The organism is Faecalibacterium intestinale, from assembly GCF_040096575.1.
Classification (GTDB): domain Bacteria; phylum Bacillota; class Clostridia; order Oscillospirales; family Ruminococcaceae; genus Faecalibacterium; species Faecalibacterium intestinale.
The window spans coordinates 57672-113501 of sequence record NZ_JBBMEN010000002.1 but is presented as its reverse complement, the minus strand read 5'-3'; the positions used below and the strand labels follow the sequence as shown (position 1 = coordinate 113501).

Below are 55830 nucleotides of genomic sequence, written 5' to 3'. Positions count from 1 at the left end.
AAAACCGCAACGGTGCGCTGTTCATCAACAGCGTTGCCGTGCCGGGTGCTTTCGACGATGCCCCTGAATTTGTACGAAACCGCGCTGTGGTGGCCCCTGCCGCAGAGGGCGGTTTTGTAAATACCACCGACAACAGCAACCCGGCGGAAGAGCCGGACAACGACAACGGAGGAACCGAAATGGAGTTCAAGAACAAAGAAGAGCTTCGGGCGGGCTGTCCTGATCTGGTCAATGAGATCGTGAACGATGCCCGTGCAGAAGCACAGAAGCAGGAACGTGACCGTCTTGCCGCCATTGACGAGATCGCAGACACCATCCCGTCCGAGCTGGTGGCAGAAGCCAAGTATGGCGCAAAGGCTTGCACCGCACAGGAGCTTACCTACCGCGCCGCTCTGGATGCAAAGAAGAAAGGCCATAAGCTGCTGGACGATGTGCAGGACGACGCACAGGCCAGCGGCGCAAATGCCGTGGGCGGTGCAACCGCTGGCGGTGTGGGCGGTACTGGCGTGACCAACACCAAGCCGACCGATGCCGAGAAGCGGGCCGCTTTCAAGAACCTGCTGCACCCCAAAAAGGAGGACTGACCTATGGCAACTAAGATGCTGAGTGAAAAGCTGGGCGAGGTCGAGTACGACAACCTGATCGTGGGGCTGACCCCGCCCAAGCGCGTCGGTGCTGGCAAAATTGCCAGTGTCGGCAGCAAGGAAGCTACCTACACCCGCGGAACTGTGTTCGCAAAGAGTGCAAAGGACGGCAAGCTGTACATTCTGGGCAGTACCGCCGCTTCTGGCGACACGCTGACCGCAGATTGCATCCTGACCGACGAAGTGACCGTTCCGGCCACCGGCGATGCAACCACCACCGTTTATCTGGCGGGCTGTTTCAACCCCGACAAACTGGTGGTCAAAGACGAGTACACCATGACCGAAGCGGACAAGAGCGCACTGCGTATGAACGGCATTGCAGTCCTGCCCGTGACTGAGATGTGAAAGGAGGATACATACAATGGCTGAGATTCTTCTGAATTTCTTCGACAACATCATTCTGGCAGCAGCCGTTGAAGAGGTCGTCCCGGCGGTCGGCTTCTTCAAAGATCGCTATTTCCCGACCGGTGCAGGTGACATTTTCAAGGCCGACAAGGTTATTACCGAGTACCGCGACGGCGACCGCAAACTGGCCGCGTTTGTTGCTCCCCGTGTTGGCGACATTCCCATGACCCGCCGCGGCTATGAGATCACCAGCATCCAGCCCGCCTACATCGCACCGTCCCGTCTGTTGACGCTGGACGAGCTGACCAAGCGCGGCTTTGGCGAAGCAATCTATCCCGGTATGGACGAGCAGCAGAGAGCCGCCCGCCTGCTGGTGGATGACATGGCCGACATGGATGCCCGCATTACCCGCCGCGAAGAGTGGATGGCTTCGCAGACCATGATTAACAACGGCTGCGATATGGTGGAGTACATCGACGATGTGACGCAGGGCGACACCAAGCAGGTGCGCTTCTTCACCGGCGAAAAGAGCGACCACCTGTATACCGTGGCAAAGAAGTGGAACGAGACTGGCGGCGATTATCGCAGCGATGTGCGTAATATGTGCCGTATGCTGTCCGCTCGTGGCCTGCCTGCCGCCGATCTGATCCTCGGAACGGATGTTGCTGATTATATCCTGACCGATGAAGCAACCCAGCGGCTTCTGGACAAGAACAGCGGTATCATCACCGGCGAGATTCGCCAGCAGCTTTCCAAGTACGACGGTGTTGTGCTCATGGGTACTCTGAACTTCGGCGGCTTCATGCTCACCGTGTTCAGCGTTGATGAAACCTACTCCGACGACAACGGCGTGACGAAGAAGTATTTCCCTGCCGATGCTGCCATGGTGACTGCTCCCAACTGCGGCCACATGATGTACGGCTCCATCACCCAGATGGATTACGGTCAGGTGAACTACTCGACCTATGCTGCAAAGCGTGTTCCGAAGTTCGTCGTGGATCAGGACAAGGACACCCGCAAGCTCCGTCTGGGCTGTCGTCCTCTGGCCGCTCCCAAGAACAGGAACCCGTACATCTTCGCCGCAAACGTGGTGGGCTAAACCGGAAAGGAGCAGCTACATGAAGATCGTTCAGATCATCGCCGGTGGTTACGGCCACCGCCCCAAGGCACACGCCCCCGCCAAGCTGATTATGGCGGGGGAATTTGTTTACCTTGATGATGCCGAAGCCGACCGCCTTGTGCAGCAGGGCGTGGCAGTCTATGGAGAACCGGACGAGGAAACCCGCGAGATCGTGGAACAGGCAGATGCCGACAGCGATGTGCCTGAACCGCAGCCCGCAGCGGAGGACAAACCGACCCGCAGAAAGGCCCGCAAGACCTCCGCGGAGTAACGGGTGCAACCATGACCGACTTTCTGGAAATGGCAATGGCCGACATTGACGAGGTTTTCTTTCAAGAGTTTGTCGAAAAGCACACCATCGACGGAGAAGAGTTCGATGTTGTGCCGTATGAGGTAGACCTGAGAGAACGCAAATCGCACTGGGAAGCCGGAGCCAAACAAAACTTCGACCAAGGCTTGTACATTTCGCAAAAGCAATTTTTTGTCCGGGCGGAAGATTATGGTCCCGCTCCGAAAATCGGGAAACCGATGGAGTATGACAACATCACATACTCGGTGAAAAACTGCCAGACGGAACATGGCTTGTATCTGGTCACATTGGAGAGGGTGCGGCAGTAATGGCAAAAGCAATCTACGATGTGCAAGTGCCGAACATCGGTGAGGTGGAACGTGCGCTCGGTGATCTGCATGACAAGGCTCCCAGAGCCATGAAAAATGCAGTAAATCAGACCGCAACGAGAGCCAAGAACATGATGGTGCGGCAAGCACGGCTTCGGTACGCCGTCAATTCCGCCGGTCGCCGTCACCTGAATGCGTTGAAAATCCGCAACAGGGCGACGACGCAGAACCCCACGGCGGAGATTTTTATTTCCAGCCGCCGAAACGATCTGGGCGATTTTCAGTCAAACCCGGCTGTTCCTCACATGGGAATAAGCTGGGTTTTGTCGCCTGAGTTCCACACCTCCCGTGTCTTGAAGAAAAATCCGATGACCCCGCTGACCGGCGGACAGACCGATTACGGTCAGGCGAGTAAGGGCTTTCTGGTGAAGTTCGACAGTGGACACGTTGGCATGGTGCAGAGGATTCTCGGTCGTCCGGCGACAAACCCGAAATCGACAAGATGGAGGAACAGGAACGGCATTGTAGAAAAACTCTACACCATGTCCAGCCCGTCGGCCAGTGCTATGCACAGTACGGTATGGCGGGAAGAGGTGGAGCCGGACAGCGAGATCATCTTGCAGGAGCGGTTACAGCATGAGGTGTCCAAGATTCTGCTGCAAGCCGGGAGGAAAGCAAAGTGAGAGAAAGCAACTATACGCCGGTTGACGCTGTGAAGTGTCTGCACGAAGAGCTTGAAAAACTCTTTGAGGGCAAGACGTTCAGCGGTCAGGGCAAAGATAAGCCGCTCAACATCTTCGACTTTGAATTTCCAACCGACTTCGGCAACGACGAAGATGTGGACACAGTAGCCGCCGCCGCCCCGTTTATTCTGGTCAAGGCCGCAGGTTGGAGCATCGACAAGATGGAAGAGCCGGAACTGGTGGACATGAGCCTGATTATTTGTACATACCAGACACCCAGCCGCAATAAGGCGGAGGGAGCGCGGGACATGAAAGCCCCGGCGGTGCTGGATTTGTACAACATCATGCAGGATTTGGCCCAGCATTTCCGCGTCTACAACGTCTTTGGCGATTACTTCAACGTGCTGCTCCCCATTGATTGTGCGATCCAGCAGGATAACACAAGTCCGTACTACTTCGCTACCGTGCAGATGGACGTGACCTGCCCCAGCATGAGCAGCGAGAACAACCCGGAAATTGAGGTGTTAATATGAGCGAGAGAAAGCAGACCGCCGCAGAGAATACCGCAGCGGTGGAAAAGACCGGCCCTGTTGTGTACTGTGGCCCGTCCGTAAAGAACACTGTGAAGCAGTTTACCGTGTACAGCGACGGCGACGCGCTGCCGGACGCGGTGGCTGACTTCCTGAACAGAATCCCGGCGGCACGGGGCCTGATGGTTCCCATCGCCGACTTCGCAAATACTCGCGCAGCTCTGGAAAACCCCAAGAGCGGCGCGGGTATTATTTTTGCCGCGGTTAAGGCGGCACTGAACTAAAGGAGGGAGTAACGCATGGCAGTTTATAAGCATGGCGTTTACGTCACTGAGCAGCCGACCGGTGTTGTTGCACCGGTACAGTCTACCGCTGGTTTGCAGGTGGTGATCGGTACTGCGCCGATCAACCGCGCCAGCGACCCCTATCACTGCACCAACACCCCAATGCTGGCAAACACCCTGAAAGGTGCGACCGCAGCGGTCGGTTATAGCAACGACTACGACAAGTACACCATCTGTCAGAGCATGGGGGCCTGTTTCAAGGTGATGGGCGTTGCGCCGGTGATCCTGATTAACGTCCTCGACCCCAACAAGCACAAGAAGGACATGGCAGAAACCACCGTGCAGGTCAACAGTGGCGTTGCAACTGTGGAGCAGAAAGACATTCTGCTGGACAAGCTGGTTGTCAAGTCCGCATCTACGACCCTGACCGCTGGCACGGACTACACCGCAGCCTTTGACGATGACGGTTATGTGACCATTGCCATCATCCCCGGCGGAAAGGCCGCGAGCGCAACCAGCCTGACCGTGAGTGGTGTGCAGATCGACCCCGATGCCGTTACCGCCGCCGACATTGTGGGCGGTGTGAATGCCAAGGGCGTAGAAACCGGCATGGAGGTAATCCGTCAGATTTACCCCGCGCTGAACATGACCCCCGGTATTCTGCTGGCTCCCGGTTGGTCGGAGAATGCTACCGTTGCCGCTGGCTTGCAGGCGAAAACCGGCAACATCAACGGCGTGTTCCGGGCTGTTTGTATCGTGGATATTGACAGCTCTGCCACAGGCGCAACCACCTACACCGAGGTAAAGCAGCAGAAAGAGAAGCAGGCGGTCACTAGCCCGAACTGCTACCCTGTCTGGCTGTATGCCAAGGTGGGCGATGTGGTCTATGCCGGTTCTGCTATGGCCGCTGCACTGACCGTGGCGACCGATGCAGCCAATGGCGACATTCCCTATGTCAGCCCGTCCAACAAGACGCTGGCAATCTCCGCCGCCTGCCTGAAAGACGGCACGGAAGTGCTGCTGGATCAGGAGCAGGCAAACGTCGTCAACTCGTTCGGCGTGGCAACGTGGCTGAACATGAACGGCTTCCGTCTGTGGGGCAACAATACGGCCTGCTACCCCGGCAACACCGACCCCAAGGATCGCTGGTTCAGCGTCCGCCGCTTTATGAGCTGGGACGATAACACGTTCATTCAGACCTACTTCCAGAAAGTCGATGATCCGCTGAACAAAAGGCTTATCGAAGCTCTGGTGGACAGCGAGAACGTGCGCGGCAACAGCTTTGTTTCCCGCGGCATCTGCGCCCGCCATGAGATTCAGTACATCGAGAGCGAGAACCCGACCACCTCGCTGCTGAATGGTTGCATCACGTTCCACAAGTACCTGTCCCCGTTCAACCCGGCGGAGGACATCGAAGAGCTGGTGGAGTTCGACCCCAACGCGATCTCTGACGCGCTGGGCGGTTAAACGAGAAAGGAGGATATGAGTTATGGCACTGGATACTAACCTGACCCCGGAAATTGTCAACAGTTTCAACGTCTATATTGACGGCGTGAAAGCCATCGGCACGGCCCCGGAGATCACCCTGCCGCAGATCACCTCGGAAACTATTGATGTTTCCGGTTCTGGCATCCTCGGCAAGATCAGCGCACCGAACATCGGCCAGTTTGAGAGCATCGAGCAGGAGGTTTCTTTCAACCTCGTGTATTCGAGCTTTGTCAACGTGCTGTCCCCGAAGCGTCAGGTCAATCTGACTTTCCGTGTGGCGCAGCAGGCGGTCGATAAGAGCCTTGGCTATGCCTACAAGGGCCTGCGAATCGTCGAGATCGGTCGTGTCAAAGAGTTCACTCCCGGCAAGATCAAGGCGGGCGAGGGCATGGAAGCAAAGGTCAAGCTCGAATTGACGTACCTCATGATCGAGAACGACGGCGAAGAGATTATCGCCATCGACAAACTGAACGGTATCTACCGTGTGCAGGGTGAGGATATGCTGGCGGATGTTGCCGCCCTGATCTGATCCCAAAGGAAACGAATGACCGCCCCGAAAGACCGGGGCGGTCAATTTTTTGTATCTGACAGAAAGGAAACTTCATCATGGAGAAGAACATTTCTACCGCCGCAGAGCAGACCGAAACCGCAGAGGTCAAGAAGAACCCGAAGATCATCGAGCTGGCCCGTCCCTATAAGTTCGACGACAAGGAGTATACCGAGATCGACCTGTCCGGTCTGGACGGCCTGACCATCAAGGACGCGGTGCTTATCATCAAGAAGCTGTACAACGAGGGTGAGTTGGCCGCGATGATTACCCCCGAAACTGCCACCGCATACACCGACGCTCTGGCCGCAGCAGCAACGAAGCTCCCCATTGAGTTCTTCCAGCTACTTCCCATCGGCGCAAGCAAAAAGGTACGCCAGACCGTACAAGCATCCCTCCGCAGCGCGACGGCAGAGAACGGCGACGACAAGGACGATCATAGCCACGTCATGAAGTTCGGCAAGCCCTATACCTACAAGGGCGAAACCTACACTTCCGTTGATCTGTCCGGTGTCGCCAACATGACCGGCATGAATGTCCGTCAGGCGGAGAACCGCATGGAGGAAGAGGACATTCGCGCAGCAGAAAAGACCCTGAACTACTACTACTGCTGCCTGATCGCTTCTATGGCGACCGGCAAGGATGTTGCGTTCTTCCTCGGCCTGCCCCTGTCGGAAGCTGTGCAGCTCCGCGCAGGTGTCAACCACAAGGATTTTTTCGCTTAAAGGGCGGCTACAAAACAATCAGAAAGGCGGCGATAGCTCTCGCCACAGTCACGCACACAAGCGCAGATTTTTACCTGAACTTGCCTGTGCGTGAGCTGGTGGAGATTCACGGGGAGGTTGCGGAGGAATGGCAAAAAATCAAGAACTAGAGCTTTCCATCCTGATCGGCGGTCACGTTGACAACTCACTTGCGCAGGCGGTGAAGTTGGCGAACACGCAGATCGGGAGCATTGCAAACGGCGCATCGAAGTTCGCGGAGAATATCGCCAAAGGTGCAGTAGTCGCCGCCGGTGGCATAGCCGCAGCCGTGGTCGATACCACGAAAGAATCGGTTTCGTTTGAAAGCGAAATGCTGGATGTGACGAAGTACGTTAGCGGACTGACGGACGACAGCGGAAAAGTCATTCGTAGCAACTACGAAGAAATGTCGAAAGACATTCTTGATTTGAGCACGGATATTCCGTATACCGCCGAAGAACTGACCCGTCTTGCGGCTGCTGCCGGTCAGTCTGGTAAGAGCATGGACGACCTGATAAGTGACGGCTTCCTGCGTGATGTTGCTGAAATGGGAACGGCTATGGACATTTCCGCAGATCAGGCGGGCGACTGGGCCGCAAAGTGGGAAGTGGCTTTCGACATAAACCACGATCAGGTTATGGAGCTGGCTGACCAGATCAACTATCTGGGGGCGCATTATGCGACGACCGCCGCAGAAATCGCCCAGACGGTGAATGACACCGGTTCTCTCGGCCAGATCGCCGGTATGGACGTTGCAAGTACGGCGGCTCTGTCTACGGCACTTCTGGCAATGGGTGTTGACTCCGGTAAGGTTGCAACGTCTATTCGCCGGATGTACACAAACCTCTCGATGGGATCAAAGGCGACCGACGCACAGGCGGCGGCATTTGAACAGCTCGGCTTTACTGCGGAACAGTTTGCAAAGGATATGCAGACGGATGCACCGGCAGCAATAAAGAGCCTGTTCACGGCCATTGGAAGCCAGCCGAAAGACAAACAGGTTGGCTATCTGAAAACGCTGCTCGGCCAATGGGCCATTGAATCCGGTGCAAAGCTGACCGGAAACCTTGACCTGTTCATAAAGACGCTGGACGATGTGGGCGATGCTTCTAAATACAACGGCAGTATGTACAAGGAGTTCTTGCTGAAATGCGAAACCTCCGAATCTGTACTGACGATGTTGAGCAACGCATGGCGGGCTGTCCGCATCGAAGTCGGAAACAACTTCCTGCCTATTCTGAAAGACGTTGCCGGGTTCGGCATCGAGAAGATCAACGACTTCCGCGCAGCCCTGCCGGATATAACGGCACGGGTAAAGGAAGTAATCGAATACCTGCTGAACAATGGCGACAAGGTAGCCGCCACGCTCGGCGGCATCGGCGCGGCGTGGGCCGGTATGCGGTTTGCGCCGCAGATTCTTCAAGTCGTCAGCGGGGTCACAAAGGGAGTGAGCGGGGCCGCTACCGGCGGCGGGAAGATTTTCAACGGCATCCGCACCATCGCCAGCGGCATGAGCTACGGCGCACAGATGGCGGGCATCCAGTCCCCGTCCATCGGCCCGCAGCCGCAAAACTCGTTCCTGAAAAATATTGCGACTAAGGCGAACGGTGCGGGTGTTGGCCTGTGGGCTACACTGAAAAACTTTACCGGCCTGACAAAGAACGATGGAAAAACAAAAATCGACTTTGTTCGAGACGTTATGGGCGCATCGGAACGCGGGCAGACCATCCGGCAGAGCTTCCCGGCTCTGAACCGAATTGCGGTTGCCGCAGGTGATGTGGGGAAAACCCGGATCGGAACGGCGGTTACAAATCTTCCCGGAACCATTGCGAAACAGGGCGTTGGCTTCCTGAACAGCCTGAACATCGCTCCCGGATCGAAGTTTAACAGCGTGATCTCTAGTATGGCGGCAAGCACCGCTATGACGAAAGGTAATGCGTCTCTATCGGCACTCGGAAGCGTTTTTGCGCAGACGGGAGCCGGAAAGAAGCTGTCCGGGATGGCGGCGAATGTTGGTACATTCCTGTCCGACATTCCCGGCGGGATCAAAGGCGGCATTGCAAAGGGTGGCGTGAATTTCCTGAACGGATTGAACATTGCCCCCGGTTCTAAGCTGAACAGCGTGATCTCTAGCATGGCGGCAAGCACCGCCACGAAGAGCGGCGGCGCAGCGTGGACGCAGATCAAGGGCATTGCGGGTCAGACGAAAGTTGGCAAGGCTGTGTCCGGCGTGGCGGACTTCGGCGGCAAAGCGTTCGGTCTGGGTAAAGCTGTGGCATCGCCCGTCCTGAAAGGCGGCTTCAACATCTTCGCGGGCCTTATGTCCACATTCGGCCCGGTGATCGCCGGTCTTGGTTCTGTGATCGCGGTGGTCAGCCTGTTGGGAGATCACTTCGAGGACATTCGCCAGATCATCGGACAGGTGTTTGGCGAAAAGGGCCTGACGCTCTTTGATGGATTCACCGGGAAAGTGCAGGGCATCGCAGGGAACATCCACGACACATTGGCCGGTGCGTTCTCACTGGAAAACCTGCAAAATATCCAGCAGAGTTTGAGCGGGAAAAGCATCTTCGGCATCGACGATCTGGGAACTACGTTCGGCGCGGTGATCCCGATTATCGAGTCGGTAAAGGGTTTGATCGGTCAGATCGTAGACCTCGGCGTGAACCACATTAAGCCGCTGTTGGCAGATGTGTTGAGCTTCGCGGTAAACGATTTGTTCCCGGCGGTGTCGCCGCTGATAAGCATGATTATCAGTCTGGTCGGCACGACCCTGATAAATGCGATCAAGCTGGTGGTCGATGTGATCCACGGACTGCTGCCGGTGATAGAGCCTGTGATTCAGTCCATCGTTGGGCTGATAAAGGGCATCGTATCGGTGACGGTCACGGTCGTCAACGGCATCATTCGCGCCCTAAATAGCTTCTCGTTCACGGTTCCCCAGTGGCTTGAACACGTTCCGGTGGCGAAGAACTTCGCCGGTCAGACGTTCGGCTTCAACCTGTCGGAAGTGGCAATGCCCGCTTTCGCCAACGGCGGCTTTACCCGTGGAGTGAGCATCGCCGGTGAAGCTGGAACGGAAGCTGTTATTTCTTTCAAGCCCAGCGTCCATGACAGCAACGTGGAAAACTGGGTGCGGGCTGGCCGTATGCTGGGCGTGTCTGGTGAGGACGCGACCCGCGCAGCTGGTGTGCAGAACGTCCAGTATTTTGCGAACGGCGGCTTCACCGACGGAAGCAAGGAAAAGCTGGACAACTTGATCGACTTCTCCAAAGCCTATGCCGACTACGCCCTGCGCTCCAACGGCATCAAATCCACCGGTGATGTGGTGTCGATGATGTGGACGGTGGCGAACAACGCCATGTCCGGGGACGGCTCTTTGGAACTGGTGGCGACCAGTATCGCCGCCGACGTTGCACCCATCATCCTGAACAAGTATCTGGGAAGCGACAGCACGGTAACAAAGGCCGTAACGGAAGCGGCCAAGACCTACAACGGCGGCACGGTGCTGTCGAGCTGGCAGGATGGTGTCTTGACCGACACTGGAACGCCGCTCTATATGCTGCCGCAGCAGGACGCGGCACAGCCGCCCGCCGCAGAAACGCCAGATGTTCCGGCTGAAACGCGCCAGACCGCGAAAGACTTTGCAGAGAACAGCGCAAGTGCAACGGGCAACGAGAAGCTGGACAACTTGATCGACTTCTCCAAAGCCTATGCCGACTACGCCCTGCGCTCCAACGGCATCCGCACGGCGGGGGACGCTGCATCCCTGCTGTGGACGGTCGCCAACAACTCGCTGGCCGGTGACGGTTCTCTGGCTCTGGCGGCTACCAGCATTGCCGCCGACGTTGCCCCGCTGGTGCTGAATAAGTATTTTGGCGGGGACAGCACGATCACCTCTATGCTGACCGAAGCGGCCAAGACCTACAACGGCGGCACGGTGCTGTCGAGCTGGCAGGATGGTGTCTTGACCGACACTGGAACGCCGCTCTATATGCTGCCGCAGAGGGACACCGAGAAAACCCTGCCGGATATGCCGTCCAGTGCTTACCGCGCTGCGGGCGGCGGAAACGAAAGCTCCAACAGCGTCAAGGATTCCCAGTTTGTTTTTGCACCGCAGATCACCGTTGGAAACGATGCAAAGGCGGAGGAAATCGAAAGAATGATGCGGGAAATGTTCGAGCAGTTCAAGCGCGAAATGCGCGAGGAAGAGCGCGAACAGGGCCGTGTCAAATATGCTTCGTAAGGGGGTGGCCTGATGGCGTACACGACAAAGAGCGGCGACACTTGGGACGGCATTGCGAAATCCGTCTACGGTGACGAGCTGAAAGCCGATGTGCTGATGGCCGCAAACCGGGAGTACATCGAGATTTACAGATTCGATTCCGGCATTGAGCTAGTCACGCCGGACATTGAAGAAGAGGTGGCGGCAAACGATAACCTGCCGCCGTGGAAAAGGTAGGTGGTGATATATATGATTGCGATTCAGCCCAGAAAAACGATCCTGAAATTGGAGTACAACGACACCGATATTTCCGGGGACATTTCCGGGGATGTGGAGAGCTTCACCTATAACGACCGGGGAGCAGATTCGAGCGACAGCATTTCCATCAAGGTAAACGCGGTGGATGATAAGTGGATCAACTCGTGGTTGCCGGATAAGGAAGCTGTGCTACACCCGACACTCTGCACGAAAAACTGGATCGTGCAGGGTGACAGCACCCCGCTTGACTGCGGGACGCTGGTGGTGGACGATCTCAGCTATTCCGCTGGGCCGTGTGTGCTGACCATCGGCGCGGTGGCCCGTCCGAACGGAACGAGCTTTCACGAAAAAAACCAAGAGTGCGTCTGGAAAAAGACCTCCATCAAGCGCATCGCTCAGACCATTGCCGACCGGTACGGGCTGGGGTGCAGCATGGATGCCGAGGACGTGGACATTGCGTTGAAAGAGCAGGACGACACGGATAGTTCGTTCCTGCAAAAACTTTGCAGCACCTATGGCCTGATCCTCAAAACCTACCGGAGAAAAATCTGGATTTTTGATCGTGAGCAGTACAAGAAAAAGGATGCAGTAGCAACCTTTACCCCGGCGGACATTGTGCCTAACTCTTTGAGCTGGAACACAACGCTTTCCGGGACGTACACCGGCGGAGAGTTCACCTACTCGAACCAAAAAAAGAAAGTCAACATCAAGGTCACAATCGGTACTGCCGACAGGATGCTGAAACTGAACCAGTATGCGTCCAGCGAAGCGGACGCAAAAAGGCAGCTTCAAGCGGCCATCGACAACAAGAACCATTCGGCCACGACCATTTCTTTTTCGACGATGGGAAACCTGAGTCTGTGTTCGACCATGTGCATCAATATAAAGGGACTAGGGAAACTGAACGGGAAGTATTACATGGACACCGTGAGCCACACGCTGAACAAATCTTCCGGTCTGGTGACGAAAGTTTCTGCAAGCAGAGTGGGAGGGTAACAGCATGAGCAGCGTTATCCGAATTGGCTCTGTGTCCAAGGTGAACTACGAGGACGGAACCATTGAGGTTACATACGAGGATCGCGCCGATTCGGTCACGGATGAAATCTGCATGGTTTCCAATGCCATGTACCGGATGCCGGTCGTAGGCAAGCTGGTCTGCGTCCTCCACAACTCCGACAGTCAGGAAATGGGAACGTGCATCGGCACGATCTGGAATGAGGACAACAAGCCCGTCGAGGGCAAGAAAGGCCGCTACCGGCACGACTACAACGACGAGCAGGGAAAAGCATTTGAGCAGTACGACGGCGACACCGGCGACTATACGGAAACCATCGACGGCAATGTGAAAGAAACCGTTGGGAAGAACGTGGAGTACACCGTCAAGGGTGACATGACTTTCAAGGTGGGAAGTTCCACCGTAAAGGTGTGTCAGAACGGAACGGTTGAGATCAAGGGCGTTACGCTGAACTTCAACGGAACGACGGTGAACATCAAGGGATCGACCGTGAATATCTCTGGTGGCTCTGGCGATTGCAAGATCAACGGCATTTCTCTGGTAAACCACAAGCACACTCATTCTGGTGCGGCCACGGCTGGCCCGTATGTTGTTGCTGGCGAAACCGGAACTCCGACACCGTAAGGGGGTGATCCTATGGCATGGGGAAGCATTGGATGCTATGCGGGACTGATATTTACGGTATCAAGTTGGCGTGTCTTGACACCTGACAAAATAAACGGAAGCACATCAAGCAACTGGGCCACGCACAGTGTAATCGGCGGCAAAGACAAGAGCGAGTACACGGGGCCGGGTTTGAAGTCGTACCAGTTTGAAATCCAGTTGGTTTCAAAGCTGGGCGTGAACCCGCGCAAAATCTTTGACGCACTCATGAAGCACTGTGAAGCTGGAACGATTGACTACTTCATCCTGAACAACAAACCTATGTCGCAGAATCCGTTCAAGTTGACAAAGGTGACGACGGGATGGGGTGCGGTGCATCGTTTCTGGGGACTGAAAGACGGTAAGGTTACTTTGACGTTGGAGGAATACGCACCGTGAGCGACGATATTGAAACTATGACGCTTGGCGGCTTCGACGTTGAGATTGAGCCGTCTGGCAAAACCGAAGAACTGGATATTTACAACTGTCTGCTGACACTCTATGGCAGCAAAGAGGGAGAACAAGCCCTTGACCGGGAGTTTGGCTTGAACATGGAATGTTTGAGTTTGCCCGCCGAAGCTGCACAGGCGATGCTCACGGCAGAGATCATTCGCAAAACAAAGAAGTACGAGCCGCGGGCGGAAGTGCTGGAAGTGGAGTATGAAACGAGCCACAGCCAGCAAGGACGCATCCGGCCAAAGGTGGTGGTACAGATTGTCTAACATTGCCGAGTTTGCCGATATACCGGAGTACAGCGTTACCGGAAACCTTACGTTGCAGGATGTAAGCAATCTGGTGACGGAAATCTATACCCGGAACTATAAGGCCGTGAACGGTACGGCCCCGCCCCTGAACAAAGCAGACCCGATTATGCTTACCCTGAAAAGCATGACGGAGCTGTACTACATGATGATTCAGATTGCGGAGAAGCGCACCCGCTGTGCGCTGCTGAAAACAGCGACCGGCGCAGAGCTGGACAACATGGGCTTGCCGTTTGGCGTGAAGCGCACCCCGGCAACCTATGCAACGGTGACGGTTCGCTTTACGCTGTCTGCCGTTCAGAAAACCGTTGCCATGATCCCGCAAGGAACCCGCGTCAGAACTGCCGCGGGGGTTTATTTTGCCACAATGGACTATGCACAGATCGACATTGGCAAGACCTATGTGGATGTGCTGGCACAGGCCGAAGTGGTAGGCGCGGGCGGCAACGACATTCCGCCCGGTGTTGTTGATACACTGGTTGATGCCATTCCGTATGTGGCGGCGGTGGAGAACACCGACACCAGCAGCGGCGGCGCAGACGTGGAGAGCGACGACAGCCTGACCCGTAGAATCTGGCTTTCTCCCACGACCTACTCCTGCGCTGGCCCAAAGGACGCTTACGAGTTCTGGGCTATGTCGTTTCGGTCGGACGTAGAGAGCGCAATCGCTGTCAGCCCGCGGGACGTGGCCTGCACGGTGTACATTTTCTTCATGCTGACCGGCGGCAAGATGCCGAGCGAAAAGGATATGAGCGAAATGCAAACGTATCTGATGAACGAAGCCCGCCGCCCTATGACAGACCGCGTAATCTGCAAAGCACCGGAAGAGGTGGAATATTCCATCGACTTCACCTATTACATCGGATCTGGAAATTCCAAAGGAGCAAGCATCGTTCAGGAGAGCGTGGCAAAAGCGGTGGAGGAATTTCAGGAGTGGCAGCGTTCCATTGGTCGGGACATTAACCCGATGGAGCTGATCGCCCGCCTGCGGGCCGCTGGCGTGAAGCGAGTGGAGCTGCGCCAGCCGGTCGATAAGGTGATCGAGAACGGAATGGATTCGGGAAAAGCCGTTGTGCAAATTCCGAAACTGAGCGGAACGCCGACGATCATCTACGGAGGTATCGAGGATGATTAACCTGCGGGACGCAAGGATAACGGACGGCCTGCCGCGGATTGTTGCAGAACAGCCGTGGGCGCAAGTCCTGTCCGCTGTCTACGGAGAATTGCAAGACAGGATGTTTGAATATCTCGACACCGGCATGACGTTCTCCGAAGTGGACACCTGCGACGAGGGTGTGCTGGATCAGATGGCCGTTTACCTCAAAATCGAGTGGTACGACTCCACCGCCGACGTGGAAACAAAGCGGAGAATCGTCCGAACGGCGATTGAGATTCAGCGGTACGCCGGTACGGTCAAGGCCGTCCGGGAACAGGCAAGTGCCGTGTACCCTGATTCCGAGGTAGAAGAGTGGTTCGACTACGGCGGCACTCCGGGCTTCTGGCGGCTGAACGTCAACATTACGGAAGCGGCGGCGCAGTATCACACCATCCGGGAAATGGAGGACTTGCTGGGCTACACCAAACGCCTGTCTGCTCACCTTGAACAGATCAGCTACATGGTGCGGCACAGCATCGGCGTTGGCGTGACGGTGGAGTGCATGGCTTACAAAGTGCCGGAGTGCGGTATTCCGTACTGCGGAACATACTGGAAGCCCGCCCAACTGGGCTACTCGACCGGCGCAGAGCTGGACGCAGCGGCGAACACCGGAGTGTTCCTTGCGTTCCCGAAAATCACCGGCACAATCCCGGAGGTGGCGACGAAAGGTTGGAGCGCAGGACAAGAGCTGCAAACCACCCCGGCGGTGGATGGCTACCCCATCACCCCGGCGGAAACCGGTAGCGGCGTGACCGGCGACCTGCCCGTTACCAGCACAAAGGGCTACACCGCCAATATGCCGCTTTACTCTGAAACCAGAGTGGAAGCATTCACCGGAAGTCCGGGAGAAGCGGGCGATTCGACCACCGGCACAAAGCCGAGCGCGGCAACGCTGGGAACCAGCGCAGCGGCCACGGCGGGCGGTCAGGTGAAAGTCGAAGCGTTCAAGATCACGCCGCGTGTCTGCGGCAAGACCTACCTGTAACAAGCTGCAACAGCCCGCAAGGGCTTTTTCTTTTGCAGAGAAAGGAGAAAGAGGATGGCTTTTTTTACGGATAATTTTCTGAATAACCGCCGCGCTGAACTGCTGCGGGCGGTCACTCGCTTCCAGTACCAGCTCAACAAGAGCACTTGGGTTGACGGCGAGATCAACAGCAAGGAGATTGCCGGGACTGCCGTGGTGGTCTATGTCAATGCACCGAGTTCCGGTGCAAAGGACACGATCACCGGTGTGCGCGTCTACGACAACAACGGTGTGCTGGCCGGGAGCCAGAGCGTGAGCCTGTCCCGCGACAGCATCAACGCCGGTCTGCTGCGGTTTACGTTCCCGCTGGTCGAGGTCGAACCCGAAGTGCTGCGGCTGGCGGAAGCAAACGCAGAACTGGAAAAGACTTTCTGAGCAAGGAGGGATAGAAGAAAATGCTGATGTTTAAGAGAACCTTTTGGCGCAACCATGTTGAGGATCAGGACGGCAAGGTTATCCAGCAGGGTACATTGCTGGAACAGGATCAGTTCAACCGTATGGAGGTTGGTATCTCTGATTCCAACATGGCGGCGAACATCATCCACATTATGCTGCTCTGGTTCGGTCGTCGTCTGGGTGTGCTGGAAACGTCCAGCAACAGCCACGACACCGACATTGCCAGCATCAAGACCCTGAACGGCCAGCAGGACACCCGGCTGGCCGCACTGGAAAAGACCACCGGCAGTCACACTACGGACATTGCCAGCATGAAGAACACCGACACGCAGCAGAACAGCCGCTTGTCTGCGCTGGAACCGGAGGTGGCGGCAGAAGTCAAAGAGGTGACGCTGAAAAACGGCAGCAAGTGGCCGTTCGGGATCAACGAGGTCAGCGTGGGACTGGCAAAGACCCGAAAGAATGCCAACTATGGCGTGGACGTGTACGTTAAGAGCTACACCGGCGGGCGGCTGGGGGACATTACCGTGTCCGGTAAGCTGACCAACGGTTTCAAGCTGAAACATGACGGCTCTGCTCAGACCGTCGTGGTCGTTGTGAGAGTAACGGGAGGTATGAACTGATGAATGTTATCGAACTGAACGAGGGCAGAAAGGTTGAGTATGAGCTGCGCGGCACGAAGCTGGACTTCGCAGACGGCACTCTGACCATGAACCTTGCCAAGTACCAGCGTGACTACCCTGTGACCAAGACCATCACCGGCGATGCCGAGGGCAATCTGCTGATCGACGGCAGCGACAGCCGATTCTATGTCGCAGAGGTAGAAATCCCCGCAATCGAGTATGAGGACGTGGAGGTTGAGGGCGAAGCCGAAAACGCTACCATGACCGAAGCTGTGGAGGGTGAAACCGAAGCAGCAGAGGACACCACGGCGGAAGATACCGCCCACAAGACCCACATCGAGCGCAAGGCCAAGCCGCTGAACACCGACGACGTGACCCTGCGCCTGTGGTCTATCGAAGATTTTGACATTCTGTAAGGGAGGAAAAGACTATGGCAACTAACTTTGATGCTACCCGCCTTGCGGTGCAGACTGCATTCCCCACCAATGACCTGCTCTTTGACGACAAGGAAATGCCGTCCATCCATGTGTTTATCCCGAAGTTCCGCCTGTGCGATGTGCTGTCCACCCAGAGCACCGAAACCCACCCGGCGTTCATCGTGAACGGCAAGGAGATTGACGGCTTCTGGTTTGGCAAGTATCAGAGCACCTGCACCGACACTGGCCGCGCATACAGCCTGCCCGCAGAAGATCCCACCGTGTCCCATCCGCTTGACTGGTTCGTGACCCAGACCAACGCCAAGGGCGCGGGCTGGCACGAGATCAGCAATGCAGAGTGGGCGGCGGTCGCACTGTGGTGTCACAAGCACGGTTGTGAGCCGAAAGGCAATAACAACTATGGCAAGGACAGCTCCGAAACCTACTACGAAGCAATCCCTGTCCCCGGTGTGCAGGACAACGGCAAGACTGCCCGTGTCCGCACCGGCACTGGCCCGCTGCCGTGGAGCCACAACGGGCGCATGGACGGCATCTGGGACATGAACGGTAATATTTGGGAGTGGTGCATCGGTCTGCGTCTGGTCAAGGGCGAGTTGCAGATCATCCCCAACAACAACGCCGCCGACAACAGCGTGAGCAACAGTGCATCCAGCAGCGCATGGCGGGCAATCAAGGCCAGTGACGGCTCTCTGGTTGCACCGGACGGCAACGGCACGACTACCGGAACCATCAAGCTGAACCGAGTAAACAATCACTGGGAGTGGGATACCACAATCAGCGATTCCAAGGACGAGAGCCGCAGCGCAGCGTTCAAGGACACCACGGCTGCGGCCAGTGTTGGCGATGCTGCAAAGCTGATCCTTATGTCCCTTGCTCTGATGCCGGACACCGCGCTGACCGGTGATGGCATTGATGCAAACTATGGCGGCGATTACTTCTGGGCGAACAATGCCGCTGACGAGCGGTGTCCGTTCCGCGGCGGCGGCTGGGGCAATGGCGTGAGTGCCGGTGTGTTCAGCTTGGACCTCGGCTCTCCGCGCTCTGGTTCGTGGGCGAGCGGCGGGGGCCGTTCCGCTTTTGTAAAGCTGCCCGCTGAAGCCTGATAAGCTGACGGGCTGCGCGGTAGCGCAGACCAAAGCAAAAATAGAACATAAGGCGCGGTGGGCCAGCGGCCCGCCGCGCTGATTTTTGGAGGTGTTGACTGTGCCGAACGCAGAAGCCGAAGTGCCGCCCCAGCAGGGCGACAAAAAGAAAAAGCCTGAACCGTTCCATTTGGCGGAGAAGATCGGAGAAATGGTTGACTATGGCTACCCGCTCACAATGAGCTTTCCTCGGAAAGACCGTGAGCTGGCCGATGAACTTCGCAGAAGTATGTTGGCAATTCTCCGGTACAGCGTTGAGATAGACCGGCGATATTTCAAAAAGACCACCACGCAAAATATGGACGTGGAGCTGGCCGTATTGAGAAAGTTTGTCCGGCTGGCGGCGAGTAAGGATTTACACGGGGGCAAGTACCCGCCGCCCTTGACGATGCACCAGTATGAAACGTGGGCGAAATTCAACGATGAAATAGGCAGGCTGTTGGGCGGCTACATTGCTTCGCTCTAAAGCCTGCCGTTTTCATACGGGAACGGGTTATTTACGGCGTGTCCGATCCGCGGCGGCAACTGGAACAATGGCGAGAGTGCCGGTGTGTTCAACTTGAACCTCAACAATCCGCGCTCTAATTCGTGGACGAACAACGGGGGCCGTTCCGCTTTACACCACAAGAACATTTTTGTTCGGCGGGATTCCACGCCGGATATGGGGGCTGTGATCTACGGGTCGCAGTCGGTGTGTGGGTCTAAAGGAATCCGTTTCCGTTCCGGTCAGCACGACCGGAAAAAATATGTATTGCCGCGAAAACGGAAACGCTACGCGCGGCGCGGTGGAATTGAGGGCAGAAATGCCAAACGAAATAAACACGATTCAAAATGCGTGGAATGTGATCTGCGAGTTTGAATACCTCGTAGAAGCTGACCACTCAGCCCGCAAGGGCAAACGATACCGGGCGGAAGTGCTGGCGTTTACTGCAAATCTGGAACACAATCTGTTTCAGATTCAAGAGCAGATGATCGCCGTGGACTGTCCGCTCGGCCCATACCGGAAACTGTGGGTGTCCGTGCCGAAGAAGCGGTTAGTGATGGCCTTGCCATACTCTGACCGGATCGTGCAATGGTCACTGTACCAATACCTCAATCCGATTTACGACCGGCTATTTATTGAGGACTCCTATGCCTGTCGCAAAGGCAAGGGAAGCCACAAGGCCGCAGCACGGTTACAATACTGGATGCGGCAAGTAGACCGGAAACCGGGGCCGGGATGGTACTACCTGAAATTGGATATAAGCAAGTTCTTTTACCGGGTGAACCATGCGAAGCTACTGAAAATTTTGGCAAAGCGTATCAAAGACCCGGAGTTGATGAAGTTCCTCGGAAGCGTGGTAAACAGCAGAGCAGAGCCGTTCGGGTTGCCCCGCGGCAAAGCCCCGCAAGATACTCCGCCGGAGGAATGGTTGTACGATGTGGGGATGCCGATAGGCAATCTCACTTCTCAACTCTTCGCCAATATTTACATGAACGAACTTGACCAGTATTGCAAGCACGTTCTGAAAATCCACTACTACATCCGGTACATGGACGACATTGTGATCCTTGGGGAGAACAAGGAAACCTTGCACGAGTGGAAAGCGAAGATCGAAACATTCCTGCATGAAGAGTTGGAGCTTGACCTGAACAATAAAACCTGCATCCGACCGGTGCGGATGGGCGTGGAGTTTGTTGGTGTGCGCATTTGGCCCGCCTACATGAAGCTGCGCAAAAGCACGGTTGGCCGGTTGAAACGGGAGGTCAAGAAAATATCAGAGCTTTACGCTTCCGGGCAGATGGATGAAGAAGCGTTCAAACGCCGTGTTGCCAGTATTAAGGGGCTGCTGGAACACACGGAGAGTGAGAGTCTACGGTGGCGGCTGAACCAGATTTATCTTGATGCTGTACGGAAGTACGGAAAGACAGACCCAGAGGAAACGCTCTGGAAGGGAAAGAACGATGGAAAGAAAGTGGCCTGATCTGTGCGAAACGCTGCTCGGTAAGCTGGAAGCGGCGGGAGTAGACACGACCGCAGAACGCGGAGAGTTTGCCGTGCTGTACGCTGAGTGCTGCGCGGGCGGCTGTGGTAAGGCATTGAGCCGGAAAGGAAAAAAAGAAAATGGCAATTAACGCATATTCGCTGGCAAAGGATGGGGGCAAGAAACTGTCTGCAAACTTTACCGTGAAAGAGTTCCGTTGCAAGGATGGGACTGATCCCATCTTTATTGATGATGCTCTTGTGAAGCTGTTGCAGAATATCCGGGATCACTTCGGAAAGGCCGTGACGATCACAAGCGCATATCGCACTGCCGCCCACAACAAGGCGGTCAAGGGCGCAACGTATAGCCAGCATTGCTACGGCATGGCGGCAGATATTCGGGTGCGGGGCGTGGCCGTAGAAACGGTTGCGGCCTACGCCGAAACTCTGCTGAAAGATACCGGCGGCATTGGACGTTATCCCGTGAAGAACGGTCGCCCTGCTGGTTGGGTACATATCGACACCCGTGCGGTAAAGAGCCGTTGGGTTGGTTAAGAGTAGGAGGAAAACAGTATGGAGAACATTCTGAAAGTTTTTCTGATGGCATTCCCTGAATGGCTGGCTGTCATCTTTATGGTGGTTGGCCTTGTGGTCACGGCACTGGCGGCGGTACGTCTGGGCTATGGCCTTGTTGTCGCAAAGACCGTGTACAAGTGGATCGTCAATGCAGAAGAAAAGTTCGGCAGCGGCGCGGGCGCAGAAAAGAAAGCTCACGTCATTGCCGTACTGCGTGGTTATACCCCCGACTGGCTGGACTGGGCGATCAATGAGCGGACGCTGGACTGGATCGTGCAGATCGTGTTCAACTTCACCAAGAAGAAGCTCGAAGATTACATGGAAAAGAAATCCGCAGAAACCACTACTGTGGCCCACTTCGGTAACGTGGGGGAGGACAACAAGAATCGCAAGGAGTAAACGATGCTGGAATTTATCGTCAAATACTGGGCGCAATGGCTTTTCGGCATCGTGGCGGCAGGTCTGACCGCTGCATACCGTAATCTCTCCAAGAAGATCAAGGCACAGAAAGAGGAAAACAAGGCAATCAAAAACGGTCTGCTGGCAATTCTCCACGACCGGCTGTATCAGGCGTGTACCCATTACATCGAGAAAGGGTACATCGACCTGCCCGGTTTGAAGAACATTGAATACCTCTATAAGAGTTATCACGCTCTGGGAGGTAACGGAACCGGAACTGAATTGTATACGAGAGCAAAGGCACTCCCCATCCGGGACGACTGAGCTAAACTACATCCCCGCTGGTGATCCTACCCGGATCGCTGGCGGGGATTTTTTTGTTGCCCTGCGGTGGCCCCGTTGACAAAACGCCAAAAGTCGGTTACATTTGAAATGCGAAACAAAGCGACAAAGAAAGGAGGAAAATAACGTGCGAAGATTCAAACATCTGACATGGACAGACCGGCTTCGGATCGAGAAGTGGCTGAACGAGGGCATGAAACCCAAGGACATTGCCAGCAAATTGCGGGTGCATATCTCCACGGTGTACAATGAGCTACACCGCGGGGAGTATCAGCGGCTGGTGGGCGATACATGGGAGCTTGTGAGCGCGTACAGCCCGGACATTGCGGAGCAGAAATACCAAGCGCACCTGCGGGACAAAGGCCCAGCCCTGAAAATCGGCAAGGATTACGAGCTTGCAAACTACATCGAAACCACGATCCTGAATAAAGAGTGCAGCCCGGCAGCGGTGTTCGGATATGCGCAGCAGGAGGGCAAGCAGTTCAAGACGAGCGTTTCTGTGCAGACGATATACCACTATATAAAGAAAGGCTTGTTCCTGAATCTCACTCAAGAAGAACTGCCCCGGCACGGGAAACACAAGCAGGCATATAAGAAAGTCTGCAAGAAAGAAGCTGCTCGCGCCCCGGCGGGGGAGAGCATCGAACAGCGGCCCCCGGAAGTGAAAGAACGGCAGGAGTTCGGACACTGGGAGGGCGACACGGTGTATAGCGGCAAGGGAAAAGTAAAGACGACCTGTGCGCTGTTCACCATGACGGAGCGCAAGACGCGCAACGAGATTATAATAGGAGTTCCGAACCGCAAGGCAGAAACCATTGTGAAAGCGGTTGACGCGCTGGAAAGGAAGCTGGGCGCAAGGAAGTTCCGGCTGATCTTCAAGAGCATCACGTTTGACAATGGCACAGAATTTGCGGCGGCGGATATGCTGGAACGGTCGTGCATCAACAAGACGATCCCGCGGACAAAGATTTACTTCTGCCATCCCTATTCTTCATGGGAGCGCGGCAGCAATGAACACGTCAACGGCATGATTCGCAGGAAGCACCCGAAAGGTACGGACTTTTCAAAGGTTTCCAAAGAGCAGTTGGCGGAGACAGAGAAGTGGATCAATGAGTACCCGCGAAAAATCTTCGGGTACAAGAGCAGCGCGATCATGTTCCAACAGTGTTTGAATGAACTTGGCATAGCCATGTAAGAAAAGTGCAACACCACACCCCAAAAGAAAGCGTGGTAATAAAGAAAATACGGCGAACAGAATAGATCAAAGGTTGGCTGCAAGAAAAGTGAAACCTTGACGGCCTATTTGTATTGTTTCAAAATGAACAGAAATCTTTCTGAATTTTTGTAGAATTTAATGGTTGACTTCCGAAGATCGGCGAACGCTGCATGATCTATTTGACGCTGGTTCATTGATGTGGTAAAATAAAAGCAGGCATAGAGTACCGCCAGACGTCTGGTAGCTATTAAGCACAGGGAAAACGCTTCGGCGGTTCTCTGTGCTTTTTTATTTTGTCTGCTGTACCTGTTCGCTGCATCATCTGCTTTTGCTGTCGCCCTCCTCGCGGAAGGGTGTGGATAGAAATCTCCTGATGAACTCTTACCCAGCTGCACCGGACGAACAGAGACAGGCAAAACAGCGCTGTGCCTGTGGCTGCATGATCGTGCCGCATAGCACCATGCACAGCGCATTCTGTTAAATCTTCCCGCGCTCTGATCGGCGTAAATTTATCAGCTTGCCAGCGGTCTGGCAGGGGGTGGGGGAGGGGTCCCCTCCCTATGTCCTCGGCGACTCCGCCTGTCCAGCGCCGATTTACACACGCGGAGTTTTTTAAAGGGCTGGATATGCAGCAAAGTTATAGGCTTTAGCGCCTGCCTTATATAGGCGCTTGGAAAATGCAACAAAACATACAGCTTTTTACTGCTGATTTTGCCCGAAAAACAAGTCAAAAAGGCATCTGCCTTTTGAAATAAACGTACACGGCCACGGATAAGGCCGGGAAAGGAATAAACCATGAATGAAACTGCAACGCAGGAAGCCCGTACCACTGCAGCCGGAGAGCAGCAGGAGCCGCGCACCTTCACGCAGGAGGAAGTAAACAGCATCGTTGCTGACCGCCTGAACCGTGAACGCGCAAAGTATGCTGATTACGATGATCTGAAAGCCAAGGCAAGCCAGTACGATACCACAAAGGCACAGCTGGATGCACTGAACAGTGCAAACGCCCGGCGCGATATGATCGCCCGCGTGGCAGCTGCAACCGGCTGCCCGGCTGAACTGCTGACCGGCGACACGGAAGAAGCCTGCACCGCACAGGCACAGGCTATTACGGCTTTTGCAAAGACCCAGCAGCCCGCAGGATATCCCAATGTTAAAGACGGCCCGCCGCTGCACCTGCCTACTCAGGCTAATACCGCAGACTCTTTCAGCCGCGCAATAAAGCATACCCCGAAACAATTCAAAAGCTATTGATCTAAACGAGGTTTAATATATGTCCGTTGAACTTACCACCAAATTTGCACCGCAGACTGACGACTTGTTTAAAGCTGAAAGCAAGGTTGGACTGCTGACCAATACAGACTATGATTGGACTGGCGCTCACGCTATCAAGCTGTATAAGATCAGCACCACGCCCCTGAACGACTACAGCCGCAACCGCGTTACTGCACAGGAAGATACAGAAGCGCAGCTTTCCCGTTATGGCAAGCTGCTTGACCTGTCCGCAACCACCGAGGAACTGCTGCTGAAGCATGACCGCTCTTTTATTTTCAACGTTGACCGGCTGGATCAGGACGAAACGCAGCAGCAGCTGGAAGCCGGCACCGCGCTGGCGCGCGAACTGCGTGAGGTGGTTATTCCCGAGGTCGATACCAACGTGTATACCGTGATGACCACCGGCGCAGGCCACAAGCCCGCAGCCGCAGCGCTCACCAAGTCCAACATCTACGCTGCTATTCTGGCAGCATCTCAGGCGCTGGACGATGCAGAAGTGCCCGAAACTGAGCGCTCTTTGGTCGTCACCCCGGCAACCTATGCGCTGCTTAAACAGGCCGTTGAGTTTGACCATACCGAGATCGGCGCAGAAATGCGCGCCCGCGGCATTGTGGCCGTGCTGGATGGCGCAAACGTTGTAAAGGTGCCGTCTGCACGCCTGCCGGAGAAGTTCGGCTTTATGCTGGCGCACCCCTCTGCAACTGTGGCACCTGTCAAGCTGGAAGATTTCGGCATCCATGATGATACCCCGCTTTCCAGCGGCACCATTGTGACCGGCCGTGTCTGCTATGACGCCTTTGTGCTGGATAATAAGAAGGTTGGTATCTACTATCAGGAAACCACCTGATTTGTGCATTTTGTCCACGGCGGCGCTCTGATCGCAGGGTGCTGCATCGCACATAATCGGCAAAATGCCGAAATTTAGCGTCCACGGTTCACGCTGTGGGCGTTTTTTCGTTGGAAGGAGACGCAGCGCGTGACAATTGAGCAGAAAAAGGAATGGTTATACAGATACCAGAACAGCCAGCGCAGACAAAAGATCATCTTGTTACAGATCGAGGACGCACGCAGCCGCGCAACGTCTGTGCAGAGTACCCCCGGCGGGGTGCGTGTTGCTCCTACGGGTCTACGCCCTGACCGTGTCGCAGACGCTGTGCAGCGCCTTGACGAACTGCAAAGAGCGTATGACGCAGAGGTTGCACAGGGCTGTCAGATCTATGCCGAGATTCAGACCGCAATAGAAGCGCTGCCGGATATCATGCAGACTATGGCCGTTTACTACCGATATCTGCAAGGCATGAAGATTGACCTTGTATGTGTTAAGCTGGAACGCTCTGCATCAACCATCACAAAGCTGCTTGCCGCAGCCCTTGACGCGCTGGAAGTGCCGGAGATCACCCAGTAAGCTGCCCGGCGGGGTGCATTGCACTGGCAAGCAGTGCGCTTTGGTACCAGCAAGCAGTGCTTTCGTATGTACAAAAGCGCCGTTCCGGTAACTTGTTGGGGAACACCCCAAGCCCCTTTTAGCGCTGCTGTTCATCGTTCAAAGTAGTGCCAGACAATGCGCACGATGCCAAAAGTGTGTTAAAAAGTGTGTTAAAGTAGAGAAAAGCCGCCTAGATTTCCACGAATCTAAGCGGCTTTTCTTGGAGCTGGTGACAGGAGTTGAACCTGCAACCCACTGATTACAAATCAGTTGCGCTGCCATTGCGCCACACCAGCAAAGGTTACCTAAATAGTATAACACAGGCACGGCCATTTGGCAAGGATTGTTTTTTGGCATGGGATAATAATGCCTGAAAACAGACAAAAATGATAGAAAACAATACACAAGTATAAAAATATGCTACAATTTTAAACAATTTTACATTGCAAATTTTTTGACGATGTGCTATGCTGAAACGTAGAGAAACGCCGCCGGAAAGGCGGCTGCAAACAGATTTGGAGGATTTGTATTATGGCTGACCGCATTGTTCTGAATACCATCTCCTACCACGGCCACGGTGCTATCGAGAACATCGTTCCCGAGCTGACCGCCCGCGGCTACAAGAAGGCTTTCGTCTGCTCCGACCCCGACCTGATCAAGTTTGGCGTTACCAAAAAGGTCACCGACCTGCTGGATGCTGCAAATTTTGCCTACGCTGTTTACAGCGAGATCAAGCCTAACCCCACCATCGCTAACGTGCAGGACGGTGTGGCTGCCTTCAAGGCTGCCGAGGCTGACTGCATCGTGACCATCGGCGGCGGCTCCTCCATGGATACCGCAAAGGCCATCGGCATCATCATCAATAACCCCGAGTTTGCGGACGTCCGCTCTCTGGAAGGTGTTGCTCCCACCAAGAAGCACGCAGTATTCACCATTGCAGTGCCCACCACCGCCGGTACTGCTGCCGAGGTCACCATCAACTACGTCATCACCGATGTGGAGAAGAAGCGCAAGTTCGTCTGTGTGGATACCAACGATATCCCCGAGATCGCTGTGGTCGACCCCGACATGATGTCCTCTATGCCCAAGGGTCTGACTGCCGCCACCGGTATGGATGCGCTGACCCATGCCATTGAGGGTTACATCACCAAGGGTCACTGCGTCATCTCCGATATGTTCCATCTGGAAGCCATCAAACTGATCAGCCAGAGCCTGCGCGGCGCTGTGCAGAACACCCCGGAGGGTCGCGAGGGCATGGCTCTGGGCCAGTACATTGCCGGTATGGGCTTCTCCAATGTGGGTCTGGGCATTGTGCACTCCATGGCACACGGCCTGTCCGCTCTGTATGACACCCCGCACGGCGTGGCCTGTGCTATCCTGCTGCCGGTGGGTCTGGAGTACAACAAGAGCGTTGCCGGCGAGCGTTACCGCGCTGTGGGCAAGGCTATGGGCGTTATGGGCATCGACGAGATGAACGATGTGGAGGCCGCTGATGCTACCATCGCCGCCGTCAAGCAGCTGAGCGCAGACGTGGGCATCCCCGCAAATCTGCACGGCATCCTGAAGGAAGAGGACATCCAGTTCCTCGCCGAGTCCGCTTTTGCAGACGCCTGCCGTCCCGGCAACCCCCGCGACACCAGCGTGGAGGAGATCGTGGAACTGTATAAGAGCCAGCTGTAAGCTGTAAAATAAGAACTCCGAGAGCCGCTGCACTGTGCTTGTGCAGCGGCTCTTTTTGGTGGGAAGGATGCGTTTGTAAAAGGAAATCCCACGCCAATTGTAACATTTTCCACCACCCCCTTGTATAAACCGGCGCAAGCGAGTACAATCAAAACATAAAACTTGAAGGCGAGGAAAGCGCGATGACACTGAACTTCTACACACTGGGTGTGCTGTATCTGGTCTATTCCTTCCTTGGGTGGGTAGGGGAGACCGTGGTGGCCACCTTCCGGGGCAAGCGGTTTGCAAACCGCGGTATGGCGGCGGGGCCGTTCTGCTTTGTCTACGGCACCACGGCCATCCTGATGGCAGTAGGCTTTGCAGATATGCGTACAAAGCCCGTGGCGCTGTTTGTAGCCTGTATGCTCACGGCTACCGTGGTGGAGTGGCTCACGGCAAAACTGCTGGAGCGGCTGCACAACCGCAAATGGTGGGACTACTCGGATAAAAAATTCAACCTGAACGGCTACGTCTGCCTGCAGTACTCGGTGCTGTGGGGGGCGCTGGGCGTGGTGACTGTGCTGTGGGGCAACGGGCTGCTGCTGCGGCTGTGTGCTCTTGTGCCGGACTGGCTGCTGCATCCGCTGGTATGGGTCGCGCTTGGCATTGCGGCGCTGGATCAGCTGGGCTCGGCGGTGCTGGTGGGACGATATGCGGCGCAGCACCCGGTGCTGGAACAGCTGAACCAGAAACTGGAAGCGCGCTCCGATACCTTGCGCCGCCGCATTGCCGTGTATGTGGAAAAGCGCATCCAGCGCGCCTACCCGGAAGCCGCCCGGCAGCAGCCCACGGCGGTGCAGAAAGGGGAGACCGACTTCCTCAGCGCGGCAGACCTGCTGTGGCTGTTTGTCATCGGGGCGTTTCTGGGTGATATGGTGGAGACGGTGTTCTGCCGCCTGACCGCCGGGGTGTGGATGAGCCGTTCCAGCTTGGTGTGGGGGCCCTTTAGCGTGGTGTGGGGGCTGGCACTGGCCATGGCTACCGTGCTGCTGCGGCAGAATCAGGATAAAAGCGACCGCTATCTCTTCGCCTTCGGCACGGTGCTGGGCGGCGTATATGAATATGTGTGCAGTGCCGTCACCGAGCTGCTGTTCGGCACGGTGTTCTGGGATTACAGCAAGTTCAAGTTCAATCTGGGCGGGCGCATCAACCTGCTGTACTGCTTTTTCTGGGGCATTGCGGCGGTGCTGTGGATGCGCTACGGCTACCCACTGGTGCTCAGGCTGATGAAAAAGGTGCGCAGCCATATCCGCCCGTGGATGACGGCGGTGCTGGCGGTGTTTATGGCGGTGAATATGCTCACCAGCGCGCTGGCACTGGCGCGGTACGATGCCCGCACCAGCGGCGAAGCGCCCAACGGGCAGCTGGAGGTATTTTTGGATGAGCATTTCGACAATGCCCGCATGGAGCGCATTTATCCCAACGCCAAAAAAGTGACCAAGGCAGAATAAATTCCATTTTCCCCTTGCGTTTTTGTCCCAAAGCAGGTATAATACCCTCTGGATAAAAGGGAGTAAGGGGCGTACCTTTGTAAAAAAGTGCGCTGTGCTGCAGCGACAGACCCGGCAGAGATGCCCGATGCAGTACCGATGCTTGAGACTTTTATCACATTTCCCCGTTCCGGGCAGGATGTGATAAAGGTCTTTTTTATTGCGCTTCTGCCGACACCATTCGAAAAAGGAGAGATTTTATGCTGATCCCTGTTCTGTTGTTTATCGTGGGTCTGCTGTGCCTGATCAAGGGCGGCGACTGGTTTGTGGACGGTGCCACCGGCATCGCCCGCCGCTTCCATGTGCCGGAGCTGCTCATCGGTGCTACGGTGGTGTCCATTGGTACCACCCTGCCGGAGGTCATGGTGTCCACCACCTCTGCACTCACCGGTCACGGCGAGATCGCCTACGGCAACGCCATCGGCTCGGTCATCTGCAACTCTGCACTGATCGCCGCCATTACCATTGCGGTGCGCCCGGGCAAGGTTGACCCCAAAAGCCTGCGCACCCCGGTAGCCTTCTTCTTTGTGGCTGCCGCCTTCTATGCCGGTGTGGCTTACACCACCGGCTCCTTCACCCGCCCGGTGGGCCTGATCCTGCTGGCAATGTTCGTGGCTTACATCGTGTGCAACGTGCTGGCCATGAAAAACGCCACCGCCCCGGAAGAGGAGGAGCAGGCAGAGGAAGGGTCTTTTGCCAAGGAGCTGGGTCTGCTTGCCATCGGTGCAGTGCTCATTGCTGTGGGCGCTGACCTGCTGGTGGACAACGGCACCCTCATCGCACAGGCACTGGGCGTGCCGGAGTCGGTCATTGCGCTGACCTTTGTGGCACTGGGCACCTCGCTGCCGGAGCTGGTCACCGCCATCACCTCGCTGGCCAAGGGCCACGGTGCGCTGTCGCTGGGCAACGTCATCGGTGCAAACGTGTTCAATCTGGTGCTGGTCAGCGGCGTGTCTGTCACGCTGGCACCCTTCAGCATTCCGCAGAACTCCACCATCGCAGGCATGAACGCCTCTCTGGTGATGGATATCCCGGTGATGTTTGCCGTGATGCTGCTGCTCACCCTGCCCGCGCTGATCAAGGGCAAGCTGAGCCGCCCGCAGGGCATTGCACTGCTGTGCATCTATGCTGCTTTCTGCGCCGTGCAGTTCAGCATCTGATCCAAAGTTTTTATGATCAAAGAACCCCGGAGCGTCTGCGGATGCTCCGGGGTTCTTTTTTACAATAATCATCCCCGGGCGTCCTGCCGGGTGGTGCTGAAATATTCCTTGGGGGTCATGCCGTACTCTTTTTTAAAGGCACGGAAAAAGTGGTTGTAGCCGCCAAAGCCGCTGGTCTTGTACACCTCGGTGATGGGCAGTCCCTGCTCGATGAGGGTGCAGCAGCGGTCCAACCGCGCCTTTACGATGTAGCGGTGCACCGTCTGCCCGGTCTGGCGTTTGAATTCCCGGGCAATATGTTCCCGGGAGACGAAGAACTCCTTCTCCAGCCGTTCCAGCGTCAGCTCCTCGGTAAGATGCGCCTGAATAAACAGGAATACCTCGTCCAGCATCAGGTGGTGGCGGCTGACCGATGCGGTGTGGAACTCCGCATGGATGCAGGCACGCAGCGCCAGCACCACGAACATCTGCAGAATACCGTGCTCGAACACCGCTGCGCCGAACTGGGCGCGCTCCTGCGGGAGCATCAGCAGCTTCCGGGCAAGGTTTTTCAGCAGCATATAGATCTGGCTGTCCGGGCGGACAGCCACCTGCCGGAAGGGGACTACGTTGAAGCTTTTTTCAAGGTCGGTGTCTGCATCCGAAAGCTGCGCCAGCGTCTGGGGGGACAGCTGTACCCGGATAAGCTCCAGCGGGCCGTAGGCACCGGCATATTCCAGCCTGCCGCCCTGACCGGGCTTGAAGATGATGAGGTTCTGCTGCTGGGCGGGCAGCACCACCTCACTGCACCGGAACACACCGCTGCCCCGCATGACCAGAAACAAATCATAATACGCGCCGGAATAAAACTCCCGGACGGCGCTCTGCTCAAAAAAATAACGCTTGACTGTATAGTTCACCAAAAAAACCTCCGTGAAACTGTCATGTGCAACAATTTGTTGTACACAACAGAAAAGTACAACTGTTATAATTGCATAATACATCAATTTGCGATAGTTTTCAATCATTTTTTGGATATGTATTGATGGAAATTTAACGTATAATGCAAAGTGTAGAAAAGAGACTTGTGCGAAAAGTCTCGTGGTTTCACTGTTTTTAAGGAGGATAAAACACAATGGACCAGAAAAAGACCGTCCGACCCTTCTCCATGAAGGACAAGATCGGCTATACACTGGGCGATCTGGGCTGCTGCTTTACTGAGCAGTACCGTGCCATGTATCTGTCGATCTTCTACACCCTGATCCTGCAGGTCAACCCCTTCCATGTGGGTATCCTGCTGCTGGTCACCAAGATCTGGGACGCCGTGAACGACCCCATCATCGGCGCGATCGTGGACTCCCGCAAGGCCACCAAGGGCGGCAAGTTCATCCCTTGGATCCGCGCCTTCTCCTTCCCCATGGCAGTGCTGTGCATCCTTGGCTTTGTCAATGTGGGCAATATCAACTACGGCCTGCGTCTGGCCTACATGTTCGTCACCTACGTTCTGTACGAGGCACTGTACACCTGCGTCAACGTGCCCTTCGGTACCCTGTCCAGCGTGATGACCGATGATGTCAGCCAGCGCACCGCACTGTCCCGCTACCGCAGCCTTGGCGGCACCATCTTCATGACCGTCATGGTCATGATCGGCCCCCTGTTCCTGTATGTGGACAACAAGCCCGTGGCCGGCCGCTTCCTGATGCTGGCCTGCATCTGCGCTATGCTGGGTCTGCTGTGCCTGCAGATCACCTGCGTGTGGTGCAAGGAGCGCGTGGAAGTGCCCGAGCGTCCGCAGGGCGAAAAGCTGAACTACCTGCACGTGCTCAAGGAGATCTCTCACAATAAGGCTCTGCTGGGCGTTATGTTCTTCAGCCTGACCGGCATGATCGGTGCTTCCGTGGTCAACGGTCTGAACACCTACCTGTACAAGGACTTCTTCGGCAACGTCAAGATCCAGGCTGTCTCCGGCATGCTGAGCGTGCTGTACGCTGTGCTGTCCTTTGCCATCACCCAGCCTCTGGCCAACAAGTTCGGCAAGAAGGAGTGGTGCTGCATGGGCGCAGGCTTTGCCGCCATCGTGTTCGGCATCCTGTTCTTCTTCCCCGTCCACAACCCTGTGGCCTTCATCGTCATCAACGGCATCTGCTATCTGGGCGCTTCCGGTATGCAGGTGCTGATCTGGGCCATGGTCAACGACGCCATCGACTACCACGAGCTGCAGACCGGCGAGCGTAACGAGGGCATCGTTTACTCCACCTATTCCTTCTTCCGCAAGCTTGCAAGCGCCATTTCCGGCAGCCTGTCCAGCTTTGTGCTGGGTGCCATCGGCTACAACGTGACCGCAGGCGCTGTGCAGACCGCAGGCGTTGTAAACGCTATCTGGAAGAGCTACACCGGCGTCTACTTCCTGGGCTACGGCATTGCAGTTGCCATCCTGTTCTTCGTCTACCCCCTGACCAAGCAGAAGACTGCTGAGATGCTGACCGAGCTGAAGGCTCGCCGCGCCGCAAAGGAGAGCAAGTAAACCATGAAGATTTTACAGGTTCAGTTTAAAAACCGCAATGGTCACACCCTGCGCGGCATCGTGACCCTGCCCGACACCGAGGGCAAGGTACCCTTTGTGGTGCACCTGCACGGCTTTGCCGGCAGCTGCAGCGGCTACAAGTCCATGTACACCCACCTGTCCCGCGCTCTGGCAGCGCAGGGCATCGGCAGCGCCCGGTTCGATTTCTACGGCAACGGCGAGAGCGACGGCGAGTTCGAGGATATGAGCTTCGACGGCCTGCACACCGACGCACAGGATATCTTTGCATGGGCCGCTGAGCAGCCCTATGTGGACAGCGAAAAGCTGTTCCTCTCCGGCCAGAGCATGGGCGGCTACATTGCCGCTTCCTGCGCACCGGTCATCCAGCCCCACGGCCTGATCCTGCTGTGCCCGGGCGCCGGGATGTGGTTCGGCTGCGCACAGCGTGCCGACGGCGTTGTGCAGACCGGCAGGGACTACACCGACATGGAGGGTCTGTGCTACAAGATGGCCTTTAACTACGAGATGGCAAAGCACCCCGACCCCTTTACCGAGGCCAAGGGCTACAACGGCCCGGTGCTGCTGCTGCGCGCCGACGATGACCGTCTGGTGGACGAGGGCACCTGCAGCCGTTACGCACAGGTGTACACCGCACCCGAGGTGGACACCATTGCAGGCGGCGGCCACAACTTTGCCACGCTGGCAGCCCGTGCCGCCGTGGAGGAAAAGACCGCAGCATTCATCAAAGCAAATCTGTAAAGCAAAGCGTATCTGCAAGGAGGCTTTTGTATGGAAAACGTAATTCTGCAGCCCATCGAGGTGGGCGGACAGACCTTTAAAAACCGCATCATGTTCCCCCCGCTGACCACCGGCTACGAGAAAAACGGCATGATCAGCGAGCAGGACATGGGCTTCTACACCCGTCTGGCAAAGGGCGGCGTGGGCTACATCGTTATGGGCGATGTGGCACCCATCAACAGCTTTTCTCCCACCCCCAAGCTGTTTGATGACAGCCAGATCCCTGCCTTCAAGGCACTGGCCGACAGCGTCCACGCCTACGGCACCAAGCTGGGCGTCCAGCTCTTCCACCCGGAGTACGATGTGGACGCCATCAACAGCCTGTTCATGCAGAAGAAGTTTGACGAGATGCGTCAGCGCCTGCATCACGACATGATGTTCTTTACCGATGAGGTCAGCGAGGAGATGCTGATGGCCATCATCGAGAAGATGTGCGCCTGCGCAGTGCGTGCCCAGAAGGCCGGTGTGGATGTCATCCAGATCCACGGCGACCGCCTGAACGGCTGCCTGTGCTCCACCCGCATGAACCACCGCACCGATAAGTTCGGCGGCAGTCTGGAGAACCGCGTCCGCTTTGCCCGGATGCTGACCCGCGCCATCCGCAAGGCTGTGCCGGATATGGTCATCGACTACAAGCTGTCCATCGTCACCCCGCAGCGCGGCAAGGGCGGCATTGACGAAGCCGACGCCGTGCAGTTTGCCCAGTGGCTGGTGGAGGACGGCGTGGATATGTTCCACGTTGCCCAGGCCAACCACACCGGCAACATGGCCGACACCATTCCTCCCATGGGCGTGCAGCCCTACGGCTTCTTCGTCAAGATCGCCGGGGACATCAAAAAGGCCGTCAATGTGCCGGTCAGCGCCGTGGGTCGCATCGTGGACGCCGACATGGCTGCGCGTGTCATCGAGAGCGGTATGGCAGACATTGTTGCCATGGGCCGTCCGCTGCTGGCAGACCCCGACTGGGGCACCAAGATCGCTGCCGGGAAGGCCTGCGATATCCGCCGCTGCATCAGCTGCAACAAGGGCTGCACCGATGCCATCCAGAACCGTCAGTTCCTCTCCTGTGTGCTGAACGCGGAGAACGGCTACGAGAACACCCGTAGCATCCAGCCCGCAGCACAGAAAAAGAAGATTGCCGTCCTCGGCGGCGGCCCTGCCGGTCTGGAAGCCGCCCGTGTGGCAGCGCTGCGCGGCCACGATGTGACCCTGTTTGAAAAGACCACCTCTCTGGGCGGTCAGCTGAACATTGCCTGCGTGCCTCCCCGCAAGGAGGAGATGCGCCGCGCCGCACAGGATCTGATCCACGCGGTCTGCAACGCCGGTGTGCACCTGTGCATGGGGCAGACCCGCACCGCCGAGCAGCTGAAGGACGCCGGTTTCGAGGCTGTCATCAACGCTGTGGGCGCACACAGCGCCGCACCCCGCATCCCCGGCATTGACAGCGTGAACGTTGCCGACGCCTGGAAGGTTCTGGCCGGTGAGCAGCAGGTGTACGGCACGGTTGCTGTCATCGGCGGCGGCATGGTGGGCTGCGAGACCGCAGAGTATCTGGCTGCCCGCGGTTGCAAGGTGTCCGTTATCGAGATGATGGACAAGATCGCCGCAGGCGAGAGCGTCACCATTCTGCCCACCCTGCTGGAAAACTACAAGACCTACGGCGTGGAGCAGTACCCCAGCCACAAGGTCAAGGAGTTCCGCATGGACGCCGTTGTCTGCGAGAACAAGGACGGCGCAGAGGTGACCATCCCCTGCGATTACATCGTGCTGGCCATGGGCGCACGCTCCAACGAATTTGACGCTGCTGCGCTGGAAGCTGCCGGTATCCCGGTGTATTCCATCGGCGATGCCGCCGGCAAGGCTGCGGATATCTCCAACGCCATCCGCACCGGTTACGATACCGCTTGCCAGCTGTAAAACAAAAAATCGTTCTATTTGTGGGTCAGAAACATCTGTGGGTGTTTCTGACCCACTTTTTTCACCCTCTCAGGCAAAGCCTTGACGGCGATGACTGAAAGGGTCATGACGCAATGCCTTTTGCAATATTTTCCCCCGGTTAAGCCCGGATATAGAAATCCAACGGTAGTTGTGGTAAAATAAGGCATCCGGGAGCGCCGGGCGCTCCGCTGCAACATGAAAAATGGAGGTTTTCTATGAAAAAGACCTATCGCTCGCTCTTTTGCCTGCTTGCAGTGCTGCTGCTCAGCGTCAGCGTGCTGCCCTCTGCTTCGGCGCTGTTTTCCAAAAAGCTTTACTATTATGGCACGGTAGAGGGCGTCAGCCGCACCGTGGAGGGCAAGGTGGAGTCCATTCTGGTTTCTGCGGAAGAGCAGGAGACCTACCAGATGATCGTCACCGACAGCACCGTTTGGCAGGATCATGACGAAAAGACCACCTCTGACCCCGCCACCCTTGCGGTAGGCGAGCAGATCTGCGTGGTGCACGACCCGGCTGTGATGATGTCGCTGCCGCCGCAGTCGGTGGCGTATACCGTCATCCGCAACTTCCCCGCAGGCACGGATCTGGAACAGGAAGCCCGCGATGCCGCCTGCCCGGTGAAGAAGTTCTTTGCCGACACCCGCAAGGCCATTTCGGACTGGTTCTACCAGACCATGCCCATCTGAGCGTAACGTTCCTTCTATAACGCAAAAAATCTGCTGCCCCGCACCGGATGCCAGAGCGTCCGGGCAAAGGGGCAGCAGATTTTTTATGCAAGGTTATGCGGCGTTTTGCGGCAAAAACGCTGTATACCGCTATTTATTTTCGGGGGGGGGTAACGCGGAAGCGCTTCACCACCTGTTCCAGTGCGCTGATATCCACAGGCTTGGACAGATGCTCGTCCATGCCGGCTTCCTTGCTCTTTTGCATATCCTCAAGGAAGGCGTTTGCCGTCATGGCAAGGATGGGAATGGTTCTGCCCAGCGGGTTTTCACCGCTGCGGATGCGGCGGGTGGCTTCCAGACCATCCATCACCGGCATCTGGATATCCATCAGGATCATGTCATAATCGCCGGGCTTGACGCTGGCAAAGGCATCCACGATCTCCTGACCGTTGGGGCAGATGGTGCAGCCTGCGCCTTTTGTTTCCAGCAGCATCTGCAAGATCTCGGCGTTGATGGCGTTATCCTCGGCGCAGAGGAACTTCATGCCGGACAGGGGAGAGGTGGTCTCTTCTTCCTCCGGGAGCGCCTGCGCCTTTTGCACCGTGTCCGCTTCGGTATCAATGGGGAATTCCAGCACTACCTCAAAGCGGGTGCCCTTGCCGGTGGCACTCTCCACGCTGATGGAGCCGCCCATCAGGTCTATGACGCTTTTGGTAATAGCCATACCCAGACCCGTGCCCTGCACCTTGTTGATGCCGGAGCGCTCCTCCCGGGTAAAGGGGTCGAAAAGGGTCTTTTGGTAGTCTGCGCTCATGCCGATGCCGTCATCCTGCACCACAAAGCGGTACCGGGCGTAGTGCTCGTTCCGGGGCAGCTCTTCCACCTCGAACCGGATATGCCCGCCGGTGGGCGTATACTTGACCGCATTGGAGAGGATGTTCATCAGTACCTGATTCAAGCGGTTGGGGTCGGCCAGCACGTTTTCGTGCTGCAGATTGGTGCTTACCGTAAAGGTCTGACTGCGCTGACCTGCCTGCTGCCGGATGATGCTGTCCAGCTGACTGATCTGCTGGGGCAGGTTCATCTTTTCCACATTCAGGGTGGTCTTGCCGCTCTCAATGCGGCTCATATCCAAAATATTGTTGATGATGCCCAGCAGCAGCTGACCGGAGGTTTCCAGCTTGCCCAGATGCTCGGCAAGCTTTTCCGGCTCGTGCAGCTCGTTTTTCATCAGGGTGGTAATGCCAATGATGGCGTTCATGGGGGTGCGGATATCGTGGCTCATATTGGAAAGGAAGTCCGTCTTGGCTTTGCTGGCACGCTCGGCGGACTGTAACGCCTCGGCGGCAGCATCCTGCGCCCGCCGCATCTCGTCGTTGGCCTGCGTCAGCTGGATGTTATACTGCTCCAGACGGAGGTTCGTCTTTTTTTCAGCTTGCAGCTCCCGCCGCTGCTTTTCCCGCAAAAGGAACCAGCCAGCAATGACTGCCATGATCGAAAACACCGTTGCAAAGCCTACAATAACGGCCATGACGATATTGACCAGCTTCTGCGTATTCACGGCCACATATTCTGCCGGAACAAGGAACGCCAGCGTCCACTGGGCGTTTTCCATCTGCTTCAGGGCGTAGTAATACTCAGTCCCGTCCAGCACGGCGTTGGAATAACAGGAGCCTGTGCGGGCAAGCCGCTCCTTTGCTGCTGCAAAGGAAGAACCGTGCAGATAGGACATCTGGGAGAGCACGGTGTATACGTTATGCCCCTTCAAAAGCTCGGTATCATTGGCGTTGAACAGCTTGAAGCCCTTGTTGTCCAGCACATAGACGCTGTTGTTGTTTTCGTAGGCGTCGCAGCGGAAATAATCGTTCAGCTGGGTCATGCTCTGCGAAATACCAAAGTAGCGCAGGGTGATCTCTTTCTCTCCGCTTTGCAGTGTGATGGGGGTGGAGAGCTGTTCCAGAAACACCATCCGGGAGTCGTCCACGGTCAGCGAATTGGAAACATAGCTGACCCGCTGCGGCGCGTTTTCCAGATAGTTCATTTCCCGCAGTAGACCCGTGTGGCCATGCGCGGTATAATAATGTCCGGCAGAGTCCACGGCGATCAGATCAATCTGTTTTTCATGGTAATTGGAAAGCTCCGACAGCTTTTTCAGATAGCGGTAGAGATCGGTATCGGTCTCCAGCGGGGTGTAGTATAAATAATTACACTGCACATCCACCTCGTCCCAGTGGTTGTCGATCACATCCTCCAGACTGTGGAACATCTGGTGGGTGACCTCTTCCATCTGGCTCAGCCGCTCATGGTAGACAAGGTTTTGGATGTAGGTCTGGCTCATGACAAAAAGGGTCAGAATCAACACGATGATGACAAAGCCGGTGCCCCAAAGCAGCTTTTGGTATTTTTTCTTGTTCACATCCAGTATCTCCTGTCCGTTTTATTCAACTCCATGCGGTGTCTGCCCGGCTGATGGTGGTGTATCCGCCAAAGAAAGCTTTTGCGGCATCCATGCCCACCACGCCGCTGTCTGTCACCGTTGCTTCGGCAGCCAGCTGGTCACTCACACCGCAGATAGCAACCTGATAGGTCTTGCCCGCCTCCGGCTGCACCGGGCTTACCAGCACATAGGGGTAGCTCTTGCCGTTGCCGTAGGCATCGTAACCAGAAGCCAGCAGGTCATTGATCTGCTGCCCGGTCAGGGTGACGGTCTGGATGGTGCGGTTCCAGCCGGTGGGCAGGATGGCCGAAAGGTCGTAATCCGTAATGCCCTTGGCGTACAGCTTGGCGGCTACGCCGTGGTGGTTCTGCTCAGTGGGGTTGCCGGGGATCCATGTGCTCAGCGAGACCAGCGCAAGGTCGCTGCCGGTGGCCTGTGCAAAGCAGCGGCCTACCAGCATGGCGCAGTCCTGCTGCGAAAGCTCCTCCGTAACGGTAGTGATAACATCCGGGGTGTTGTTCACCACACTGTCCTGATCCTCGTCCAGCTGACGGATGACATCCTCCATAGTAGCATTGCCCTTGATGAAGTCCAGCATTTTAAGGCCGGTGGTCACGATGGTGTTTTCCCAGCCGGAATAGATAAAGGGCGCGGTATTGCCTGCATTCAGGGCATCGGCAACATCGGCGTAATAGGTGCCGTCTGCCTTTGCACCCTTGAAGGGCAACAGGCTGCTTTTCAGCGCCGTTGCGGGCTGCAGAGCGCTGGTGCCTGCAACGGTGGAAAGCACACGCATCACCTTGAGCGCATCTTCCAGCTTCTGGGGGGTCTGTTTCAGCTTTTTATTCAGACCGTAGAAACGGTTCACATTCAGCACAAAAACGTTCTGGGTGCCGTCCTCCGAGAGAAACGGCATCAGCCCAAATTTATCGGCGTTGCCGTCTGCCTCCACAATGCCGTTGGTGTTTCCGATCAAAAACAGGGTGTTCCCCTCGGCCATCCTCTGCCGGGTCACGTTGTCGTCAAGAGCATCGCCGGAGTCGTTCAGCATCCCGATGTCCTTCCACTTTTTGACATACGCCATTGCCTGCATCATGCCGGGGGTGTTGCTGACGTTTGCCTTGCCGGAAAGATAATCCTTCTGCCACAGTCTGCCGTCCAGCGTGCCGAGGAAATCGGCATCTGCAATGTTGCACAGATACTGGAAACCGTAGCCCGGATACTGGATCTGTGACAGGCAGAGATCGACCCCGGCTTCCTTGGCTTTTGCAGCCAGTTCTTCCAGCTCAGCAAAAGAATTGGGCAGCTCCCAGCCGTGTTCCTGCAGCAGGGTCTTGTTGTAGGTGATGCCGTAGCAGTTGTAGGTCGAGGGCAGCAGGTAGATGGCACCATTGTCGAACACGTCCTGCAGACGGGACTCCACATAGTTATCCGTAAAATCGTAGCCGGAAAGGTCCAGCAGTTTGTCGGAGACCAGATCAATCTGGGGATCGTAGTAGGTCAAGGTGCAGACGTCCGGCAGGTCGCCCGCCGCAAACATATTCTGCAAACAGGTGGTGGTGTTATCGCCGCTGTAGGGCACGACCTCGATGTTCACTTCCGGGTAAACGCTGTGTACCTGCTCAATAAAGGCTTCTATCTCCTTATAAGGTGCCATAAAGGTGACGGCTTCGTGCGCATTTGCTGTTTTGCTTTCAGCCTTACCGCCGCCGCAGGCGGTCAGCGCTGCCGTGGCGGCAGCAATACTGCAAGCCTGCAAAAAGGAGCGGCGGGAGATTTTCTTCATCATACAATAATACCTTCCTCACAGTTTGGCTATTCTTACACACCCCACAGGAACTCCCACGCTCGCGGCCTGTCCGCACTGGGCATACGCCGATTTTCCCATAAAATGACATTCTTATTGTATCATTGCAACAAAAGCGTTTCAAGCTGTTTTTAAAGGTTTTTGCATGGAAAAGGGCGAAAAACCGCGTGCTTTGCAGGTGCTTTCCGTCCGGCGGAGTTCTGAACCGCAGCAGCCGGAAATAGACTGAGATGACGCACAAAACGACCATGCAGACCGAAAAGAGGGTGCTTATGGAAAACACGGCTTTTATTCTGTACGAAAAATTCTGCTCCGACAGCGGGGAACAGCGCAGGGAACAGTTTAAAAAGGCGTTTGAGCGCTATCTCACGGATGCACTGCAAAACGATACGCCCATACCCTTGCAGGACGGAGCGTAGAAGGGAGGGCGATTAAGATGCTGTGCAGGGATACCTGTGCCGGAAACAAAGGGCGCAGACCATGAAAGCGGCAATTTACTGCCGCCTGAGCAAGGAGGATGAAGGGAAAAACGGTGAATCGGAGAGCATCCAGAACCAAAAGTCCATGCTGACCGCGTATGCCGCAGAAAAGGGCTTTGAAGTTTACTGGATCTATTCGGACGAGGATTATTCCGGCATCGACCGGGAGCGCCCGGCATTCAATGCCATGATCCAAGCTGCCAGCGAACATAAGTTTGATGTGGTGCTGGCAAAGACGCAGTCCCGCTTTACCCGTGATATGGAGCTGGTGGAAAAATATCTGCACGGAAAGTTCATCGAATGGGGCATCCGGTTTATTGCCGTGGTGGACCATGTGGATACCGGCGAGGCGGCAAACAAAAAATCCCGCCAGATCAATGGGCTGATCAACGAGTGGTATCTGGAGGACCTGTCCAACAATGTCCGCGCCGTGCTGGACCACAAACGCAGAGAGGGGCTGTTCATCGGCTCCTTTGCACTGTATGGGTACTGCAAAGCCCCGGACGCCAAGGGAAAGCTTGTCATCGACCCGGAAGCGGCTGAGGTGGTAAGGCGCATTTTTGCATTGGCGCTTAGCGGGATGGGTGCGCATAAGATCGCGCAGATCCTGAACAATGAAGGCATTCCCAGCCCGACAGCATACAAACAGCTGCACGGTGCGCAGTACCACGCTGCCATGAAAAAAACGGATTATTCGCTGTGGGGCAGCCCGACTGTTTATCAGATGCTCCATAATCAGACGTACATCGGAGATCTGGTGCAGGGACGGCACAAAAAGGTGGGCTATAAATCCAAAAAGACGGTCTGGCTGCCAAAGTCCCAGTGGATCGTTGTAGAAAATACCCACGAGCCTATCATAGACCGTGACACCTTTGAAACGGTACAGCGGATGCTGGCAGCGCGCACCCGGAGCGGCGTGCAGGGGACGATCCATCCGCTTGCCAAAAAGGTGGTTTGCGGCTGCTGCGGCAGCTATATGGAGCAGACTGCCCATCAGCCAAGAGCGGATGGCGTTCAAAGACGCTATGTCCGCTGCCGGATGCACCAGCGTGCGCCGGAACGGTGCAGCAATAAGACCTGCACTGACCTGAACGCATTGGAAAACACCGTGCGGGAGCGTATCCGAGAATACGCAGAGGTCTATGTTGACCCGGAAAAGGTGGAGCTGCCCCAGCGGGATGACCCGGTGCGGCAGCGGGCGCAGGCAAAGCGCAGCGAGCTGAAACGGCTGCAATGCGAAGCAGACCGGCGGCGCAGGGCTTTGCAGCAGCTGTATCTGGATAAGGTATCCGGGTTGATCGATGCCACGCAGTTTTCAGAGATGAACCGGGCGTTTGGGGAGGAAATAAAAAGTGCGGAAAACCGTATCCGTGGCTTGGAAGCAGAACTGGAACAGCAGCCGGAGGAAACGGACGCCGCTCCGACGCAAAGGCAGCGTGTGCGGGAGCTGGCACAGGTTTCCCATCTGACCCGGGAGCTTGCGGTGCTTTTGGTGCGGCGGGTTATTGTCGGCACAAAAGACCCGCTGACCGGGCAGCAGGAGATCACGATCGAATGGGCGTTCTGAGCCGGAAAACACCCTGTCTGCCCGTTGGGGTATTTTCGTCCGCCCATGTGGGGTAGACCTCACTGGAAGCAACGTTTGCGATATAATCCCGGAAGGACACCGTCACGTTGCGGGCAGAAGCCGCCGGCTTGCCCAGATGCACCGTGATATTTTTGGGGATGACGACCTGATCCAGCACCCGGGGCGTGCAGTGCTGCACCGGCTGCGGGCCGCTGCCGCCGCTGCCCGCAAACAAAGCGTGCGGCGGGATGATGATGGGCGCGTTCGGGATGTCCCGGTCTTCCTCGGTGACGGGCAGCATCTGGGGCTGCGCCAGCGTTACCTGCCCGGCAAAGATCTGGATGCCCTCAATGCGCACGGTGCGGTAGCCGGGTTTTGCGGCAGTCAGGCTGACAATGGCGTAGGGGCGGGTGGTGTTGTCCTCGTCCAGCGAGAGGGCGCAGGCGGGGGCTTCAACGGGAATATCGGCGGCGCTGCCGGTGGCATCAGTGATGCAGTGCAGGGTGAAGCCGTCCCCCTGCACCGCAACGGTCACCCCCTCCACGGGGGCAGACTGGCGTGCCGCAAAGGTCTGGATGCGGAGAGTTCCGGTGTTTTTCATGGAGATACGCTCCTTTGCTGGTAAAAGTATGCTTCTGCCCCAGCGTATTCCGTCCGGTGCCCGGACGTGCATGGCAATGTCCGCAGCAAACAAAAAAAGCCGCCCGAAGGCGGCAGGGGAGAATAGCTTATTTGGCGCTGTCCTTGGCAAGGGCGGCGTCAATGTTTTTTTGCAGGGCGGCAAGGTTTTCTTCCTTGTCAATGCCGCCCAGCAGGGGCTGACCCACAACGTTGCCGTCCCGGTCAAAAACGTAGGTGGTGGGGAAGGCCATGATGTTCAGCGCAAACTTGCCGGCCTCGCTGCCGGAAGCAAAGTAGATGTTGCGGTAGCTTGCGCCCTTTGCTGCCAGCAGCTTTTTGGCAGCTTCGATGCCCTGCTGGCTGCCATCCAGCGTCTCGGTGTTGATGCCGACCACCTCGCCGCCCTGTGCCTTGACCTTTTCATTCAGGGCGTTCAGGTCGTCCAGCTCCTCTACGCAGGGCTTGCAGCCGTTGAACCAGAAGTTCACCACCGTAAAGGCGTTGCCCGCAAACAGGCTGTTGTCCACCGGGTTGCCCTCTAAATCGCTGCCCTCAAACTGGGGGAAAGCAGTGCCCTGTGCGGCGGCACTGGAAGCAGCCGCGTCCGCAGGGGCAAGAGCAGCAATTTGTTCCTCGATGGCACGGATCTTTTCCGCATCGGCGGTCAGGGTCTTGTACTCCTCGTCCGAGAACTGATCCTTTGCCTTTTCTACGGCATTGCGCAGAAAATCGCCGTAGTTCGTGCTGAGGGTGGTCTCGGTCACGTTTTTGTCCATGGAAGTGAACACCTTCTCCCACAGGGCATCGTTTGCGGAAAGGATCTCGTTTTCCTCCGCCAGCAGCTGCTCCTCGGTCTTGCTTTCCGCTGCCGCAGAGGAAGCGGAAGAAGAGGATGCCGAAGATGCAGAGGATGCGCCCTGCCCGCAGGCGGCAAGGCTGAAAGCCAGCACAAGGCTGAGCGAAAGTGCGGTTACACGGTTGAATTTCATGGTTTTACTCCTTTGTTGTTTCAGTGTTTGATTGGTCTCCCAACCCGAACTTGTACTGAATGGCGTCCGTAGGGCAGGCTTTCATGCACATCCCGCAGCGGATACATTCGGCGTGGTTGGGGGTCTTGGTAATGTCTACGTCCATCTTGCAGGCCCTTGCACAGGCACCGCAGGAGACGCATTTGTGGGTGTCTACGCGCATCTGGAACAGCGAGACCTTGTTCAGCAGCGCATAGAACGCGCCCAGCGGGCACAGCCACTTGCAGAAGGGGCGGTAGAACACCACGCTGCCCACAATGACTGCCAGCAGAATGCAGGCTTTCCATGTGAACAGTTTGCCCAGCGAGGCGCGGATGCCCGCATTGGTCAGGGAGAGGGGAATGGCACCTTCCAGCACGCCCTGCGGGCAGAGGTATTTGCAGAAGAACGGGTCGCCCATGCCCAGCTCGTTGACCGCCAGCAATGGCAGCAGCACCACCATGACCAGCAGCACCGCATACTTTAAATAGCGCAGCGGCTTTAGCTTTTTGGTGGAGAACTTAGGGGAGGGTATCTTGTGCAAAAGTTCCTGAAACCAGCCGAACGGGCAGAGGAAGCCGCAGATGAACCGCCCCAGCAGTACCCCGAAAAGGATGAGAATGCCTGTGATGTAGTAGGAAAAGCGGAACTTGGAGGAACCCACCACCGCTTGGAACGCCCCCACCGGGCAGGCACCGGCAGCGCCCGGGCAGGAATAGCAGTTCAGTCCCGGCACGCAGACGTATTTTCCGCTGCCCTGATACAGCGTCCCTTTGGCAAAGTTGGGCAGGTGGAGATTGGTCAAAAGGGTTGCCCCGGCCTGTATAAAGCCCCGGAACCGGGCGAGGGGATCTAGTTTTTTCTTATCCAATGCCCACACACTCCATACACAGCCGGATGGCTTTTGAAAATACGGTATCTGCCTCGCCCCGCCATACACCGAAGAGCAGCATCAGCACCCCGGCGGCAAGCAAAAGCAGCTGCGCCTGTTTTTTTGTCATGAACATCATAGCCTCCTGTTGTTTGATGGCACCAGTATACACTATCCGGGATAAAATTTCTGCTAAGAAAATCTTAACACGAATCTTAACACTGTCTGCTATAATCTGTTATAATGAAGAAAAACGCAAGAAATGGATTTTTTACGAGAAGGGTGGAAAACAAAATGCGCCTTTTGGTGGTAGAGGACGAGCACTCCCTGCGGGAGGACATTGCCCGGAAGCTGCGGCTGTCCGGGTACGAGGTGGACGCCTGTGCAGACGGCGAAGCCGCACTGGAAGCGCTGGCGGCAGAGCGGTACGACCTTGTACTGCTGGACCTCAACCTGCCCAAGGTGGACGGGATGCAGGTGCTGCGCAGCTTACGGCAGCACGACCTTGAGACCTGTGTGCTGATCTTATCGGCGCGCAGTGAAATTTCAGATAAGGTGGAGGGACTGGATGCCGGAGCGAACGATTATCTTTCCAAGCCCTTCCACCTTGCAGAGCTGGAAGCCCGGGTGCGCAGCCTGACCCGGCGCAAGTTCATCCAGCAGGACGTCTGCCTGTGCTGCGGGCGGCTCAGCTTCAATACCCGCAGCCGCGTTGCCACGGTGGACGGTCAGACCCTTGCGCTGACGCGGAAGGAGAGCGGCGTGCTGGAATATCTGCTGCTGCATCAGGGACGCCCGGTCAGTCAGGAAGAGCTGATTGAGCACGTCTGGGACGGCAGCGTGGACAGCTTCAGCAACTCCATCCGGGTGCATATCTCTGCCCTGCGCAAAAAGCTGCGGGCGGCGCTGGGCTACGACCCCATCCGCAACCGCATCGGGGAAGGCTACGAGATCGGAGGAGAGGTACAATGAAGCGTTTATCCCTGCAATGGCGCATCACCCTGCTGACGGCGCTGCTCATCGCCTGCGCCTGCGTATGTATGAATCTGCTTTTATACCGCACCGGCGTTACCGGCATGGATGCCCTCAACGGCTTTATGATGCAGTATCAGCCCGGCAGCGCGGATTCGTTGACCATCGAGATCCCGCAGGAGGAAATGTCCAGCCTGCTGGCGCATTTTTCGCAGGAAGTCTACGATGCAAAAGTAGTCTTTGGCCGCAAGGGCTGGTGCATCACTGCCGTGGTCACCATCCTCAGCGCAGCCATCGCTTATTTTGTCAGCGGCAGAGCGCTGAAACCGTTGCAGCAGCTTGCGCAGCAGGCGCAGCGGGTCGATCAGGACAGCATTGCCACCGCCCGGTTGGACGAGGATACCGTGCGGGAATTCGGGCAGTTGAGCCGGTCAGTGAACCGGATGCTGGATGGGCTGGCGCAGTCCTTTGAATTGCAACGGCAGTTTGCGGGCAACGCCGCCCACGAGCTGCGCACTCCACTGGCCATTTTGCAGACAAAGCTGGAACTGTTTGCAGAGGAGCACCCGGCCATGGACGCCGAGACTGCCGGGCTGGTCAGCTCTCTGCGGGAGCAGCTGGACCGTTTGACCGCCCTAGTGCGCACTTTATTAGAGATGAGCAATCTGCAATCGGTCTCCCGCACCGACCACATTGCCCTTGCGCCGCTGGTGGAGGAGATTTTGACCGACCTGACCCCCCTTGCCCAGAAAAACAATATCTCCTTGCAGCAGGACTGCGCGGAACTGGGCATGGTGGGCAGCGATGCTTTGATCTACCGGCTGGTGTTCAATCTGGTGGAAAACAGTATCAAGTATAACCGCCCCGGCGGTGCGGTGCACGTCACCCTGCGGCAGGAAAAGCAGGCCGCCGTGCTGCGCGTTGCGGATACCGGCCCGGGCATCCCTGCGGACTGCCGGGAGAGCATCTTCCAGCCCTTTTTCCGGGTGGATAAGTCCCGCAGCCGGGAAATGGGCGGCGTGGGGCTTGGGCTTGCCCTTGTGCGGGAGATCGCCGTGCTGCACGGCGGCAGCGTGACCGTGGAGAGCAGCAGTGAAAACGGCACTACCTTTGCCGTCGCCCTGCCGCTGGCACAGCCCTGCTGAAACCGGGCGGACTGGGGCTTTATTTTTGGCACACAGGGGAGTATACTGGAAACAGCAGGCCTCGGAAAATAAGAAGGACAAAGGAGATACTGAAAATGCAGGCAACCATTCACAACGAATTCCTGACCCTGACCGTGGACACCCACGGTGCAGAGGCTGTCAGCCTGAAGAACGCCGCAGGCGAAGAGATGCTCTGGCAGGCCGACCCCGCCATCTGGAAGCGCCACGCACCCATCCTGTTCCCGTGGACGGGCAAGCTAGTGGACGGCACCTTTGCAGCCAAGGGCAAAACATGGAAGGGCGGCCAGCACGGCTTTGCCCGGGATCTGGAGCATACCCTGCTGCGGGCAGAAGGGGACACCATCCAGCTGGAGCTGCGGGCAGACGATGCTATCAAGGCAGAGCGCTTCCCCTATGACTTTGCGCTCACCAGCACCTTCCGTCTGGAGGGCAAGACTGTGCACCACACTTTGCAGGTGACGAACCCCGGCACCGAGGAGCTGCGCTTCGGCATCGGCTTCCACCCGGCGTTCAATGTGCCGTTCGATGAAAAGCACACCACCACTGACTACGAGTTCCGTTTTGACCGGCCGGAAAGCCCGGTCATCCTTGACGCCAGCCCCAACGGCCTGCTGAGCGGCAAGAGCTATTACCAGTGGAAGAATCAGCAGGCCATCCCGCTGACCGACGACCTGTTTGCCGACGACAGCTTCTGCATGGCAGGCCTGCGCACTGGCACCATCGGCATCTGCGAGAAGGACACCGGCCGCAATATCACCTGCAAGGTGGAGGGCTACCCCTATTCGCTCATCTGGTCGGCTCCTGCAAAGCCGGTGCGCTTTGTGTGCATCGAGCCGTGGCACAGCCTGCCCGCCGCTGCCACCGACCCGCAGGACTGGGAGCAGCGCGCCGCAGCCGCCTGCCTTGCCCCCGGCGAAAGCTGGCAGACTACCCTTAGCACCACCTTTGACCGGTAAGAAAAAAGCACGCAGAAACGAAACGGCGTGCTCTTGACAGAAACCTCAAAAGTGGGTATACTGTAAATAGAAAAGGCACTGCGACAAGCGGTTGGCCTTTTTGATGAGGATTCTTAAAACTCAAGAACCGTCACCGGCCAGGGTGGCGGTTCTCGCTTTTTACCTTGATGGTAAATACCAATCCGAAGATATGGAACGTCAAAGTAATTGGCATAAGCTTCACCTCCTTTCGGAAGTGGGGCCGAACCGCCTGCCGTTATGTGCAGTGCCTTGCTGCTAGAGCAGCAACTCTATAATAGCATATAATTCGACAAATGACAAGTAAAACCCCCGGAGCACAAAAGCGCTCCGGGGGTTTTGTATCGGGTCAGAAAGGCAAATGCTTAGTAAGCAACGCCCCAGTAGACCATGGCCTTGGCGGGCTTACCGCAGCAGGGGCACACATCGCTGAGATGCTCCTGCTCAAAGGGCATACAACGGCTGGAAAGTCCGGCCTCTTCCTTCATCTTCATCTCGCAGGCCAGATCGCCGCACCACATGGTCTTGATGTAGCCGGTGTTGGCCTTTGCCAGCTCCTTCACCTCGTCCATGGTGGTGGCAGCCCAGGTGCGCTTTTCGCGGTTTTCCAGCGCACGCTGGTACAGATCCTTGCGCAGAGCTTCCAGCTGGGCGGGGATGGCGGTCTCCAGCTCGTCCAAGCTTACAAAGACCTTCTCACGGGTGTCGCGGCGCACCAGCACGCACTGGTTCTTTTCCAGATCTTTGGGGCCGATCTCAAGGCGCAGGGGCACGCCCTTCATCTCCCACTGGGCAAACTTCCAGCCGGGGGCGTTGTCGCTGTCGTCCAGCTTCACGCGGGCGTACTTGCTGATCTTCTCTGCCAGCTCGGCAGCCTTCTCGGAAACGCCGGGCTTGTGGGCGGCAATGGGCACCACCACCACCTGAATGGGGGCAATGGCCGGGGGCAGGATCAAGCCGTCGTCATCGCCATGGGTCATGATGATGGCACCCACCAGACGGGTAGAAACGCCCCAGCTGGTCTGGAACGGATGATGCAGCTGGTTGTCGCGGCCGGTAAAGGTGACATCGTAAGCCTTGCTGAACTTATCGCCAAAGTAGTGGCTGGTGCCGCTCTGCAGTGCCTTGCCGTCCTTCATCATGGCTTCGATGGTGTAGGTGGCTTCGGCACCGGCAAACTTTTCCTTGTCGGTCTTGCGACCCTTTACCACGGGGATCGCCAGATCCTGCTCGCAGGTGTCTGCATAGCAGTTCAGCTGCTGCTGGGTCTCAGCCTCGGCCTCGGCAGCGGTCTCGTGGATGGTGTGACCCTCCTGCCACCAGAACTCGCGGCTGCGCAGGAAGGGACGGGTGGTCTTTTCCCAGCGCACTACGCTGCACCACTGGTTGTACTTCATGGGAAGCTCACGGTAGCTGTGCAGCACGCGGGACCAGTGGTCGCAGAACATGGTCTCGCTGGTGGGACGCACCGCCAGACGCTCTTCCAGCTTGTCGGAGCCGCCCATCGTGACCCACGCCACCTCCGGCGCGAAGCCATTGACGAGCTCGCCTTCCTTCTGCAGCAGGCTCTCCGGGATCAGCACCGGCATAGCCACATTCTCATGGCCGGTAGCCTTGAACCGGGCATCCAAATCCTTCTGGATCAGCTCCCAGATGGCCTGACCATAGGGGCGCAGGATGATAAAGCCCTTCACACTGGAATACTCCACCAGCTCTGCCTTCACGCAGATATCAGTGTACCACTGTGCAAAGTTTTCTTCCTGGCTGGTGATCGCCTGCACGAGCTTCTTGTTGTCTTTTGCCATTTTGTTATATCCTCCCAAGGCCGTGCGCCAAACGCTTTACGTTCCGCACGAACCATAATAAAGCCCCGCCTGCCTGCACGGCCGTGTGCCGCACTGCAAAGGCGGGGCTTTTGCCTAAAAGAATCAGTTCTGCGCGTGGCTGTCCACAAAGTTTACCACATCGCCTACGGTGCGCAGGGACTCGATGGCGTCGTCCGGCACCTCGATGCCAAACTCGTCCTCCAGCGTCATCACCATATCTACGATATCCAGACTGTCAGCCTCAAAATCGCTCATGATATCACTTTCCAGCGTGATCTTTGCCGGGTCAACGTCCAGCTGCTCAGCCAGCAATGCACGGATTTTCTCAAAAGTATCCATTCCTGTGGTCTCCTTTTTGCAGTTGTATTGCATACGCGTACAGCCCGCCGTGCCCCGGAAAACCTCCGGTATCCGGCACGGCCTTGCCTGCTGTACAAAGCGCTCTCTTTTTTTATATCCCATGCAGTGCGTATTGTCAAGCCCTGTTTTGCAGCAACTGAAGAAAATTGTCTGAAAGCTGCTTTTTCCCTTGACATCTCGTGCCGGTTTTTTTATCATTATAAAGTAATGAGTTTACGGGGACTGACCGGTCCCTTTTATAAGGAGCGATAAGCATGAAGCTTTCATTCACCAAAATGCAGGGCTGCGCCAACGATTATATCTATCTGGACTGCCGCACCTCCGGCGTGCCGGAGGATATCGCAGCGCTTTCACAGCGGCTGTCCCGGCGGCACTTTTCCATCGGCGCGGACGGCATTATCTGCATCTGCGCACCGGTCACAGCCGGGGCAGACGCCATGATGCGCATCTTCAATGCGGACGGCAGCGAGGGTAAGATGTGCGGCAACGGCATCCGCTGCGTGGCCGAGTGGCTGTACACCCACGGCATGGCAAAGCCGAAGCTTGCCATCGACACCCTCAGCGGCTTAAAGACCGTTGCCCGCATGGGCGAAGGTCTGTGGCAGGTAGAGATGGGCACCTACACCGCCATGGCAGCGGCGCTGCCCGCCGTGAACATGGGCGAAGGACCGCTGGTAGACCTACCCCTGCAGGTGGAAGAGAACCTGTGGCGGGTGACCTGTATCAGCGTGGGCAATCCCCATTGTGTGACCATTGTGCCGGATGTGGACAGCCTGAAGCTGGAGCAGATCGGCCCGGGCTTTGAGCACCACGAAAACTTCCCGGAGCGCATCAACACCGAGTTTGTGCAGGTGGTGGACGCCACCCACCTGAAAATGCGTGTGTGGGAGCGCGGCAGCGGCGAGACATGGGCCTGCGGCACCGGCACCTGTGCCACTGTGGCAGCCCTGACCGAGCTGGGCATCTGCCCCGCCGGGGAGGATGTCCATGTGCAGCTGCGCGGCGGCGAGCTGACCATCCGGGTGCTGCCCGGCAAGCAGCTGTTGATGACCGGCGCTGCCGAGACCGTGTGCGAGGGCACGACCGAAGTGTAAATAAGAACCCTCTCAGTCGCCTGACGGCGACAGCTCTCCCGAAGGGCGAGCTTTTCTGCATCAAGAGGAAAAGTTTCCCTTCAAAATGAAAAGCTCCCCCCTCGGGGGAGCTGGCATCGAGCGGATGCGAGATGACTGAGAGGGTTCCACAATATAGAAGCGAGGGAAAGTATCATGAAGATGAACAAGCATTACAATGAGCTGAAGGCCAGCTACCTGTTCGTGGACATTGCCCACAAGGTGGCTGCGTATCAGGAAGCACACCCGGAAAAGGAGATCATCCGTCTGGGCATCGGCGATGTGACCCAGCCGCTGGCGAAGTGCGTGGTGCAGGCTATGCGCGACGCCGCCGAGGAGATGGGCACCAAAGAGGGCTTCCACGGCTACGGCCCGGAGCAGGGCTACCCCTTCCTCAAGCAGGCTATTCAGGGCTACTACGCCAGCCGCGGCACCCAGCTTGCCGAGGACGAGATCTTTATCTCGGACGGCGCGAAGAGCGACCTTGCAAACCTGCTGGGTCTGTTCGATGTGGACAACACCGTGCTGGTACCGGACCCCGTGTATCCCACCTATGTGGACGATAACGTTACCGATGGCCGCAAGATCATTTACAGCCGCACCGGGCAGGAGAACGGCTTCCTCGGGATGCCGGACGAGAGCGTGAAGGCAGATATCATCTATATTTGCAGCCCCAACAACCCCACCGGCGCTGCCTACACCCGCGCACAGCTGAAGGCATGGGTGGATTACGCCCGCAAGAATGATGCCATCATCCTGTACGATGCCGCTTACGAGTGCTTTATCTCGGACGGCGAGCTTGCCCGCAGCATCTTCGAGATCGAGGGTGCACGCGAGTGTGCCGTGGAGATCTGCTCCTTCTCCAAGATCGCAGGCTTTACCGGCACCCGCTGCGGCTACACCGTCGTGCCCAAGGAGCTGGAGCGCGAGGGCATGAGCATCAACAAGCTCTGGCTGCGCCGCCAGACCACCAAGTTCAACGGCGTGCCCTATGTGGTGCAGCGCGCCGCTGCTGCTGTGTTCACCGAGAGCGGCATGGCTGAGATTCAGTCTAATCTGGACTACTACCGCCGCAACGCAAAGGTCATCGCCGATGCACTGGACGAGTGCGGCGTGTGGTACTGCGGCGGCAAGAACAGCCCCTACATCTGGCTGCGCTGCCCCGGCAACATGAAGAGCTGGGAGTTCTTCGACTGGCTGCTGGAAAACTGCGGCGTGGTGGGCACCCCCGGCGTGGGCTTCGGTGAGTGTGGCGAGGGCTACTTCCGCCTGACCGCCTTCGGCGATGCGGAAAAGACCAAGCTTGCCGCCGAGCGCATCAAGACCGCGATCAAGGCGCTGTAAAACCTATAAAAATTGCACCCGCTGTCCGTTTTGGGCGGCGGGTGTATTTTTTTACGCATTCTCTTGACAAATCTGTATCTACTGTATATACTGTACATATACAGACAAAACGAAAGTGTCAAAGGAGCAGCCGATGGAACTGTTTATCAACAACAAAAGCGGCGCGCCTATCTATGACCAGATCTACAACCAGATCAAGCAGCAGATCATCAGCGGGGCTTTACAGCCGGACGAGGCCATGCCCTCCATCCGGGGGCTGGCACGGGATCTGCGCATCAGCGTCATTACCACCAAGCGCGCCTACGATGAACTGGAAAAAGAGGGCTTTCTTTACGCAGTACCGGCAAAGGGCTTTTTTGTAGCCCCGAAAAACACCGAGCTGCTGCGGGAAGAAAACCTGAAAAAGATTGAAGCGCATCTTACCGAAGCCGTCCGCCTGTCCGCATCCTGCGGGCTGAGCAGGGAAGAACTGCGGGAGATGCTGGAACTGCTATGGGAGGGCTGAATATGAACGCACTGGAACTGCAGGGGCTTACAAAGCACTATAAGGACTTTACCCTTGGGCCGCTGGACCTGACCCTGCCCGGGGGCACGATTTGCGGACTGATCGGTGAAAACGGAGCGGGCAAAAGCACCACCATCCGGCTGATCTTAGACATGGTGCAGCGGGACGGCGGCACCGTGACCATCCTCGGCAGGGACAGCCGCACCGCTTCCGTCCGCACCAAAGAGGAGATCGGCGTGGTGTTGGGCAGCGAGGGCATCCCCCTGTGCCTGAACGCGGTGCAGGCGGGCAAGGTGATGGCGGGCATCTATCAGAACTGGGACGCTGCCGCCTATGCGGAGCTGTGCCAAAAGTTCGGTCTGCCGGACAAAAAGCAATACAAGGACTACTCCACCGGCATGAAGATGAAGCTGTGCATCGCCGTGGCACTGGCGCACCACCCGAAGCTGCTGCTTTTGGACGAAGCTACCAACGGGCTGGACCCGGTGGTGCGGGACGAGGTGACCGACCTGCTGCTGGACTTTGCCCGGGACGAAAACCACTCCATCCTCATCTCCTCCCACATCGTAAGCGACTTGGAAAAGCTGTGCGACACCATCGCCTTCCTGCACAAGGGCAGGCTGCTGCTCTGTGAAGAAAAGGACGCCCTGCGGGAGGAATATGCCCTGTGGCATGGCACGGCGGCGCAGCTGGCGGCACTGGATGCACAGGTGTACGGTAAGCGTGTCACTCCTTACGGTGCCGAGGCGCTTGTGCGCCGGGACGCAATGCCCGCCGGAGCAGAGCTTGCCCCGGTGAGCATTGAGGAATTGTTTGTACTGATGGTGAAAGGGGAGAACGTGCAATGAAAGGTCTGTTATTGAAGGATGCCTATCAGCTGTGGAGCTACACCAGATGGATCATTCTGGCGTCGGTAGCCATGATGCTGATGGGAACGTTTTTCATGAAGGAAGGGTCTAATTTCTTTATGCTGTACGGCGGGCTTTTGCTGGGCATCCTGCCCATGACCTTGCTGGCTTACGACCAGAACGGCCGGTTCAGCGCTTACAGCGCCGCCCTGCCGGTGACAAAAGAGCAGATCGTGGGCGGCAAATACCTCATCGGACTGTGCGGTATGGTGCTGGCGGAGCTGCTGAGCATGGCAACTTTGGCGGCCGCACAGCTGCTCTGGGGTACGGTGACGGTGCAGATCACCGTGGCGACCCTGCTTCAGGTGGCGATGCTGACCCTGCTGGGCAACATTATTTTGCTGCCGCTGGCCTACCGCTTGGGCTACCAAAAAGCCCGGTATGCGTACTACCTGTGCATCGGTCTGCTTGCAAGCTTTATGGGATATTTCGTTTCTTCGGGGGACAGCGCTTTGGACAGCATCCTGCCCGCGCAGGGTTCGCTGCTGGTGCTGGTGGTCGTGCTGGCGGCGGCGCTGGCGCTGTATGCCCTCTCGTGGCGGTTGTCCGTTGCATGGTACGGAAAGGCAGAGCAGTAAAATGAAGAAAAGCCAAATCGCGGGCATCCTGTTCGGCGTTGCCATGGGCGTTTTGTTCAGTGTGTCGATGGGGACAGTGGGTTTTGCGCTGGGTGCCGGTTTTGTCAGTCTGGGCATGGTGATGTTTGAAGGGCTGGATGACCCGCAGGATAAAAAATAAGGTGTAAAAATGCGCCGCCCCTGCCGGAAAAGCTTCTCCGGTAAGGGCGGCGCTGTATTATTTTTCAGTTTTCTCTGTGCTTTTTTGTGCAGCTTCCAGCTCATCCACCCGCTTTTGCAGGGCGGTGATCTTATCGTCCATTTTCAAAAATGTCCAGACCAGAACGGCCAGCACCAGCGCGGGAGGAACAACCATCCACAGGGACTGCTGGCACCAGAGCAGCAGCGAATAGCCGCCAAACACAGTAAAGAGAAACACGGCAAACAGGCTTGCAGCCAGCACAGCAAAAAATCCCATACAGAAAGTCTCCTTTCGCTTATTCTTCTGTTTCTTCCTCGTCCGGGTCCAGCTCGATGCTGAACACGGCTTTTTTCAGCTTGCCGCAGCCCTGCGCCTTCAGGCCGGATTTATACGGTTCCCCGGCCAGATACAGGGCAAAGCGTCCCTCGCACAGCATTCCGGCAATGCTGGTACCGGCGGTGCCTACGGTGGTGTCGGCGGTCTCGTCGGTGGGCTTGGTGGGAGTCAGCTCTGCCAGACTTACCTCAAACAGCTCGCTGCCGTCCAAGTCGGTCTCCAGCGTGATGTGATTGTCGTGCCGCTGGAACAGTGCCTTGTCGGAGGTCTGGGGTGTGACGGTACTCACAGTGACCACCGCCTTGTCCCCATCGATGCGGGTGCGCCCGGCAGGCAGGGTGGTGATATCCCGCGCCATGATGTACTCGATGACAGTGTCCAGATTGTCGCTTACGCCCAGATAATTGGGCAGGTTGTTCAGGGTATCGTAGATCATGGAAAAGTCCTCCATCTGTATCGTTTTGGTTACTTGTATGGTATCACAGGTCGGGGGCAGATGCAATATCTGTGGGGGAGAGTATAAATCGATATTGCTCGAATCTCCCCTTGCACCCCTTTTGCATAGCAGATAAAACAGAAACACCAGTACCCGGTTCGGATATTGGAGTTCTTGGCGGGCGCGGGTGGA

62 protein-coding genes and 1 tRNA gene (1 of these 63 cut by a window edge) are annotated in these 55830 nt (G+C 56.7%); 51 read left to right on the top strand and 12 right to left on the bottom strand.

What is annotated here, in order from left to right; genetic code table 11:
• From WMO20_RS02315 to WMO20_RS02155, 33 genes are all read left to right on the top strand, one after another.
• A protein-coding gene (locus tag WMO20_RS02315; protein WP_120020082.1) for a Clp protease ClpP crosses the window boundary here: on the top strand, positions 1-584 show its 3' portion. 649 nt of this gene lie to the left of the window's left edge; 584 of the gene's 1233 nt are visible here — the last part of the coding sequence; its start codon lies off the left edge, out of view; its stop codon occupies positions 582-584.
• Between the two features lie 3 nt (positions 585-587).
• Positions 588-989, top strand: a complete 402-nt coding sequence (locus WMO20_RS02310; protein ID WP_156060147.1) for a head decoration protein — start codon at positions 588-590, stop codon at positions 987-989.
• Positions 990-1005: 16 nt separating this feature from the next.
• Positions 1006-2088, top strand: a complete 1083-nt coding sequence (locus tag WMO20_RS02305; protein ID WP_349185710.1) for a major capsid protein — start codon at positions 1006-1008, stop codon at positions 2086-2088.
• 19 nt (positions 2089-2107) lie between these two features.
• Positions 2108-2380 (top strand): hypothetical protein, encoded by a 273-nt coding sequence (locus WMO20_RS02300; protein ID WP_349185709.1) that lies wholly within the window; start codon positions 2108-2110, stop codon positions 2378-2380.
• Between the two features lie 11 nt (positions 2381-2391).
• Positions 2392-2727: a hypothetical protein gene (locus tag WMO20_RS02295; protein WP_120020086.1), complete on the top strand. Its 336-nt coding sequence runs from the start codon at positions 2392-2394 to the stop codon at positions 2725-2727.
• Entirely contained in the window at positions 2727-3410 is a 684-nt protein-coding gene (locus WMO20_RS02290) for a hypothetical protein (protein ID WP_349185708.1), read from the top strand. The genes WMO20_RS02295 and WMO20_RS02290 overlap by 1 nt, the downstream gene beginning before the upstream one ends.
• The gene (locus WMO20_RS02285) at positions 3407-3943 is read left to right on the top strand and encodes a hypothetical protein (RefSeq protein ID WP_156060151.1); all 537 of its coding nucleotides are present in this window, start codon (positions 3407-3409) and stop codon (positions 3941-3943) included. The genes WMO20_RS02290 and WMO20_RS02285 overlap by 4 nt, the downstream gene beginning before the upstream one ends.
• Positions 3940-4224, top strand: a complete 285-nt coding sequence (locus WMO20_RS02280) for a hypothetical protein (RefSeq protein ID WP_349185707.1) — start codon at positions 3940-3942, stop codon at positions 4222-4224. Before WMO20_RS02285 ends, WMO20_RS02280 begins: the two co-directional genes overlap by 4 nt.
• 15 nt (positions 4225-4239) lie before the next feature.
• Positions 4240-5691 (top strand): phage tail sheath family protein, encoded by a 1452-nt coding sequence (locus tag WMO20_RS02275; RefSeq protein ID WP_349185706.1) that lies wholly within the window; start codon positions 4240-4242, stop codon positions 5689-5691.
• Positions 5692-5713: 22 nt separating this feature from the next.
• Complete coding sequence (locus tag WMO20_RS02270) at positions 5714-6241, top strand: phage major tail tube protein (RefSeq protein ID WP_120020091.1); 528 nt, start codon at positions 5714-5716, stop codon at positions 6239-6241.
• 77 nt (positions 6242-6318) lie between these two features.
• Positions 6319-6984: a phage tail assembly protein gene (locus tag WMO20_RS02265; protein WP_349185705.1), complete on the top strand. Its 666-nt coding sequence runs from the start codon at positions 6319-6321 to the stop codon at positions 6982-6984.
• 127 nt (positions 6985-7111) lie between these two features.
• On the top strand, positions 7112-11248 hold the full coding sequence (locus tag WMO20_RS02260; RefSeq protein ID WP_349185704.1) for a phage tail tape measure protein: 4137 nt from the start codon (positions 7112-7114) through the stop codon (positions 11246-11248).
• Between the two features lie 12 nt (positions 11249-11260).
• On the top strand, positions 11261-11464 hold the full coding sequence (locus WMO20_RS02255) for a tail protein X (protein WP_349185703.1): 204 nt from the start codon (positions 11261-11263) through the stop codon (positions 11462-11464).
• Between the two features lie 12 nt (positions 11465-11476).
• Positions 11477-12481 carry a phage late control D family protein gene (locus WMO20_RS02250; RefSeq protein ID WP_349185702.1) on the top strand — a complete coding sequence of 335 codons (1005 nt, stop codon included), beginning with the start codon at positions 11477-11479 and terminating at the stop codon, positions 12479-12481.
• Between the two features lie 4 nt (positions 12482-12485).
• On the top strand, positions 12486-13124 hold the full coding sequence (locus WMO20_RS02245; RefSeq protein WP_120020096.1) for a phage baseplate protein: 639 nt from the start codon (positions 12486-12488) through the stop codon (positions 13122-13124).
• A 12-nt stretch (positions 13125-13136) separates the two neighbouring features.
• Positions 13137-13541, top strand: a complete 405-nt coding sequence (locus WMO20_RS02240; RefSeq protein ID WP_349185701.1) for a phage tail protein — start codon at positions 13137-13139, stop codon at positions 13539-13541.
• Positions 13538-13864, top strand: a complete 327-nt coding sequence (locus WMO20_RS02235; protein WP_349185700.1) for a GPW/gp25 family protein — start codon at positions 13538-13540, stop codon at positions 13862-13864. The genes WMO20_RS02240 and WMO20_RS02235 overlap by 4 nt, the downstream gene beginning before the upstream one ends.
• Positions 13803-15038, top strand: a complete 1236-nt coding sequence (locus WMO20_RS02230; protein ID WP_156060158.1) for a baseplate J/gp47 family protein — start codon at positions 13803-13805, stop codon at positions 15036-15038. Before WMO20_RS02235 ends, WMO20_RS02230 begins: the two co-directional genes overlap by 62 nt.
• Entirely contained in the window at positions 15031-16044 is a 1014-nt protein-coding gene (locus tag WMO20_RS02225; RefSeq protein ID WP_349185699.1) for a phage tail protein I, read from the top strand. Before WMO20_RS02230 ends, WMO20_RS02225 begins: the two co-directional genes overlap by 8 nt.
• A 54-nt stretch (positions 16045-16098) precedes the next feature.
• Positions 16099-16458, top strand: a complete 360-nt coding sequence (locus WMO20_RS02220; protein ID WP_349185698.1) for a hypothetical protein — start codon at positions 16099-16101, stop codon at positions 16456-16458.
• A gap of 20 nt (positions 16459-16478) precedes the next feature.
• Positions 16479-17102, top strand: coding sequence for a hypothetical protein (locus WMO20_RS02215; protein WP_120020102.1), 624 nt, complete (start codon positions 16479-16481; stop codon positions 17100-17102).
• Complete coding sequence (locus tag WMO20_RS02210) at positions 17102-17518, top strand: hypothetical protein (protein ID WP_156060161.1); 417 nt, start codon at positions 17102-17104, stop codon at positions 17516-17518. The genes WMO20_RS02215 and WMO20_RS02210 overlap by 1 nt, the downstream gene beginning before the upstream one ends.
• 14 nt (positions 17519-17532) lie before the next feature.
• Entirely contained in the window at positions 17533-18642 is a 1110-nt protein-coding gene (locus WMO20_RS02205) for a hypothetical protein (RefSeq protein WP_349185697.1), read from the top strand.
• A 100-nt stretch (positions 18643-18742) separates the two neighbouring features.
• Positions 18743-19147, top strand: coding sequence for a four helix bundle protein (locus tag WMO20_RS02200; protein WP_120020105.1), 405 nt, complete (start codon positions 18743-18745; stop codon positions 19145-19147).
• 229 nt (positions 19148-19376) lie between these two features.
• Positions 19377-20645 carry a reverse transcriptase domain-containing protein gene (locus WMO20_RS02195; protein WP_349185696.1) on the top strand — a complete coding sequence of 423 codons (1269 nt, stop codon included), beginning with the start codon at positions 19377-19379 and terminating at the stop codon, positions 20643-20645.
• On the top strand, positions 20626-20796 hold the full coding sequence (locus WMO20_RS02190) for a hypothetical protein (protein ID WP_165853658.1): 171 nt from the start codon (positions 20626-20628) through the stop codon (positions 20794-20796). The genes WMO20_RS02195 and WMO20_RS02190 overlap by 20 nt, the downstream gene beginning before the upstream one ends.
• Positions 20786-21199, top strand: coding sequence for a YcbK family protein (locus tag WMO20_RS02185; RefSeq protein WP_349185695.1), 414 nt, complete (start codon positions 20786-20788; stop codon positions 21197-21199). The genes WMO20_RS02190 and WMO20_RS02185 overlap by 11 nt, the downstream gene beginning before the upstream one ends.
• A gap of 18 nt (positions 21200-21217) precedes the next feature.
• Complete coding sequence (locus WMO20_RS02180; RefSeq protein WP_120020107.1) at positions 21218-21619, top strand: hypothetical protein; 402 nt, start codon at positions 21218-21220, stop codon at positions 21617-21619.
• A gap of 3 nt (positions 21620-21622) precedes the next feature.
• Positions 21623-21943: a hypothetical protein gene (locus WMO20_RS02175; protein ID WP_120020108.1), complete on the top strand. Its 321-nt coding sequence runs from the start codon at positions 21623-21625 to the stop codon at positions 21941-21943.
• 145 nt (positions 21944-22088) lie between these two features.
• Positions 22089-23156 (top strand): IS30 family transposase, encoded by a 1068-nt coding sequence (locus WMO20_RS02170; protein ID WP_349185694.1) that lies wholly within the window; start codon positions 22089-22091, stop codon positions 23154-23156.
• A gap of 816 nt (positions 23157-23972) precedes the next feature.
• A complete protein-coding gene (locus WMO20_RS02165) occupies positions 23973-24431 on the top strand; it encodes a hypothetical protein (RefSeq protein WP_349185693.1) in 459 nt (152 codons plus the stop codon).
• Positions 24432-24450: 19 nt separating this feature from the next.
• Positions 24451-25299, top strand: coding sequence for a phage major capsid protein (locus WMO20_RS02160; protein ID WP_349185692.1), 849 nt, complete (start codon positions 24451-24453; stop codon positions 25297-25299).
• 129 nt (positions 25300-25428) lie between these two features.
• Positions 25429-25857, top strand: a complete 429-nt coding sequence (locus WMO20_RS02155; RefSeq protein ID WP_349185691.1) for a hypothetical protein — start codon at positions 25429-25431, stop codon at positions 25855-25857.
• A gap of 242 nt (positions 25858-26099) precedes the next feature.
• Here the strand turns inward: WMO20_RS02155 and WMO20_RS02150 are convergent.
• Positions 26100-26174 (bottom strand) — tRNA-Thr (locus tag WMO20_RS02150).
• 235 nt (positions 26175-26409) lie between these two features.
• Between WMO20_RS02150 and fucO the strand changes: the two genes are divergently transcribed.
• The 3 genes from fucO to WMO20_RS02135 all read left to right on the top strand — a co-directional run bounded on the left by fucO (position 26410) and on the right by WMO20_RS02135 (position 30247).
• Positions 26410-27558: a lactaldehyde reductase gene (fucO, locus tag WMO20_RS02145; protein WP_005922374.1), complete on the top strand. Its 1149-nt coding sequence runs from the start codon at positions 26410-26412 to the stop codon at positions 27556-27558.
• 182 nt (positions 27559-27740) lie between these two features.
• The gene (locus WMO20_RS02140) at positions 27741-29048 is read left to right on the top strand and encodes a putative ABC transporter permease (RefSeq protein ID WP_349185690.1); all 1308 of its coding nucleotides are present in this window, start codon (positions 27741-27743) and stop codon (positions 29046-29048) included.
• A gap of 239 nt (positions 29049-29287) precedes the next feature.
• Positions 29288-30247 (top strand): calcium/sodium antiporter, encoded by a 960-nt coding sequence (locus tag WMO20_RS02135; RefSeq protein ID WP_118658350.1) that lies wholly within the window; start codon positions 29288-29290, stop codon positions 30245-30247.
• A gap of 68 nt (positions 30248-30315) precedes the next feature.
• Here WMO20_RS02135 and WMO20_RS02130 read toward each other — a convergent pair whose 3' ends face one another.
• On the bottom strand, positions 30316-31146 hold the full coding sequence (locus WMO20_RS02130; protein WP_349185831.1) for a helix-turn-helix domain-containing protein: 831 nt from the start codon (positions 31144-31146) through the stop codon (positions 30316-30318).
• Between the two features lie 215 nt (positions 31147-31361).
• Between WMO20_RS02130 and WMO20_RS02125 the strand changes: the two genes are divergently transcribed.
• The 4 genes from WMO20_RS02125 (at position 31362) to WMO20_RS02110 (ending at position 36172) form a co-directional block, all read left to right on the top strand.
• Positions 31362-32750, top strand: a complete 1389-nt coding sequence (locus tag WMO20_RS02125; protein WP_055185386.1) for an MFS transporter — start codon at positions 31362-31364, stop codon at positions 32748-32750.
• Between the two features lie 3 nt (positions 32751-32753).
• Complete coding sequence (locus WMO20_RS02120; protein ID WP_112090258.1) at positions 32754-33509, top strand: alpha/beta hydrolase family protein; 756 nt, start codon at positions 32754-32756, stop codon at positions 33507-33509.
• A gap of 30 nt (positions 33510-33539) precedes the next feature.
• Positions 33540-35465 carry a bilirubin reductase, long form gene (gene bilR / locus WMO20_RS02115; protein ID WP_349185689.1) on the top strand — a complete coding sequence of 642 codons (1926 nt, stop codon included), beginning with the start codon at positions 33540-33542 and terminating at the stop codon, positions 35463-35465.
• Positions 35466-35701: 236 nt separating this feature from the next.
• A complete protein-coding gene (locus WMO20_RS02110; protein ID WP_112090260.1) occupies positions 35702-36172 on the top strand; it encodes a hypothetical protein in 471 nt (156 codons plus the stop codon).
• 133 nt (positions 36173-36305) lie between these two features.
• On the opposite strand, the gene WMO20_RS02105 is transcribed toward WMO20_RS02110, so the two are convergent.
• Both WMO20_RS02105 and WMO20_RS02100 read right to left on the bottom strand, forming a co-directional pair.
• Positions 36306-38567 (bottom strand): hybrid sensor histidine kinase/response regulator, encoded by a 2262-nt coding sequence (locus WMO20_RS02105; RefSeq protein ID WP_349185688.1) that lies wholly within the window; start codon positions 38565-38567, stop codon positions 36306-36308.
• A 25-nt stretch (positions 38568-38592) separates the two neighbouring features.
• Positions 38593-40377 (bottom strand): extracellular solute-binding protein, encoded by a 1785-nt coding sequence (locus tag WMO20_RS02100; RefSeq protein WP_349185687.1) that lies wholly within the window; start codon positions 40375-40377, stop codon positions 38593-38595.
• A 248-nt stretch (positions 40378-40625) separates the two neighbouring features.
• Here WMO20_RS02100 and WMO20_RS02095 point away from each other — a divergent pair, with 248 nt between their 5' ends.
• Positions 40626-40814 (top strand): hypothetical protein, encoded by a 189-nt coding sequence (locus tag WMO20_RS02095; RefSeq protein WP_112090263.1) that lies wholly within the window; start codon positions 40626-40628, stop codon positions 40812-40814.
• Positions 40815-40875: 61 nt separating this feature from the next.
• Positions 40876-42441 carry a recombinase family protein gene (locus WMO20_RS02090; RefSeq protein WP_349185686.1) on the top strand — a complete coding sequence of 522 codons (1566 nt, stop codon included), beginning with the start codon at positions 40876-40878 and terminating at the stop codon, positions 42439-42441.
• Here WMO20_RS02090 and WMO20_RS02085 read toward each other — a convergent pair.
• From WMO20_RS02085 to WMO20_RS02070, 4 genes are all read right to left on the bottom strand, one after another.
• Entirely contained in the window at positions 42419-43042 is a 624-nt protein-coding gene (locus WMO20_RS02085) for a hypothetical protein (protein ID WP_242983170.1), read from the bottom strand. The genes WMO20_RS02090 and WMO20_RS02085 overlap by 23 nt on opposite strands.
• A 127-nt stretch (positions 43043-43169) precedes the next feature.
• Entirely contained in the window at positions 43170-44051 is an 882-nt protein-coding gene (locus tag WMO20_RS02080) for a TlpA family protein disulfide reductase (protein ID WP_349185685.1), read from the bottom strand.
• A gap of 4 nt (positions 44052-44055) precedes the next feature.
• A complete protein-coding gene (locus WMO20_RS02075; RefSeq protein WP_349185684.1) occupies positions 44056-44940 on the bottom strand; it encodes a 4Fe-4S binding protein in 885 nt (294 codons plus the stop codon).
• A complete protein-coding gene (locus WMO20_RS02070) occupies positions 44933-45076 on the bottom strand; it encodes a CD1871A family CXXC motif-containing protein (protein ID WP_333490614.1) in 144 nt (47 codons plus the stop codon). The genes WMO20_RS02075 and WMO20_RS02070 overlap by 8 nt, the downstream gene beginning before the upstream one ends.
• 158 nt (positions 45077-45234) lie before the next feature.
• Here WMO20_RS02070 and WMO20_RS02065 point away from each other — a divergent pair, with 158 nt between their 5' ends.
• From WMO20_RS02065 to WMO20_RS02055, 3 genes are all read left to right on the top strand, one after another.
• Positions 45235-45912 (top strand): response regulator transcription factor, encoded by a 678-nt coding sequence (locus WMO20_RS02065; RefSeq protein WP_112090267.1) that lies wholly within the window; start codon positions 45235-45237, stop codon positions 45910-45912.
• Positions 45909-47057 carry a sensor histidine kinase gene (locus WMO20_RS02060; protein WP_349185683.1) on the top strand — a complete coding sequence of 383 codons (1149 nt, stop codon included), beginning with the start codon at positions 45909-45911 and terminating at the stop codon, positions 47055-47057. The genes WMO20_RS02065 and WMO20_RS02060 overlap by 4 nt, the downstream gene beginning before the upstream one ends.
• 95 nt (positions 47058-47152) lie before the next feature.
• The gene (locus tag WMO20_RS02055) at positions 47153-48034 is read left to right on the top strand and encodes an aldose 1-epimerase family protein (protein WP_349185682.1); all 882 of its coding nucleotides are present in this window, start codon (positions 47153-47155) and stop codon (positions 48032-48034) included.
• A gap of 383 nt (positions 48035-48417) precedes the next feature.
• Here the strand turns inward: WMO20_RS02055 and proS are convergent, their stop codons facing one another.
• Positions 48418-49857, bottom strand: a complete 1440-nt coding sequence (gene proS, locus WMO20_RS02050) for a proline--tRNA ligase (protein ID WP_349185681.1) — start codon at positions 49855-49857, stop codon at positions 48418-48420.
• 123 nt (positions 49858-49980) lie between these two features.
• Positions 49981-50217: an acyl carrier protein gene (gene acpP, locus WMO20_RS02045; RefSeq protein WP_015537798.1), complete on the bottom strand. Its 237-nt coding sequence runs from the start codon at positions 50215-50217 to the stop codon at positions 49981-49983.
• Positions 50218-50492: 275 nt separating this feature from the next.
• On the opposite strand from acpP, the gene dapF reads away from it, so the two are divergent.
• From dapF to WMO20_RS02015, 6 genes are all read left to right on the top strand, one after another.
• Entirely contained in the window at positions 50493-51332 is an 840-nt protein-coding gene (gene dapF, locus WMO20_RS02040) for a diaminopimelate epimerase (RefSeq protein WP_349185680.1), read from the top strand.
• Between the two features lie 174 nt (positions 51333-51506).
• Complete coding sequence (locus tag WMO20_RS02035; RefSeq protein WP_349185679.1) at positions 51507-52694, top strand: LL-diaminopimelate aminotransferase; 1188 nt, start codon at positions 51507-51509, stop codon at positions 52692-52694.
• An 85-nt stretch (positions 52695-52779) separates the two neighbouring features.
• A complete protein-coding gene (locus WMO20_RS02030) occupies positions 52780-53199 on the top strand; it encodes a GntR family transcriptional regulator (protein WP_349185830.1) in 420 nt (139 codons plus the stop codon).
• A gap of 2 nt (positions 53200-53201) precedes the next feature.
• Positions 53202-54047: an ABC transporter ATP-binding protein gene (locus tag WMO20_RS02025; RefSeq protein ID WP_349185678.1), complete on the top strand. Its 846-nt coding sequence runs from the start codon at positions 53202-53204 to the stop codon at positions 54045-54047.
• The gene (locus WMO20_RS02020; protein WP_349185677.1) at positions 54044-54685 is read left to right on the top strand and encodes an ABC-2 transporter permease; all 642 of its coding nucleotides are present in this window, start codon (positions 54044-54046) and stop codon (positions 54683-54685) included. The genes WMO20_RS02025 and WMO20_RS02020 overlap by 4 nt, the downstream gene beginning before the upstream one ends.
• Position 54686: 1 nt before the next feature.
• A complete protein-coding gene (locus WMO20_RS02015) occupies positions 54687-54845 on the top strand; it encodes a hypothetical protein (protein ID WP_349185676.1) in 159 nt (52 codons plus the stop codon).
• Positions 54846-54902: 57 nt separating this feature from the next.
• On the opposite strand, the gene WMO20_RS02010 is transcribed toward WMO20_RS02015, so the two are convergent.
• Together WMO20_RS02010 and WMO20_RS02005 are read right to left on the bottom strand one after the other, a co-directional pair.
• Positions 54903-55142, bottom strand: coding sequence for a hypothetical protein (locus tag WMO20_RS02010; RefSeq protein ID WP_316541167.1), 240 nt, complete (start codon positions 55140-55142; stop codon positions 54903-54905).
• Between the two features lie 19 nt (positions 55143-55161).
• The gene (locus WMO20_RS02005) at positions 55162-55638 is read right to left on the bottom strand and encodes a NanQ anomerase/TabA/YiaL family protein (RefSeq protein ID WP_349185675.1); all 477 of its coding nucleotides are present in this window, start codon (positions 55636-55638) and stop codon (positions 55162-55164) included.
• Positions 55639-55830 lie beyond the last annotated feature (192 nt).

What these genes read in the sequence shown, in the direction of transcription:
- WMO20_RS02300 (WP_349185709.1), top strand. Translation starts at nt 2,108, where the DNA reads ATGAAGATCGTTCAGATCATCGCCGGTGGTTACGGCCACCGCCCCAAG.
- WMO20_RS02215 (WP_120020102.1), top strand. Translation starts at nt 16,479, where the DNA reads ATGCTGATGTTTAAGAGAACCTTTTGGCGCAACCATGTTGAGGATCAG.
- WMO20_RS02035 (WP_349185679.1), top strand. Translation starts at nt 51,507, where the DNA reads ATGAAGATGAACAAGCATTACAATGAGCTGAAGGCCAGCTACCTGTTC.
- WMO20_RS02100 (WP_349185687.1), bottom strand. Translation starts at nt 40,377, where the DNA reads ATGATGAAGAAAATCTCCCGCCGCTCCTTTTTGCAGGCTTGCAGTATT.
- WMO20_RS02225 (WP_349185699.1), top strand. Translation starts at nt 15,031, where the DNA reads ATGATTAACCTGCGGGACGCAAGGATAACGGACGGCCTGCCGCGGATT.
- WMO20_RS02080 (WP_349185685.1), bottom strand. Translation starts at nt 44,051, where the DNA reads ATGAAATTCAACCGTGTAACCGCACTTTCGCTCAGCCTTGTGCTGGCT.
- WMO20_RS02230 (WP_156060158.1), top strand. Translation starts at nt 13,803, where the DNA reads ATGAAACGAGCCACAGCCAGCAAGGACGCATCCGGCCAAAGGTGGTGG.
- WMO20_RS02190 (WP_165853658.1), top strand. Translation starts at nt 20,626, where the DNA reads ATGGAAAGAAAGTGGCCTGATCTGTGCGAAACGCTGCTCGGTAAGCTG.
- WMO20_RS02310 (WP_156060147.1), top strand. Translation starts at nt 588, where the DNA reads ATGGCAACTAAGATGCTGAGTGAAAAGCTGGGCGAGGTCGAGTACGAC.
- WMO20_RS02270 (WP_120020091.1), top strand. Translation starts at nt 5,714, where the DNA reads ATGGCACTGGATACTAACCTGACCCCGGAAATTGTCAACAGTTTCAAC.
- WMO20_RS02255 (WP_349185703.1), top strand. Translation starts at nt 11,261, where the DNA reads ATGGCGTACACGACAAAGAGCGGCGACACTTGGGACGGCATTGCGAAA.
- acpP (WP_015537798.1), bottom strand. Translation starts at nt 50,217, where the DNA reads ATGGATACTTTTGAGAAAATCCGTGCATTGCTGGCTGAGCAGCTGGAC.
- WMO20_RS02205 (WP_349185697.1), top strand. Translation starts at nt 17,533, where the DNA reads ATGGCAACTAACTTTGATGCTACCCGCCTTGCGGTGCAGACTGCATTC.
- bilR (WP_349185689.1), top strand. Translation starts at nt 33,540, where the DNA reads ATGGAAAACGTAATTCTGCAGCCCATCGAGGTGGGCGGACAGACCTTT.
- WMO20_RS02245 (WP_120020096.1), top strand. Translation starts at nt 12,486, where the DNA reads ATGAGCAGCGTTATCCGAATTGGCTCTGTGTCCAAGGTGAACTACGAG.
- WMO20_RS02025 (WP_349185678.1), top strand. Translation starts at nt 53,202, where the DNA reads ATGAACGCACTGGAACTGCAGGGGCTTACAAAGCACTATAAGGACTTT.
- WMO20_RS02060 (WP_349185683.1), top strand. Translation starts at nt 45,909, where the DNA reads ATGAAGCGTTTATCCCTGCAATGGCGCATCACCCTGCTGACGGCGCTG.
- WMO20_RS02125 (WP_055185386.1), top strand. Translation starts at nt 31,362, where the DNA reads ATGGACCAGAAAAAGACCGTCCGACCCTTCTCCATGAAGGACAAGATC.
- WMO20_RS02020 (WP_349185677.1), top strand. Translation starts at nt 54,044, where the DNA reads ATGAAAGGTCTGTTATTGAAGGATGCCTATCAGCTGTGGAGCTACACC.
- WMO20_RS02265 (WP_349185705.1), top strand. Translation starts at nt 6,319, where the DNA reads ATGGAGAAGAACATTTCTACCGCCGCAGAGCAGACCGAAACCGCAGAG.
- WMO20_RS02120 (WP_112090258.1), top strand. Translation starts at nt 32,754, where the DNA reads ATGAAGATTTTACAGGTTCAGTTTAAAAACCGCAATGGTCACACCCTG.
- WMO20_RS02015 (WP_349185676.1), top strand. Translation starts at nt 54,687, where the DNA reads ATGAAGAAAAGCCAAATCGCGGGCATCCTGTTCGGCGTTGCCATGGGC.
- WMO20_RS02290 (WP_349185708.1), top strand. Translation starts at nt 2,727, where the DNA reads ATGGCAAAAGCAATCTACGATGTGCAAGTGCCGAACATCGGTGAGGTG.
- WMO20_RS02005 (WP_349185675.1), bottom strand. Translation starts at nt 55,638, where the DNA reads ATGATCTACGATACCCTGAACAACCTGCCCAATTATCTGGGCGTAAGC.
- WMO20_RS02090 (WP_349185686.1), top strand. Translation starts at nt 40,876, where the DNA reads ATGAAAGCGGCAATTTACTGCCGCCTGAGCAAGGAGGATGAAGGGAAA.
- dapF (WP_349185680.1), top strand. Translation starts at nt 50,493, where the DNA reads ATGAAGCTTTCATTCACCAAAATGCAGGGCTGCGCCAACGATTATATC.
- WMO20_RS02140 (WP_349185690.1), top strand. Translation starts at nt 27,741, where the DNA reads ATGACACTGAACTTCTACACACTGGGTGTGCTGTATCTGGTCTATTCC.
- WMO20_RS02250 (WP_349185702.1), top strand. Translation starts at nt 11,477, where the DNA reads ATGATTGCGATTCAGCCCAGAAAAACGATCCTGAAATTGGAGTACAAC.
- WMO20_RS02070 (WP_333490614.1), bottom strand. Translation starts at nt 45,076, where the DNA reads ATGTTCATGACAAAAAAACAGGCGCAGCTGCTTTTGCTTGCCGCCGGG.
- WMO20_RS02065 (WP_112090267.1), top strand. Translation starts at nt 45,235, where the DNA reads ATGCGCCTTTTGGTGGTAGAGGACGAGCACTCCCTGCGGGAGGACATT.
- WMO20_RS02180 (WP_120020107.1), top strand. Translation starts at nt 21,218, where the DNA reads ATGGAGAACATTCTGAAAGTTTTTCTGATGGCATTCCCTGAATGGCTG.
- WMO20_RS02275 (WP_349185706.1), top strand. Translation starts at nt 4,240, where the DNA reads ATGGCAGTTTATAAGCATGGCGTTTACGTCACTGAGCAGCCGACCGGT.
- WMO20_RS02280 (WP_349185707.1), top strand. Translation starts at nt 3,940, where the DNA reads ATGAGCGAGAGAAAGCAGACCGCCGCAGAGAATACCGCAGCGGTGGAA.
- proS (WP_349185681.1), bottom strand. Translation starts at nt 49,857, where the DNA reads ATGGCAAAAGACAACAAGAAGCTCGTGCAGGCGATCACCAGCCAGGAA.
- WMO20_RS02260 (WP_349185704.1), top strand. Translation starts at nt 7,112, where the DNA reads ATGGCAAAAAATCAAGAACTAGAGCTTTCCATCCTGATCGGCGGTCAC.
- WMO20_RS02085 (WP_242983170.1), bottom strand. Translation starts at nt 43,042, where the DNA reads ATGAAAAACACCGGAACTCTCCGCATCCAGACCTTTGCGGCACGCCAG.
- WMO20_RS02175 (WP_120020108.1), top strand. Translation starts at nt 21,623, where the DNA reads ATGCTGGAATTTATCGTCAAATACTGGGCGCAATGGCTTTTCGGCATC.
- WMO20_RS02160 (WP_349185692.1), top strand. Translation starts at nt 24,451, where the DNA reads ATGTCCGTTGAACTTACCACCAAATTTGCACCGCAGACTGACGACTTG.
- WMO20_RS02185 (WP_349185695.1), top strand. Translation starts at nt 20,786, where the DNA reads ATGGCAATTAACGCATATTCGCTGGCAAAGGATGGGGGCAAGAAACTG.
- WMO20_RS02305 (WP_349185710.1), top strand. Translation starts at nt 1,006, where the DNA reads ATGGCTGAGATTCTTCTGAATTTCTTCGACAACATCATTCTGGCAGCA.
- WMO20_RS02220 (WP_349185698.1), top strand. Translation starts at nt 16,099, where the DNA reads ATGGCTTTTTTTACGGATAATTTTCTGAATAACCGCCGCGCTGAACTG.
- WMO20_RS02095 (WP_112090263.1), top strand. Translation starts at nt 40,626, where the DNA reads ATGACGCACAAAACGACCATGCAGACCGAAAAGAGGGTGCTTATGGAA.
- WMO20_RS02055 (WP_349185682.1), top strand. Translation starts at nt 47,153, where the DNA reads ATGCAGGCAACCATTCACAACGAATTCCTGACCCTGACCGTGGACACC.
- WMO20_RS02110 (WP_112090260.1), top strand. Translation starts at nt 35,702, where the DNA reads ATGAAAAAGACCTATCGCTCGCTCTTTTGCCTGCTTGCAGTGCTGCTG.
- WMO20_RS02165 (WP_349185693.1), top strand. Translation starts at nt 23,973, where the DNA reads ATGAATGAAACTGCAACGCAGGAAGCCCGTACCACTGCAGCCGGAGAG.
- fucO (WP_005922374.1), top strand. Translation starts at nt 26,410, where the DNA reads ATGGCTGACCGCATTGTTCTGAATACCATCTCCTACCACGGCCACGGT.
- WMO20_RS02135 (WP_118658350.1), top strand. Translation starts at nt 29,288, where the DNA reads ATGCTGATCCCTGTTCTGTTGTTTATCGTGGGTCTGCTGTGCCTGATC.
- WMO20_RS02240 (WP_349185701.1), top strand. Translation starts at nt 13,137, where the DNA reads ATGGCATGGGGAAGCATTGGATGCTATGCGGGACTGATATTTACGGTA.
- WMO20_RS02295 (WP_120020086.1), top strand. Translation starts at nt 2,392, where the DNA reads ATGACCGACTTTCTGGAAATGGCAATGGCCGACATTGACGAGGTTTTC.
- WMO20_RS02010 (WP_316541167.1), bottom strand. Translation starts at nt 55,142, where the DNA reads ATGGGATTTTTTGCTGTGCTGGCTGCAAGCCTGTTTGCCGTGTTTCTC.
- WMO20_RS02210 (WP_156060161.1), top strand. Translation starts at nt 17,102, where the DNA reads ATGAATGTTATCGAACTGAACGAGGGCAGAAAGGTTGAGTATGAGCTG.